The sequence below is a fragment of the Ketobacter sp. MCCC 1A13808 genome (assembly GCF_009746715.1).
Lineage (GTDB): Bacteria > Pseudomonadota > Gammaproteobacteria > Pseudomonadales > Ketobacteraceae > Ketobacter.
Genome location: NZ_VRKW01000009.1, coordinates 57,672 through 115,342, shown reverse-complemented (window position 1 = coordinate 115,342; position 57,671 = coordinate 57,672). Strand labels below are relative to the sequence as shown.

Here is a 57,671-nt window from a genome sequence, read left to right as displayed (position 1 = left end):
ACATCAACCAGTTAAACAGGGTCTCCCGATAGCGATCCAAGGTGGGTCGCAGACCTTCTTCCGCGACGAAGGACAACCGTCGACCACGCCATCGGCCGCCGATAATGCGCAGCTCCGATTTCTTCATGGCTTGCCGTCACCTAATGAGTCGTCTTGCTCGGCATCGGCTTGACCGGCGGTGATGGTAAGCAGCGCGTTGGGGTGAACCACCCGCTGAAAGGCTTTTTTAATGTCGTCTTTGGTTACTTTTTCAATGGCCGCGGGGTATTTTTCCAGATAGCTGAGAGGCAGATTATAGAATCCAATCATTCCCAAATATTGGGCAATGTTGCTGTTACTGGCGGTTTGGAGGGGGAAGCTGCCCAGCAGATTGCGCTTGGCGTCGGCCAGTTCCGCATCGGTTGGGCCGTTGTTCACAAAGTCGCTGAGTGTGGTGTCGAGCAATTTGAGGGCCTCCTTGGTCTGGTCTGCGCGGGTTTGCAGATTAACAAAGAAAGGCCCTTCCGCAGCCATGGGGGTGAAATGGCTGTACACGCTGTAGGCCAGCCCTTTGTCCTGCCGAATTACCTGGTTCAGCCGCGACGAAAAACCGCCACCGCCCAAGATCTCGTTGCCAACGGAGATGGCATACCAATCCGGATCGCCCCGTTTGATGCCGACTCCGCCGACCATGATATGGGTTTGGCTGGAGGGAAAATGGATATGCTGGTCAGCGGGTGCAGACAGCGCCTCAATGCGGCCCAGCGGTGGTGCGGGTTGACCGGCCGGTAACTGTTTGTCCAGTTGGGACGCAATCAGCTCTGCATCGGTGCGGTCGATGGCACCGATAATCGCGACCACCATATTAGAGGCGACATAATATTTTTTGTGAAAATCTTCCAGAGCGCCTTCGTTGATGGCTTCCAGGCTCAGTTCCGTTCCGTTGGGCGGTGAGCTATAGGGGGCACCGCCGTACAGATTCTCAAAAAATGCTTTTTGCGCCAGGGCTCCGGGGCTCTGCTGTTCATGTTGCAGGGAAAGTTGCATTTTTGAGCGTAAGCGGTTCAGGCTGTTGTCCGGAAAAGTGGGTTGTGCAACCACGTCATAGAACAGGGACAGTGCCTCATCCCGGTATTGCGGGTCGGATAAAGTGCGCAGACTGACCAGTGCCATATCACGATAGGATTCGGTACTGATATCCGCGCCGAGCCCTTCAAAATGGCGTGCGATCTCATCGACGTCGGCTACTCCGGCGCCCTCGGTCAGCATGGCGTTGGTCAGTTTCGCCACCCCCGGCAGGCTGCCATCCCGCGCGGCACCGGCATCGAATACGACCCGCACATCGAGCATGGGTATTTCCGCTGCTTGCACATAAAGTACCCGCGCACCTTTGGGAGTATTCCAGGATTCGATTCTGACTTTGTGAGACTTTTTGGTGGCTTTTTCAATTTGCTCTATGGATTCCAGGTCCAGATGGTTTACTGCCTGACCGGTGGTGTTTTCCGGTACGACTAACGGACCGGACTCCGTTTCTCCGGGCTTGCGGCTACCGGGCAGGTTGTACAGCAGCACGATAAATATGCACACCACCAGAATGATCATGCTCAGGGTTTTGCGGCTAATTCGACTGTCTTCAGACATTATGTTGGGCATTCCCTATTAAAAATTGAATCGGAAAATTCAGAACGTCACAGGGGTTGCGGATTAAGAATGGCAACCACTTTATTGTCTGGAATAAGGTATTTGTTGGCGACCTCCCGGATTTGTTCCGGTGTCACAGCCGCCAGTTTTTCCAGCATGGCGTCGGCTTCCTGCCAGCTGCGCCCAATGGCTTCCATGCTGCCGATCTGATTAGCCTGACTGGATATGGAATCCTGCTGATAGACAATACCGGAAATAATCTGCGCCTTGATGCGTTCCAGTTCATCCGGGTCCGCCAGTTCTTCCTGCAGTCGGGTAATTTGTTCCTGAATGGCATCTTCCAGCTCTTCGATGGAATATTCCTTGCCCGGAATCGCGCTGAAGTAAAACAAGGTATCGCCGAGCGCCAAGCCGCTATAACCGGCCCCTGCACTTGCGGCGATACCTTGGTTGCGCACCAGCTCTGTTTCCATTCGCGCGCTGTAGCCGCCGTCCAGAACGCCCGCCAGCATTTGCAATGCATAGACATCATTCTCGTCGGATGCGGTGTTAATGCCCGGCACGTTGTAGCCGATGTACAGGTTGGGAATCTTGGCGGGTATATCCACACTCAGGCGGCGTTCGCCGTTGGCCGGTACTTCTTTATTCAGAGGGCGTTTGGGAATATTCCCTTTCGGTATCGGGCCGAAATAGTGAGCTGCCTGTTCGAATACTTCATTGGCTTTTACATCCCCGACGACGACCAGGATCGCGTTGTTCGGCACATACCATTGTTTGTACCACTTGCGGGCATCTTCGCCTTTCATGTTGTCCAGATCGTGCATCCAGCCGATGACTGGGTTGTGGTAGCCGGAAGATAAATAAGCGGCGGCCATAAACCGTTCATAGGCAATGGAGCCGGGTTTGTCATCGGTGCGCAAACGGCGTTCTTCTTTCACCACTTCGATTTCTTTGGCGAACTCGTCGTCCGGCATCAGTGCGTTCTGCATGCGGTCGGCTTCCAGCTCCAGGCTGAGGGGCAGGTTAACTGCACTCATCACTTGGTAGTAGCCGGTGTAATCGTAAGAAGTAAATGCATTCTCACTGCCGCCGTAATTGGCGATCAGTTTGGAGAATTCTCCGTTGGGCACCCGCGGTGTGCCTTTGAACATCATATGTTCCAGTACGTGAGAAACCCCGGTTACCCCGGCGTGTTCGTAGCTGGAACCAACCCGATACCAGACCTGAGACACCATTACCGGAGCCCGATGGTCTTCCCTGACGACGATTTTCAGGCCGTTTTCCAGGGTGTGAGTAAAAGTACGATCGGAAGGGGAAAGGCGTGATTTCGGGGCTGAGCCGGTGTTAGCCCAGCCAGTGCAGCTTATTCCAGTAGTCAATAAGCCGATCAGCAAAAGTTGTGGAGCTTTGTTCATTATATTGTCTCAAGACGCCGGAAAATAATTCGGGGGAACACAATCTAACATAGTGAGTCGCTTTGACTAACAGCACCGGGAAAAATTCCTGCCATTGTGCCCGCCTGGGTGCGGATAGGCGGGATTGGATTATGGTAGGATAGCGGCCACTTTATCCGAACAACAAAATGGTTCAGAGGTTTGACAATGGTGAGTAGTGCGCACGAGCAAGCGGTGTTTGAACGTTTCTTTGTGCCGGGCGAGGCCCAGGGCAGTTTAACAAGTGAGTCCGGGGCACTCCGGGGGCAAGCCGTACTGTCGGAGCAAGCCTTGTTCGCCCGCTTTTTTGATGAGGGCGGTATTGCCACAGCGGTTGCTTCGGCCAGTGTAACCTCTACCTCCCGGTTGATGGCTGAGCCGGAGATTTCGGTTGTTGAAACGGTGGTTGAGCCTGTCATCGAACCGGTTGCCGATGCCCCTGCTGTAAAAACACCTGTTGTTGAGACTCCGGTGGCGGAACCGGCCTCGTTCTTTGCCCGTGTAAAACAAGGCCTGAGCCGCACCCGGGCCGGATTGAGCGACGGCCTGGCGGGAATTCTGCTGGGCAAGAAAGCCATCGACGATGATCTGCTGGAAGAAGTGGAAACCCAACTGCTGGTGGCGGATGTCGGTGTCGACGCATCACGGCGTATCCTGGACGCCATTACCGCGCGCATGAAGCGCAAAGAACTGAAAGATTCCGACGCCCTTTATCAGGCTTTGCAGGAAGAAATGGCAACTGTACTACAGCGTTCCGACGACGGTGGCGGTCTGCCTATTGATACCAGCAAAAAGCCGTTTGTGATTCTGATGGTGGGTGTCAACGGCGTGGGCAAAACCACGACCATCGGCAAGCTGGCGAAAAAACTGCAAATGGAAGGCAAATCGGTGATGCTGGCAGCCGGCGATACGTTCCGCGCCGCTGCGGTGGAACAGCTTCAGGTTTGGGGTGAGCGTAATAACATTCCCGTAGTGGCCCAGCACACCGGCGCAGACAGCGCCTCGGTTATTTTTGATGCCCTGCAATCGGCTCAGGCCAAGGGCATTGATGTGCTGATTGCCGATACAGCCGGACGTCTGCATACCAAAAGTAATCTGATGGACGAACTCTCAAAAGTGAAACGGGTGATGGCTAAGCTGGATCCAACCGCCCCACATGAAGCCATGCTGGTACTGGATGCCTGCACCGGCCAGAATGCACTTAACCAGGCGGAACAATTTCATCAGGCAGTGGGGGTTAGTGGCATAACTTTGACTAAACTGGATGGTACTGCCAAAGGCGGTATCGTGTTTGCGATTGCTTCCAAAATGGCATTGCCGATTCGTTATATCGGTGTTGGTGAACAAATCGATGACCTGCGCCCGTTCAAGGCGGACGAATTCGTCAGCGCACTGTTCGACCGGGAAACCATACATTAAAACGCATTCCAATCACCAAATCCGGACCCTATGATACTTTTTAATAAAGTCAGCAAGCGTTATGAGAACGGCAGGGATGCGTTACTGAATATCAGCTTTGAGCTGGGACAGGGGGAGCTCACTTTTCTTACCGGTCATTCCGGTGCAGGGAAAAGCACGCTGCTGAAATTGATCATGTTGATTGAGCGCCCCAGCGCAGGACAGCTGGTAGTCGGTAATATCGATACGGCAAAAGTGGGGCGTGCCGCGATCCCTTTCTATCGGCGACAGATCGGTATGGTGTTTCAGAATCATCAGCTGTTATTCGATCGCAGCGTGTATGAGAACGTTGCTTTGCCTCTCGTAATCGCCGGCTATCGTCCCCGCGAAGCCGGACGCCGGGTGCGTGCTGCACTGGATAAAGTCGGACTGCTCGACAAGGAAAAGCAGAACCCCATTGCGTTGTCGGGCGGAGAGCAGCAACGAGTCGGGATAGCCCGAGCCGTGGTCAATAAACCCCGGGTGTTAATCGCCGACGAGCCTACCGGTAACCTTGATCCGGAGCTGTCCGCCGAGATTATGGATTTGTTCGATCAGTTTTCGCAGGTGGGGGTGTCAGTGTTAATCGCAACTCACGACCTGGGTTTGATTGCCCGCTATGATCATCGCCTACTGTCCTTAAATGACGGTAAGTTGATCAGTGATGGCTACGATACCTTAGAAAGGGAGGGCGCATATTGAGTTCGCGACCTCCCCCACGCAGACCGCCCCATCATAATCCCCAAAACCGGCCGACGCAGAGTCCGGCAGCGGTGCAGAAAACCCGTGGCGCAACTGCGGCTGGTACTACCTTTACCCAACGTTTTCAAAGCTACCGTGAACACCACAAAGAAGTCGCTCTGGAAAGCTTGCGTCGTTTGCTTAGCACCCCCTTGCCCACATTGATGACGATTCTGGTGATTGCGATTTCACTGAGTCTGCCAGCCGGACTGTATGTGATTTTAAAGAACGCAGAAAATGTGAGCGCAGATTGGGATGGCAGCGCACAGATATCGTTGTTTCTTCGCTTCAGTATCACGGCAGAACAAGGTCGCAATCTGGCTGATGAGTTGGCCCAACATAAAGACGTGAAGCGGGTTGAATTCATCTCTCGCGAGCAGGCGCTCGGGGAATTTGAAGCGCAATCCGGATTTGGTGATCTGATTAAAGAGCTGGGTGAAAATCCGCTACCCGCGGTGCTTGTGGTGTACCCTTCCGTCACCGACCTGGGCTCGGCGCAAGGGTTGCGAAATGAATTGGCCAAGCGGACAGAGGTGGAGCTGGCGCAACTGGATGCCCAGTGGGTGCAAAGGTTATATGCCATGCTGGATCTGGGGCAGCGTTTTGTGGCAGCGCTGAGTGCGGCCTTGGTATTGGCGGTGTTGCTGGTGATCATCAACACCATTCGCCTGGCCATTGAAAGTCGCCGCGATGAAATTATCATTGTTAAACTGGTGGGCGGCACCGATGCCTTTGTGCGGCGACCCTTTCTGTATACCGGGCTGTGGTATGGGCTGGGGGGCTGTCTTACTGCGCTGTTGTTGGTGCAAATCGTTCTGTGGTGGCTGCAAGGTCCGGTTAACGCCTTATCCGAGTTATACAGTAGTAAATTTGAGCTAGCTGGATTAGGGTTTGGTGTTTCCTCGCTGATGTTATTGGGGAGCGTGGTAGTGGGGTTAGCCGGTGCCCGCCTCGCGGTAAGCCAGCATATTCGCTCAATCGAGCCGGGCTGACATTCAAAACGGCGATTTTTATCGCTAATCCCGGGCAAACCCCCTTGAAATTCACGGCGGAAACGCCCATAAATACCAGTCCCCGGCCCCGGGGGATCTTTAAAGGAAACGGGGAACTATGACCGCAATTAGCACTCATATATCAAGAGTGCTAAACTCAGTCAGATACAACGGAGATCAACCTAAATGAATAAAGCTCTTCAACCTGCATTAATCACCACACCCGGTGTCAACCTTGAAGCCTATGTTCAGTCCGTACAGACTGTGCCGGTTCTGAGCGCAGAAGAAGAAAAGGCACTGGCCGAAAAGTTATTCTATGACGGCGATGTGGATTCGGCCCGTCAATTGGTTCTTTCCCATCTGCGGTTTGTAGTACATATTGCTAAATCCTACACCGGATACGGCTTGCCTCAGGCAGATTTGATTCAGGAAGGTAATGTCGGCCTGATGAAGGCCGTTAAACGTTTTGATCCCAACGTGGGTGTGCGCCTGGTGTCTTTTGCCGTGCATTGGATCAAGGCTGAGATACACGAATACGTGCTGCGCAACTGGCGTATCGTTAAGATTGCGACGACCAAGGCACAGCGTAAATTATTCTTCAATCTACGCAGTCAGAAAAAACGTCTGGGTTGGCTGACCAATGATGAAATCCAGGCGATTGCCCAGGATTTAGGGGTCGGCGATAAGGACGTTCGCGAAATGGAAGGGCGCTTAGGTGCGTACGATGCCTCTTTTGATGCGCCAGTGGATGCGGACGACGAAAGTGCCAATCAGGCTCCGGTTTATTATCTTGAAGACAGCAGCATGGACCCGGCAGAAATGCTGGAACAGGATGATTGGGAAAACAATCACAATGCCCGTTTGTATGCAGCGATGACAGAATTGGATGATCGTAGCCGAGACATATTGCAACAGCGCTGGTTTGACGATGAAAAGTCTACCTTGCATGAGCTGGCAGCGAAGTACAACGTCTCTGCCGAGCGTATACGTCAGCTGGAAAAAAACGCCATGAACAAACTCAAGGCCCATATTCTGGAAGCATAAACAGAACCAGTCAGGGCGCGTGGCAATTGTAAGGACACTCATTTTTGGAAAGGCCGGATGTAATCATCCGGCCTTTTTTTCGTTACCAAGAGTAAAACTCGGTAACAGATTTTCGCCACAGACCTGGATATAATTTGTCAGGTATAACTAACAACTATAAGTTCTGACCAGGGAAATTTTATGAAGGCAGTCTGGATAGCCGGAGGGGTGCTGGCAAGCGTGGTGAATGCTGTGCTGGCTGATAGCGTGATAAGTGATGGCGTGCCGATGGGGTTGTTGCAAGCGGATCAATGGCAACCCATTTCGCAGTTGGTATCGGGCGGGCAATGGGTTTCTAATTGTTACCAATTGGAGTTGGGGCAGTACCAGATTCGCTCCTATGACTTCAGGCTCAATCAGCTGGCGACGATCACCACCACCAGCTATCCCGATCAGGATTGTGTGCAAGTACCAACCGGCACCGTTTCCATTGCGGTAGCTTGGCAACTAGATCATCAACTCACCACAGAAGAAGGAATGCAGGCTTTCGCAATGGACGTTCAGCTCCGGATAGGTGAGTCACAGGAGTTGGTGAACGTTAAGCAAATTCTTTATTACCAGCAGGATCACCTATACCTGGGTATCAGCCGGGCTTTAAATGAGTATCCCCACCGGCTTGACTGGGAAATCGAATACCGACGGGCAAAGGCCAGCGGTGCTTAGAAGCCGCGAAATACGAATTCCACCTGATCGATATTGTCTCCGGTTGCCGCATCTCGTACGAGAACAGAGTATTTATGGGTATCGACATCGTAGGAGCTGCGCAAGAGGATACCGATTTCAGCGCTAAGATTGCCGTTGATATCGGGTATGGCAATCATGTCTTCCGGAATGAGGTCTTTTCGTGGCCAGATATTTTTGACCAGCGTACCGTTCAGTGAATCTCTTATCTCGACTTTGTTCGTGGAGGCCATCGAATTTCTGCCGAGCAAGGCTAACTCCAGCGTGCCGTTGGCATTGATATCATTCAAGGCAATTGCCTTAATCGGAGCGAATTGCCGATCAAAATTAACCGTTCTAACAACGCCGCCCGTTATTTGGTGTGCGATCTTCATGCGGACGCGATCCCCATCCGGTTTAGCTTGCAAAGCCGCCAAAGCGGTCGCTTCAATTGTGCTTCCGTCGGTCAAAGGCGGGAGCGGCAGCGCAGCGATCGAATCATAATTTTCTCCCAACCAAAGGTTTTTGATCAGCGTACCATTTAGGTTGCGAATTTCGAGTTTACTGGTGAGGTTGTTTTCATTGGTCGATAGTACCCCGAGCTCAGGGCGGTTATCACCGTCAAGATCCTGCACCTGAACCAGATCTTTGGGTGTATAGGTGGAGTTGAACGAAACACTATTGAGCAATTGTGCAGTGATGCTATCCCGTATTTCCACTCGCACCCATTTCGTGCTTTTGTGCGTTTCAAGAACCGCCAGTTCGGGCGCGCCATTTGAATTTTGATCCGTCATTGTCATAAGTCGCAGCGGCGTAAAGTTCCGGTTAAATTGCAACTGACTGAGCTTTTCCCCCGTTAAGCTATCGCGAATTTCGGCGGTTGAATCCACGCGACTGAGAACAGCCAGTTCAGAAGCACTATTGCCATTGATGTCGGGCAAGGCTAGAAAATCAATGGGGCGAAGCGCTGTGTCGAATGTGACTTCGTGTGCCAAGCTGGAAGGTGCACCAACCGACTTGACGGTCGCTATGACCTTGCCGGCACCATAGTTGTGTTTTAATAACGCCAGGTCCTGATAACCGTCCAGATTGGCATCATTTAAGGAACGAATCTGCACCGAAGGCAATAACGCATCGGTGGAAAATTGCCCCAGAAAACCTTCGTACAGAGATTCGCTCTGGCGTGTGCCACCAACAAAGATATGGTCAGCTGCAACTACGACGGAAGTCGGACTGAGATCAGAGCCTGGTAGAAACCATCTCTCTTGCAGATTGCCGTCAAGATCATAATGAGTCAGGTGCATTCCCAACTCAGAATGTGTATACGAGGGGTCAAAGTTATGTCCCGATAGGTAGATACCGTCTTCCCGGACGGCCAAGCCATTGTGTTGAGTAGGTGTTTGATGGAGGGGAGACATCCATACCAAATTGCCTGCTAAATCGAACTTTGAAAAACGGGAAGTCCCTCTCGAATATAAATGACCGTCGTAATAGGTCAAATCACGTACTGCGTCCTGATCAGGTATTGGAAATTCAAATAGCTTGTTGCCCTGGGTGTCGTAAACGTAGGTTGCGATTGAATAGGTTCTGTGGGCCGAGGTAACCAAATAGATCTGGTCATGGGTGGCCAGGATGGCAAGACCACTCACCCCCTCGGGCTTCTGACTCCAAAGCAGATTGCCGTCGAGGTCTAATCGGGACACAGCGATCTGTAGTTCGTCCCGGACCTTCCTCAAGAAATTGATACCCTCATCATCGAGTGCAATGGATAGGTTGCCTTCGGAGGGGCGCGCCTCAGTGTAAGTCCAGCCGATACTGCCGTCATGGTTGTATTTTCGAATGAAGTTTGTTGTTACTCGAGAACCGGTATGACCGGCGACATAGACTCCATGCTGGTTTACCTCCAAGTCAGTAATGTCTGTGGACGCGGAAGAAACAGGGAGGTTCCGGCGCCAGAGCTCAGTTCCTGCCTTGGAATATTTGAGCAGCACTCCCTTCCTCCGTTCCCCGTCCTTAAAGCTGTTCCCGGCGAGATAGATGGCGTCGTCATGATCGGCCATGCGCTCCAGGGTAACGTTGCCGTTCTGCTCTGTAATTTGCTGGAACCAGTCGAAACCCTCTGCTAAGGCGGTGGCCGATGCACCGCATAGCCACAACAGAATAAGGGTGTATTGCAGATTGAATTGCTTCATGGGCCTTTCCTTGGCAATCGTCGGGGACCGTATTCGCCATACTCTACCATTCGCGTTTGCATTGCGCGAACCGAATGCGGACCGTTCCCCGCAGCCACCAATCTGGTATGGCGTGCAAAGCCAGCGCTAAAAAGAGACCTAAAAATTTCATGCCCAATACCCATGATTGCCTTACACTATGCGCCCTTAAACAGCCTATGGATGACTGGATTACCAGGGGAAAATATGAAGCATTTTATTGTTATCGGCGTGTTTGCCATGGCTCTAGGGGTGGTGTTGGGTGCGTTCGGCGCACACGGCCTGAAGGACAAAATTGCTCCAAATCTGCTGTCGGCCTTTAATACCGGGGTTGAGTACCAGCTTTATCATGGCCTGGGGCTGATACTGGTGGGTTTAATGGCCTATCAGTTTCCACAGGCGAAAGGTCTGGTGGTGGGTGGTTGGTTGCTGTTGGCGGGGGTTGTGATGTTTTCCGGCAGCTTGTACGGGTTGGCGCTGACCGGCGCGCGTTGGCTGGGACCGGTGACGCCTTTAGGTGGCCTGGCCTTCATTGTTGGTTGGGGCTGGATTGGCTGGAGCGTATTACGGGCATCCTGAGTTCAATAGTCGCGATTACTCCGGTGCAACCCCTTTACGGGTTGCTGTCAATTCCCGACAATAGAGCACCAGAAATGAGAGGCCCTTGATGAATTCGTCTGATCTTATCCAAATTACGGTTAACGGTGACACCCGCCAAGTAGCTGGGGACTGCACCGTAACACAATTGCTGGCGGATATGGCGTTGGCAGGCAAACGGATTGCCGTGGAGCGCAATCTGGAAATTGTACCGCGTACGCTGCATGCCAGCACCGTGCTGCAGGACCAGGATGTTCTGGAAATCGTGCAGGCCATCGGCGGCGGTTGAGCAAAGGGGCGCGCTGCCCGCTGAGTTAATCCATTCGCTGAGCCATTCAATTCAAAGTCAAAAGGTTTAACACAATGACAGATACAGCCCTGAAAGTGGGTGATCGCAGTTTTCAATCCCGTTTGCTGGTCGGCACCGGTAAATATAAAGACCTGGAACAGACCCGGCTTGCGATTGAAGCCAGTGGTGCCGAGATTATTACGGTCGCAGTGCGACGTACTAATATTGGTCAGAACCCGGGTGAGCCCAATTTGCTGGACGTATTGCCGCCGAATCAATACACCTTGCTGCCCAACACGGCCGGTTGTTACTCCGCGCAGGAAGCAGTGCGGACCTGCCGTATGGCGCGGGAAATTCTGGACGGTCATAACCTGGTGAAACTGGAAGTGCTGGGGGATGAAAAAACCCTGTTCCCCAACGTGGTTGAAACCTTGTCTGCCTGTGAAACCCTGATCAAGGAAGGTTTCGAGGTAATGGTGTATACCTCGGATGATCCAATTATTGCCAAGGAGCTGGAGCAAATGGGGTGTGTTGCGGTGATGCCATTGGCTGCACCAATCGGCAGTGGGCTGGGCATTCGTAATCCGTACAATATCCGCATGATCATCGAAGAAGCTAACGTGCCGATTATCGTGGACGCCGGTGTGGGCACTGCGTCCGATGCTGCCATTGCGATGGAGTTGGGCTGTGACGGTGTGTTAATGAATACCGCCATTGCCCAGGCCCGTGATCCGGTGTTAATGGCGTCGGCAATGAAGAAGGCCATCGAAGCAGGCCGAGAGGCGTATCGCGCTGGGCGAATGCCGAAGAAACTCTATGCCAGTGCCTCGTCTCCCATTGAAGGCACCTTTTTTTAGTTGCAACCAAGTTTTAGTCGTAACCAAGGCGAATCAGGCAACCCATTACCATGACAGAATCGGAACAACCGCAACGGCGTCTGCGTAGCTTCGTACGCCGGCAAGGCCGTTTGACAGAGGGCCAGAATCGCGCACTGGAAACATTGTGGACGCAGTATGGCGTTGAACTGAAGCAGGGTAGAGTTAATTTTACCGAGCTTTTCGGCAACCCTAATCCGGTGATACTGGAGATTGGTTTCGGGAACGGCACCTCGTTATTGGAAATGGCACAACAATCACCCGACAAAAACTATCTTGGTATTGAAGTGCATCGCCCCGGTGTCGGTAAGCTAATCAATGACGCCAATGCGGCGGGTGTAGATAATCTGCGTGTATTTTGTGACGATGCAATCGACGTATTGGCGCAATGTATTGCCGATGGCAGTCTTGGCGGCATACAGCTATTCTTTCCTGATCCCTGGCACAAAAAACGGCATAACAAGCGCAGAATTGTGCAACCCGAGTTCGTGCAGCAGTTGCGGGGCAAACTGAAAACCGGAGGCTATTTTCATATGGCCACCGATTGGGAGCCTTACGCACAACACATGATGCTGGTGATGAGTGCTGCCGATGGTTTTCAGAATCAGGCGGGTGAATCCCGGTTTGCACCGAAACCTGACTACAGACCCGTCACAAAATTTGAACGTCGCGGTGAGCGATTAGGCCACGGTGTCTGGGATCTGATTTTTATAAAGCAGTGCTGACAGCCATAAAGGCGACCAAACAATAACAGGAAGAATAATGCTAAGACTGTTTATTTGCCTAGGGTGTGCAATGTGGTTCGCGCTGCCTGCCTGGGGTTATACCCCAAAAGATACGGCATTATTAAAACCAACGTTTTCTCAAAAATGGTTGACGCTTGAGACTGAGCACTTTCTTATTCATTACCGCAATTCGCATTTAAGTTATGCACAACGAATGGCAGCGGTTGCCGAGAAGGTGTATGCCCGTCAAACCCCCAGATTTGATTGGCAACCCGCAGACAAAGTTCAGGTTGTCATAAGCGACAGCTTTGATGGATCTAACGGGGGGGCAACCGTTCTACCCTATAACCAATTCTTTATTTTTATGTCGGCTCCGACCAAGGGAGAGTTACTGGATAACAGCCCCTGGATGGAGCAGGTATTTACCCACGAATTTGTGCATATCCTGCATCTGGATCAATCCTCCGGTACGCAAACCACTTTGCGAACTATTTTTGGCCGCTTCTTTTTTGTGTTTCCCCAGATCTTCAGTCCTGCGTGGGTAACAGAAGGCATGGCCGTGTATGAAGAAACCGATGAACAAAAGCGTTTTGGCCGAGGGCAGAGTGCATTGTACGACGCTATGATGCGCGCGGAATATGGTAATGGTTTTCGCAGTTTTACCGAACTGAGTTACCAGGGATCCTGGGGTACGGACTGGCCGGGTTCGCAGTCGTATTTATACGGTTACTATTTTTTTGAATTTTTGACAGCACAATATGGTGAAGAAAAAGCGTTTGAATATCTGCGTAATTGGAATGCCAACATTATTCCGTGGCGTATGCAGTCCAGAGCGAAAAAAGTATTCGGGCTCAGTGCGGAAAGCTTATGGTCGGAGTATGTACAGTACCTGGATAAAAAGTTCGCGCAAGAAATGGCTGGGCTGCCACAGCCGGATTATACAGAATTGGTTAGCACCGGCCGGATAAACAGCAACCCCCGCTGGATCTCGGAAGGTGATTTTTATTATTACCGTGAAGACGGCCGTCATCATCCTGCATTGCAACGTATCGATCCTACGGGTGCGGAATCCGAAGTGGCCGAAATTGAAAAATTCATCCAGGTTGATGTTCATCCGCAAGCGGGGGTGCTGCTGTCACGTTATGCGGTCTGTGACAATGTAAACGTGTATGCTGATCTTTACCGGCTGAATAAAAAAGGCCGTTGGGACCGGATTACCCGTTGCGGACGATATCCACGAATCGCCTGGTCACATTCGGCTGAGCGGATTGCGGCGGTACATGTGAACGAGGGTATTGCGCAGATAGCATTGCTGGATCCGCAGGGCACATTGCAACAGCAGTTTAAACCATTGGCGGAAGGTGAAGTGATCGGTGAAATCAACTGGTCCCCGGACGACAGCCGGTTAGTGGCGGCGGTGTATCGAGCACGCGGGGGCTGGAATCTGGAATTACTGGATCTGAATACGGGGCATTGGAGCCCGCTTACCAACAATACTCATCTGGAGCAGCGCCCGCGCTTCTCGGCGGACGGCAAGTCGGTTTATTTTTTATCGGATCAGGGGAACGTGTGGAATCTACGTCGGTTAATATTGGCGACGGGTCGCATTGAAACGGTGACGCGTACGCAAACCGCGATTCTCGATTACAGTGTTGAAGAAGCGTCGGGCCGCACCCGCGTAGCCGAATACACCGCGAACGGTGTCATGCTGCGTGAGCAAAAAATAAAACCGTGGGGCGACACCTATGCGGGATTGTGGCAACAACGGGCACCGGTGGAATCCATTGAAAACCAGCCCGCGTTCGATGCGCGGCAGTTTACGGATATCAGCGATTATTCGCCTCTGCCGACGGTACTGCCCACGTCCTGGTTCGCCATGCTCTATGCGGATAGTGAGGACAACAGCCTGCTGCAATTCTATTTGGCAGGACAAGATGTGCTGGGGTTTCATGCCTGGGAATTTGCACCGGCGTATTATCTGGAAAAGAACGAACTGGGAGGCAGTGCGAGCTACGTTGCCTATCATCGGCTCGCGCTGTTTGCGGAACGGGAATACGACACTATTCGGGCCAGTGGCAACGGCGTGCTCGGAGCCTGGCGGGAAGAAACGCGCTTTCAAGCGTTATGGATGCAACCTTTTAATAGTTTTGATGGCACCTTTCAAGTGGACTTGGGCGCGGGCCATGAAACTGTAAATCGGATTATCGAAGACTTCGGGCAATTTGATTCTTATAGCGACAATTTAGGCGGTATCTCATTTAATTGGTCTGATTACGAATACTATGTCCACTCAATCAGCCCGGAGGATGGCCGTCGGATTCGTCTGGAGTATGAAGAGTACAATGTGTTTGGTGGTGGCTTCCACAAGGGCGGGATTGTTAGCCTGGACTGGAGGGAATACATCAGCCTGTTCGATAATCACGTACTGGCACTGCGCGCGGTATTCGGTAAAGGGGATAGCGACGCCAAACCGTTTCAACTGGGAAATGAGCAGGACGAGCTGCAATCACTTGGCGGGCGGATTGGATTCGGTTATACCGGATATACCTTGCGGGGCTATGGTGATAACGAGCCGCGCTTGGCGGGCAATAATCTGAGCCTATATTCCGCAGAATACCGCTTGCCGCTGCGGGAGCTGTTCGATGGCTTCAGCACTTTTCCGGTGGGCTTAGGCAAGATCGGGCTGACCGCATTTATTGATCACGGGGCGGCCTGGGAAGAAGGTACGTCAAAGTCGTTTTATACCGGAGTGGGGGTTGAATTGAGCCCCGAGCTGCTGGTGGGGTATTCCACCTTCCGCATTGAGAGCACGCTCGGGTTTGCTCAGGGGCTGGACAGCGAGCTGGGTGAATCAGTCGTTTACCTGCGCTTAGGGGCCGAATTCTGAGTCTGTATCCTTTCTCTTATTCTGATGGGTAGTTAAACAGGCCATTTTAAATAGCAAAAACGGCCTTAAACCACTTCTTTTTTGCCTGGTCTGAGTGTTAGCACTACTATCGTCTAAAAAGCAATAAGTGCTGAACCCCCCTATTGGAGCAGAGGACAGAACATGCAAAAGCTACCCCGCGATAAGGCGAACGACTACACCCGTGATATGGCCACACAGCGACGCGATCTAGTCACTGAGGAAACCCGCGCCGAATTGAATCACGTTGGCTCCTATTCATTTGATCCTGCTGTTTTGCCTGGCAACATAGAGAATTTCTCGGGTGTAGCCCAGGTTCCTATGGGCTTTGCCGGCCCGATGCTGGTTAATGGTGAGCACGCCGAAGGTGAATTTTACGTCCCCATGGCCACCACCGAAGGTACCTTATTGGCCAGCTACAGTCGCGGTATGCGCTTGACCCGTGAAGCTGGTGGCATCACCACCACCGTGATTGACGATGCCATGCAACGAGCACCCGTGTTCAGCTTTACCGATGCGCGGGCGGCGCTGAAGTTCGGACGTTGGGTGGAAGAGAATTTCGAAGCGATCAAAGCCAAGGCCGAAGAAACCACGACTGCGGGAAAATTACGTAACATCGAACAGTACGCGGCCGCAAAAATGCGCTGGTTGCGATTCAACTTTACCTGCGGTGACGCCGCCGGTCAGAACATGGTGAGCAAAGCGACCCGCCATGCCTGCATGTGGATGCTGGACCAGGGTATTCCGGATCTTGAACACTTCAGCCTGGCGGCCAACTTCGATACCGATAAAAAACACTCTTTTGTGAATACCCTGCACACCAGGGGCAAGCGCGCAGTGGCGGAAATCACATTACCCGCTGAACTGGTAAGAGACGTAATGAATACCACGCCGGAAGCGTTATTCAACCAGCGACAGTTTTCCAATATGGGCGCACTGATGGCGGGGTCTGTTTGTAATGGGGCCCATTTTGCCAACGGCATAACGGCGATGTTTATCGCCTGCGGACAGGATGTGGCGAACGTAGCGGAATCGTCTGCGGGGATTGTTTATAGCGAAGTCACGGACAAAGGCGATTACTATTTCGCCGCGACAATCCCTTCATTGGTGGTTGCCACCTATGGCGGCGGAACCGGACTGCCCACCCAGCGCGAATGTCTGGAAGTGTTGGGCTGTTACGGCAAAGGCGGAGTGCATAAGTTTGCAGAAATTGTGGCGGCCACCGTACTTTGTGGCGAATTGTCCCTGGCGTCCGCCATCGTAGCGGATGAGTGGGTGTCCAGCCATGATGACCTGGGTCGTAATCGTCCCTAGTTTGCACCTCTCCTTGGCGTAGAGAGTTGGAAGGTCGCCATTATCGGTCAAGACGGGGTTCACGCATTTTCCTGCACAACTCCGTTGATCTTTTGCCTCCCCCCGGTCTATCTAGCAGGCGTCACTCCCTGACCGATAAGGACCGCACCCCGCATGCCGTTGCTAGCCAACAACAGTCGCTTCCACTTTGATATCCCTTCACTGGAGGAAGAGCTCCATGTGGTGGGCTTCGATCATGAAGAAAGCCTCAGTGGCCTGTTCCAGTGCCGGTTGGAGCTGGCCTGCCTGCGTCATAATCTGCCGCTGAACAACCTGCTGGCTCAGGCCGGTGTGCTGACGCTCTATGATGAGCAGCATCCGCGCCTGATTCATGGCGAGGTCGCCCGTGCTGCCCTGGGTGCAATCGGCACCCGATACACCACTTATTATCTTACCCTGCGCCCCAAACTCTGGTGGCTCACCTTGCGCAGTGGGATGCGCATTTTTCAGGAACGCTCGGTACCGGAGATCCTGCTGCAGGTGATTCAGGACGCCGGGCTGCAGGTGGATGTCTCGATCCGGACCCGCCGCCCGTATCCTCCACGAGACTACTGCTGCCAGTACCAGGAAACCGACTTCGCCTTCATCAGCCGCCTGATGGAAGAAGAAGGCCTGTTCTACTACTTCGAGCATCGTCTGGATCAGCATTTAATGGTGATCACCGATCAACAAGACAGCCTGGGGATGATGGACGGCTCCGCTGAATTACCCTATCACCCGAAAAGCGGCATGGTGGCGGACGAAGTTTCAGTCTACGACTTTAACCTGCGCCACCAGCTCTACAGCGGCGCAGTCGCCACCCGCGACTACGACTTCGAAAAGCCCGACCTGAAACTGCACAGCGAAGCCGAAGTTGGCCGCTTCGCCATGTTGCAGCACTATCACTACCCCGGCGGCTTTCAGCAACCGGCCCAGGGCGCACACTACGCCGCGGTGCACCAAGCCCGGCAAGGCCAAAGCCAAACCGTCGCCCGTGGCCAATCGGACTGCCACCGGCTGCAAGCGGGACGCCGCTTTATCCTGGACAAACCCGGCAACGCCGCCGGCGGAAAACCCTTCAAGCTGGAACTGCTGCTGACCCGACTTCACATCCACGGCCGCCAACCCCAAGTACTGGAAGAAGGCGCTGGCAGTGGCGGCAGTGAATTCGACGTACGCTTTCAGGCGATGCCCTCAGACCTGCTCTACCGCCCGCCGATCCAGCATCCCAAACCGCAGGCTGACGGCATCCAAACCGCCTTCGTTACCGGCCCCCAGGGCGAAGACATCTACACCGACGCCCACGGCCGCATCAAAGTCCAGTTTCACTGGGACCGGGAAGGCAAGCGCGATGAAAACAGCAGCGGCTGGATCCGGATCAGCCAGGGCTGGGCCGGCAACGAATGGGGGGCTTTCAGCCTGCCCCGAGTGGGCCAGGAAGTGCTGGTCAGCTTCTTAGACGGCGACCCGGACCGCCCCATAGTCACCGGGGCACTCTACAACAGCCAAACCATCCCGCCGGACAAACTGCCGGCCCAGCAAACCCGCACCACCTTCAAATCCCGCAGCAGCCCGGACGGCGGTGGCCACAACACCCTGCGGATAGACGACAAAAAGCACCAGGAACAAATCTACGTCCACGCGCAAAAAGACCTGGACTACTACATCCGTAACGACAAACGGGAAAGCATCGGCCACCAGCGTCACCGCATCGTGCAAGGCTCCGCCTACGATCACATTGAAAACAATCAACACCGCACCATCGGCAAAGACCACAACCTCCAGATCGACGGCCAGCAATCCCGCAGCATCGGCCAATCCATGGAGCAAAAGATCGGACAAAACTACCGTGAACATGCCGCCGTGGAATACCACCTTAAAGCCGGTGCGGGGGTGGTGCTGGATGCGGGACAATCCCTCACCCTGAAGGCGGCGGGCAGCAGTGTCGTGCTGGATGAAACGGGCGTCTCTGTAACCGGCCTCATGGTGCTGATCAACAGCGGAGGTGGGGCCGGCTCCGCCACCAGCGCCTTCGCCACCCCTCCACAACAGGCCGACACCGTCGACCCGGGCCAGCCCGGTCATCCCATCGCGCCACTGGGCGCCAACGCCCGCTTCAAAAACGCCCCGGTCGAGTTTGACCCGGCGTCGTTTAGTGCCATTGAAAAGCCAAAAGACATTACCCCAACCCAGGGTGAAGGCTTCGGGGCGGACGATGCGTTATCCCTATCGCTGGACCTAATCACGGGTGTCGGCACCGCAAAAGGCGTCGTCGAACTGATCGCAGGATTCGATCCGGTCACCGGAGAAGAAATCCCGCGTTGGATCAGCACAGCCGCCCTGGCCGCCAGTATTATTCCCGGAGGAAAAGCGGCCGTGCGCGGAGCTCGAACGGCTGGTAAAATGGCAAAACATGCGGATGAAGCAGTGGATGTGGGTGAGGCTGTTGTTAAGCATGGGGATGAGGTTGGGCAAGTTGCCGGGACAAAGTCTGGTGCAGATACGATGCATGCTGAAGTTGTTTCGGAGAAAGTTCCAAACAGAGCAACTGGAGCATTTGACCCTGATGTCATAAAGGTTTGGCCTGGCTTAGGAAAGCTTGAAGGAAAACAAGTCAATATTTCTGAAAAAGGGTTGAATATGGTGGAAAATCATCTCAAGCATTTTGATGTTGATGGCCCCGTTTTGGAAAATCAATTGATGGTTGATCGACTAAGAACGGCGCTTAATGATGGCAAGCCTTTGACTGGAGCAGATGCTAGCTTTTATATACATGAGGTAACTGAGGCAGCCAAAACAACTCGTGTTACAAATCAATTAGGTGTTCCTTATAAAACCGTTGCTAATGATTATGATCTTTATCAAACACTGCATTGGGATTCGATTAATAAATATGAGGTGTCGCCATTCAGCGTGTACCATCCTGAAGTAATAAATAAAGTAAATAATGTTACTCCTGGTGAATTCCCTCATTTTGATAGCTGATGGACAGATTTTTGGAAAGGTATAAATGAATAAAGAATTTTCGGATGGGCCGTTAAAGGCGTCTCTGTGGTTAGATGAATTTTCTCCGGCATTGTTTGAAAGTGAAAAGTTGGTATCTTGTAGTATTTCACTTTCTGATTATGCGACTGACCGTTTGTCTCAAGAAAGCGTTGTGACGCTAGAGGTTTTTTTACATCGTGGACCAAGAGTTTTGTACGCTCATGTTGGTGGTGTTTATAAGCCAGATGAACAATCCAGTTCATTGGAGGTGGAGGTTTTCTATGTTGATGACTTATCAAAAAAATGTGGAACTTCATTAGCTCTGGGTGCGGGTGAGTCATATGTTGGGTTGGAGAAAATATATGCAGAAGCTGTTTTGAGTGGCGTTAAAAAATCTTTGACTGATGGAGTAATTCTTTTCCCTGGCACTGTTACTATTAATTGTGGAGTAATTTCTAAGTTTGGCTCTGCGCCTGTAGTTTATGAGAGGCTGGGTGAGCAGATATGTCGAGCTTTTTCTTCGCATTCATCTGGTGAGGAAATAATAGCAGAAGATATATTTAAGCTATCGATTTAGAGGCCACTCTATTCTTTATTGAAGCCCAGGAGGGTGTTCAAAATTCTGTGTCAGCCTAGCAGCATCATAAGCTGATGAATTTCTCCAATCGATCAGGGAAATGGATGGTCAGCTGTGATAGCGTCTAGGCGACCCCGTCAGGTTCCAATTCTGGATTGGGTGAGTCCATCGCTCACTGGCTTGGAGTATACCGGCATAGAGCAGCATCAGTAAGCTGTTTTCATTGGCGAAGCCACCTTTGGTTTTGGTGAGTTTTCGGAATTGACGGTGAACAGCTTCAACGGCATTGGTGGTGTAGATCGCCTTCTGCACGTAATCCGGGTATTTGAAGTAAGTCGACAATGTGAACCATTTGCTGCGCCAGGAATTGATCACCATCGGGTATTTATTGCCCCCACTTGGCTTCCAGTTCATCCAGAGCGGTTTCGGCAGCGTTCAGCGTAGCAGCCTTGTAAACGCATTTTAGATCGGTCATAAACGCCTTCTGGTTCTTTGAGGCGACGTACTTCATGGAGTTGCGAATCAGGTGAAAGATGCAGTGCTGGATCTCGGTATTGGGGTAGATGCTTTCGATGGCTTCAGGAAAGCCCTTCAAGCCATCAACGCAGGCGACCAGGATGTCTTTTACGCCTCGGTTGTACAAATCTGTCAGTACTGAAAGCCGACGATGAGCGCCTTCCTGATCCGATAAATACAGGCCCAAGAGCTCTTTCTTGCCTTCGATGTTCAGGCCCAGAATGGTGTAAATGGCTTTGCTGACATAGCGGCCGCTTTCTTTTATTTTGTAGTGAATGGCGTTCCCTACCAGACGATAGGGTAGATCGCTTCCAGACCCGGTGCGGAACGCTCGCAGCGCCACCACGGTTCAGGCCATTGCCTGCGCTTCCGATGAGTCAGCGCCTTTGATTGGCGCCCTGGTGCTGTTGATCGCGCTGTCCATGAGCACCGACGGCATGATCGAACGCTCCGGGTTGCTGGAAAGCTTTCCCGCATCTGAGGGCTCCGTTTGGTTTACCCTGGCCGTGCTGATGATCATTTTGACCGGCATCGGCATCGATCCCCTGCATTTTTGGGTCGTTGCCGTTATGGCCTTCGAGTTGGGATATCTGACACCACCGGTAGCCCTTCACCATCTGATCGCCCGCCAGGTAACCGGGCCGCCGATGGAATGGGAAAGCCTACATGTCACGCTTTACCAGCACTATTTCCATATTATTTTCCCAATTCTGGTGATGGGCGTATCACTGCTGGCCGTGGCTTATTTACCCTTACTGTTTCCGAACGTTTTCTCGCGCTTGATGGGTGCCGGCTATTAGCATTAGGGTTCAAGCTGAGGTTAGGTGGTAATTAGGAAACATTTTTTAGCAAACCGGGTGTGAACGAATTGATTTCGACTGCTGCTTGCCCCATAGTGAGATTCTCCCTTCGCTTAAACAGCCGTCCAGTTTCAATATGATTCTTCTCTGGCAATTGCAACCGATTCGAAAAGTACTGCCTCTCCGAGGGACAATACTTGCGCTTTTGGTTGTTTGTGGGATGTCCTTTTGGATCAGCTCTGTCTCGCACGCCCTGAGCGGAATTGATCCGGTTGGTGTTGACACGCCTACCCAAGCGATTACCACTGCCACCAATGACTACTCGCGACTCAAATCAGGCCTGAGGACAGGCTATAACCATTCCAAATCGAACAACAACAGTGATTTTGATGGTCCACAGGCTATTAGTTTTAATCCGCCCAGCCTTTTCGATCTTAAGCCCGCTCCGGCATACCTTGTATTGTCCTTTCCTGCCCCGTTTGAAAAACGGGTACGGTTCTATTTACCCTCCCCGCGAGACCCGCCAACCACCTAGTCAGCTTATGATTTGATAACGCCACATTTCAAAATGTGGAATGTACTGTTGGTTGCACCCCATTTTTGGGAGGATTGCACATGAAATCGCTTCGAATGCGAGCTGTTGTATACAGCTTGATAACCTTATTGGGCTTGCTTTGTGCACTGCCCAATTTTTTACCGGACTCCATTGCGTACAAGCTACCGAACTGGTACGCGAACAATACAGTCACACTAGGTTTGGATTTGCGTGGCGGATCCCATCTGCTGCTGGAAGTGGAACCGCGGGATCTACTAATCGACAATAACGAACAGGTGGCTGATCAAATCAGGTCTGCTTTGGAGGAGGAAAAGCTCTATCCAGATTCCCTGCGGGCCAATGAAAATACCATCGAAATTGTTCCAAAAAGGACGACTCAGCTGGATCAAATAGAGCGCATTGCCCGTAGCACGCTCAAGTCAATGGAAAATTCGACATCCTATTCGATCGACAGCAGTGACCATCGAATTATTCTTTCGCCATCTAAAGATTACTTGAACAGTCTAACCGCAGATGCGGTTGAACGCAGTCTGGAGGTTATCCGCAGGCGCCTAAACGAATCTGGCCTGATTGAGCCGAGCATCACCCGTCAGGGCACTCTGGGTGTATTGGTTCAATTGCCGGGTGTAGAGGATCCGCAAAAAATTCGTCAGCTGCTGGGTACAACTGCGAAACTGACCTTCCATTGGGTAGCTCGAAATGAGGTAAGTTCCTATTCCAGCAAAATCAATATCCCTGGAGAAAATGGACAAGTTTATCAACTTGAGAGGCGGGTTGCGCTTCAGGGCAAACATATTAGTGATGCGCGTTTGACATACAATCCAGACACCGGCGAACCGGTTGTCAATTTTAACCTGGACAAAGAAGGTGCTCGTCGCTTCGGTGAAATGACAGCAACCCACATCGGTCGACCATTGGCAATTGTGCTTGATCAGCGGGTCATCTCCGCACCGGTGATCCGCAGTGTAATTGCGGGGGGTAGTGGAGAAATCAGCGGTGCTTTTACTTCCAATGAAGCAAGCGCTCTGGCTCTATTATTGCGCGCGGGAGCTTTGCCCGCACCGCTCAAAGTAATGGAAGAGCGAACAGTGGGGCCGGATCTAGGCAGCGATTCTATTGCTATGGGACTGGCAACCGGTCTAATCGGTGCAATATTGGTTTTCGGTTTTATGGTAACCGTGTATGGTCGCTGGGGACTGATAGCCTGTCTTGGATTGCTCACCAACGTTGGGCTTATCTTCGGCGTTCTAAGCTTTCTAGGCGCTACTCTCACTCTTCCTGGTATAGCAGGCATTATTCTGACCATCGGCATGGCGGTGGATTCAAACATTCTGATCAACGAGCGCATAAGGGAAGAATGCAGGAAAGGCAGATCTGCTCGTTTCTCGCTGGAAGAAGGGTTTAAACTGGCTTACAGCACTATTTTAGACTCTAATCTCACCACCCTAATTGCTGTTGGACTGCTATTTCTTTTTGGAACTGGACCTGTGCGGGGATTTGCGGCAACGATCGGAATCGGATTGTTGACCTCCTTATTTACTGCTATTGCCGTAACGCGGGTTCTAATGGAATGGCGGATAAGAAAACTCGACGGGCGCCCCTTTCAGATTTCTGGGCTTAAACTAATTGATGCTCTGGGTAACTGGCCAATAAACTTTATGAGAGCACGAAAATTCGGGCTTGCCATATCTGCGATATTATCGCTGACGGCTATTGTATTGTTTGTTCAACCAGGATTGAAATACGGAATCGATTTTAACGGCGGTACAATCGTCGAAATCGATGCGCCTACAGCTTCCCTTGACGGGCTGAGAAAAGTTCTGACACAACATAATTTGGGGGAAGCGGCTATTCAGGAAATCGATGGATCGGGACGTTATTTTGTGCGCTTTCCAGTCAACGACATGCTTCCCTTAACCGAACAAACGGACGTAAACGACGCGGTGATCGGATTGAAGCAAGCAGTAATGCAATATTCAGCCGATGCAAAGTTTCCCCGCGTAGAGATGGTCGGACCAAAAGTAAGTGGAACTTTCTCGGACATCACAATTTTAACTCTATTGTTGGCGGGTGCGGGAATGCTGACTTATCTTTGGGCCCGGTTCGAATTCCACTTTGCATTGGCGGCGATTCTGACCGTTATTCTCGATCTCACCAAGACTATCGGCTTTTTTGTTCTGGCAGGAATCGAGTTTAATCTTACCGCTGTGGCCGCATTATTGGCCCTGATTGGATACTCGATTAACGACAAGGTTGTGGTGTTTGATCGGGTAAGGGAGAATCTACGCCTAACACCCGACAAGCCATTTATTCAAATATTGAATGAAAGTATAACCTCAACGTTGACCCGGACAGTGTTCACCTCTGTAACAACATTTTTAGCGCTTTTGCCTATGGCAGTTGCAGGAGGAGCCGCTGTTACCAGTTTCGCTCTGCCCATGCTTTTTGGCATCATTATTGGGACAAGCTCGTCTATTTTTATTGCATCCCCCATTGTATACATTCTCGGACAACGTCGGGCACGCAAAGGCTTACCCCAGTTACGACCTACGGCTGAAGAAATTAGGAGGCAATTACCGACAATGCCTTGAACATCCTGATTTATAGCACCCATAATTTATTGATGCATTGCAGTTATATCAATAGTGTCGTTGACGGTTGTCCAGGCTACGCTCGAAACCAGTCCGTCAGTCCGCGAGGGTCAGTGGCCAACCCAGAATTAAGGTTACCACTGTCGTCGCACCGATGATCAGGTTCATGAGGATACCGACCTTCAGAAAATCTGAAAATCGGTATCCTCCCGGTCCGTAAACCATTAGATTACACTGGTAACCGATTGGCGTGGCAAAGCTAGCAGACGCTCCCATCATGATGGCGAAAACAAAAGGCTCGGGATTGAGTTGCGCCTTTTCAGCCATTTCCAACACGATTGGCAAGGATAGAATAGCCGCTGCATTGTTGCTGATGACTTCCGTCAAAATTGAAATCAGCGCATAGGTTAACACCAGCAGCAACCAGGGTTGTCCGCCACTAAGCTCCAGCACCTTCTGCGCCAGAAAATTTGCCGCCCCCGTTTGCAGTAAGGCCGCTCCGAGCGCAAAGGAAGCACCTATGGTGACCAGCACTGGCAGGTCCAGGCTTTTCTCAGCCTGATTCAGCGAGCAACAACCCAGCACAATCATCAGACCGGCGCCCAGCATGGCAGCGTTTAACATACTGGTCAGTTGGAATCCAGCGGTCAACACCACGCCCAGCAGGATGGCCCAGGCCACGTAGGCCCGATCATGGCGGGGCGATTCGGAATTCAGATCATTGATCAGCAGAAAGTCCTTACTGTAGCGTTGGCGGCTGACGAATACCGGGCGTGCTTCCAGCAAGAGAGTATCGCCGACGTTCAGGCGAACGCTGCCCAGATTACCCGACACCCGCTCGCCGTTGCGCGCAACGGCCATCACAACCGCGTCGTAACGGTCGCGGAATTTGGCATCACGGATGCGCTCGCCCACCACGGCACAATGGGGAGACACCACCGCTTCAACCAGGCGCCGTTCGGACACGGCTTGGGAAATCGCAACAGGGTGTTCGTTTTCAGCGGAAGGCACGATGCCATTGATGCGCAGCAGATCGGTGATGGCTTCTGTGTTTCCAGCAAACACCAGCCGGTCGCCACCCTGCAAAACCTCGTCGGAATCGACCGCCGTCAGAATGTGTCCTGCCCGTTCGATTTCCACCAGAAAGATGCGTTTCAGATTGCGTAGTCCGGCCACCTGAATGCTTTTTCCTACCAAAGGACCGTTGTGCGCAACGGCAACCTCCAAGGTGAATTCACGCAAGTTGGAGAAGGGATTTTTTTCACTGCGGTCCGGTAATAGCCGTGGGAAAAGCACCACCATGACGATCACACCGACAATGGAAACCGGCAGACCCACCGCAGTGATGTCAAAAAGAGAAAAACCATCTTCACCGGTCAATGTCTGGTATTGGCCATTAACAATCAGGTTGGTACTTGTACCGATCAGGGTGACCGACAACGAAAACCAGCCTTGCCATTCCATACTGAATCCTTCTACTGCAAAGATGAGTGTATTACACAGCGATGGAACGCATTCTAGCGTGGCAATCCTATGGCAACATAAGACTATTTGATTATCGATTTATAACGACTTTGATTACTCGAAACGAAGAGGAAATATTTTATATCGCCCCTCTCGACTTTCAGCAAAAACCGAATTAGAGTTCCCACATCTTAGGGGAGTAGTCGCTCGACAACGGTTGAGTTGGCCATCAACAATCTCCGAACCTTCGGGTTCGTGGTGGCCATGTCCAATGCGGACTGACGAGACCTGAGGCACAGCACAGCGTTCCGGGTGGGCGCAGTGCTGTGCCTGGGCACTGTCGACCACCCTGAGAATCTTCCCATGCCAAGCTTAAGCTCTCTCGTTAATACCCTCACCGCCGTTCCTGACATAGCATTGGCCATACTGGCTATTTTAGGCGGTTTTGTGCTGCTGGTCTGGAGTGCGGACCGCTTTGTAGAGGGTGCCGCTATAACCGCCAAACACGCAGGCATGCCCCCACTGCTCATCGGTATGGTGATCGTCGGTTTCGGAACCTCGACACCGGAAATGGTGGTGTCCGCCATGGCGGCACTGGATGGTAACCCGGAGCTTGCGCTGGGTAACGCCCTGGGTTCCAACATCGTCAATATTGGCCTGATCCTAGGTATAACTGCTCTGATAGCCCCCATTGCTGTACATTCGAAAATCGTACAAAAGGAACTGCCGTTGCTGTTTCTTATCGGGCTGTTCTGCGGTTTGTTGCTATGGGATAAGATGTTAACCCAGGCTGAAGCACTGGCGCTTCTGGCCGGTTTTTTTGGCTTGCTTGGCTGGAGTATATTTTCTGCGATCAGGGGGCGTGGGGACGCTCTGGTAACCGACACTGAGCAGGAGTTGAATCAGCACGCTATGTCACTTGCTTCCGCCCTCACCTGGCTGGTGGCTGGTCTCGGGCTGCTCATCGTGAGTTCCCGCATTCTGGTCTGGGGTGCAGTCACCACCGCTCAGTCATTGGGTATAAGCGATCTGATTATCGGTCTGACCATTGTCGCGTTGGGTACCTCATTACCGGAACTGGCTGCCTCATTGATTGCCGCGCGCAAGGGCGAGCACGACATCGCCATCGGCAACGTGGTGGGATCTAACATGTTCAATATCTTGGCGGTCGTCGGTGTTGCGGGTGTGATCGCTCCTATGTCCGATCTCGCCCCTGAAATTTTGGCAAGAGATTGGCTGGCGATGATGTCGTTAACCGTTGGGCTGTTTGGCTTGGCTTACGGCTTTCGCGGTCAGGGACGGATCAATCGGATTGAAGGAGGAGTGTTGTTAGCAGCGTATGCGGCTTACAACATTTGGCTGGTGAGATCAGTTTTAGGTTGATCCTTGCAACTTAGAATTGATTGTTAAATCGTGGGATAGGGAGAAAAAATGCACCCTTACTTTGAACTTCGATCACTGGCAACCTAGCTCATTGTCAGCATGTTAAGTCATTTTGCGAGCGAACTTCCTCTGTTAGCTTGAGTGCCGATTCTAATCGTTTAAAAGTGTGATATTGAGCAAATAACAAACTATGCACTGGGTAATTCGCCAAACTGAAACCGCTCTGAGCGAGTTATATGTAAGCGATCCACAAGCACCATTATTCCCAGCTGAAAGCTGTTTCCATAGACTCCTCCTGACCTAACAACCAGGAGTAGCACATGCCCAAACTCACCCAAAACCAGAAGCGCTGGCAGTCGATCATAGAAGACTGCCAGCAGAGCGGTCTCATCCAATCGCAGTATTTCCGTCAGCATCGAATCAATGTGTACCGGTTCTATTCATGGAAGAACCAGCTAAAGAAGAAACTAGCACCCTCCCAGACAGAAAAGTAAGGCGTATTTTTGCCCGTCTATTTTGAGCCTGCCATACCAGAGCCCACTTCGTTACTTCGAATTCGAGTCCGCGGGGCGGAAATCTAAGTCAATCATGATACCGATCCGGCGCTGGTGCAAAAAGCCGTTCAGTGGCCAGGAGAATGTTCATGATCCGCCCCAGCAACAGCTCGCTTAAAGTTTATGTGTATTCCGGCGTGGTGGATATGCGCAAGCAGATCGATGGTCAGGCTGCGTTGGTGGAGACCACGATGGAAGTCAATCCATTTTCCAAACGTTTGGTTGTGTTTACCAATAAACGCAGAGACAAATTGAAAATTCTGGCTTGGGATAAAAATGGGTTTCTGGTGTGGTATGAGCGGCTCGAAAAGCAACGTTTTCTCAGGCTCAAAGGGGATCATAACCGGGTGTTGAGCATCAAGGATTTGAACTTGTATCTGGATGGCTACGATATCAATCGCTTTAAACCGCACGAACCCTTAAAGATCGAAAAAGTCGCCTAAACTCACTAGAGACTGAAACGCTTCGGTATTAAAATACAGCGCCATGACAACGGCGCAATTAACCAAAGAACAACTGCTCGAGCTGGTTACCCAGCAACAAGAGCGCATCAACGCACTGGAAAACCAGGTGCGTTATCTGGTGCCCCGACAATTTGGCTTCAAGTCAGAGAAAATGAGCACCGACCAACTGGCTCTGTTTGGTGTTGCTGCCGATCCTGAGTCGCCAACTGTGAATGTGGTGGTCAGCTAAAGCCGATCGCCACTAAAGTCAGTGAACAATGTGAATATATTCCTGCCCCTGCTGCCAGCAGATGGTGCTGGCTAAGAAGCCGCCTCAACCGTTACCCAAAACCAATGCCGCACCAGGCTTATTGACGCATCTGGTTACGACCAAGTATCTAGATGCTGTACCGTTGCACAGCCAAGAGAACCAGCTAAAGCGCATCGGCATTACGATACCGCGGAACACCCTGGCCAGCTGGGTTATTCAGTTGTCGAATCTGGTTTTGCTGCTGACCAATCTAATGGAAGACCTGATTCGAGCCGGGCCGGTAATCCAATGTGATGAAACGCCGAGTTTGGGGATGTATGTTCAATCCGATCCCATTGGGTTGGAAGGTGGGTTGAATACTTATGGGTATGCATATCAAAACCCAATTTTGAGGGCGTTCAAAATTCTGTGTCAGCGTCATAGGCTGATGTGTTTTTCCAGCCTGTCTGGGAAGTGGATCGCTAGTTGAGACAGTGTAAGATTCCAATTCTGAATCGGGTGCGTCCATCGCTCGGTAGCCTTGAGTATACCGGCATAGAGCAATTTCAGTAAGCTGCTTTCATTTGGGAAGCCACCCTTGGTTTTGGTGAGTTTTCGAAATTGGCGATGTACCGCTTCGACGGCGTTGGTTGTGTAAATCGCTTTGCGGACGTAGTCCGGGTATTTGAAGTAGGAGGATAAAATCACCCATTTGCTGCGCCAGGAATTGATCACCATTGGATACTTGTCGCCCCATTTGGCCTCTAGCTCATCGAGGGCTGTCTCTGCAGCGTTGAGCGTGGCCGCCTTGTAGACGCATTTGAGATCGTTCATGAATGCCTTCTGGTTCTTCGACGCGACATATTTCATCGAATTACGGATCTGATGAATGATGCAGTGCTGTATTTCGGTTTTGGGGTAGACGCTTTCGATGGCCTCCGGGAATCCTTTTAGGCCGTCGACGCAGGCAATCAGGATATCCTTGACGCCACGATGGTAGAGGTCGGTCAAAACGTTGAGCCAGTGGTGCGCGCCCTCGTTATCTGATAAATACAGTCCCAGTAGCTCTTTCTTTCCCTCAATGTTGAGGCCCAGAATAGTGTAGATGACCTTGCTGACATAACGGCCGTTTTCCTTGATTTTCTAGTGAATGGCATCCAACCAGACGATAGAATAGATCGCTTCCAGATCCCGTTCACGCCAAGCTTGTAACTCGGGGAGCAGCTTGTCGGTTACGGCATTGATGGTGCCATTGGAAAGCTCGACACCGTAGAGATTGGTAATATGGCCGCGGATGTCCTGGTAGCTGTTACCCAGGGCAAACAGAGCCAGGATCTTGCGTTCCAACTCATCAGTGAGATGAGTCTGGTGTTTTTTGATAAGCTGGGGTTCGAAAGTGCCGGACCGATCTCTGGGCGCATCCAGCTCAAAGCTGCAAGTGGGACCTTTCATTGTTTTGGAAGACTTGCCATTCATGCGGTTGGGCGCCTCTTCATTGGCCAGGTGTTCATCCAGCTACGCTGCCATAGCGGCTTCGGTGAGCTGTTTGATCAAAGGTGTCAGGATGCCATCCTTACCTGTGAGATCTTGGCCTTCACGCAAGGCTTTGAGGGCGGTTTCAATATCGAAAGTTGGTTTGGTCATAGGTCATCTCTTTTGGTCTAATGATAAAGAAATGACACAGAATTATGAGCACTACCCCCGGCCAATCCAGATCCGCTCTCCAGAATTTGAACTATTAAGAACGTCTCCGCACGATTGTTGTTTCATAGGCCAGTGTCTGTTCGCCGTTATATTGGTCTACGGTATACGCACGAATAGTCATCCGATTCCCTTTTAGCTCAATCATAAAGAAACCGGCTGTATTATCTTGTTGCCAGAATACTGCATTGCGATCAGGGTTTTTAAATGCTCGGGATTTTGCCCCGGCTCCGGAAATAATAAACAGGGTTTTGCCGCACTCAGGAACGGAATTAAGGAATTGCAAATCGTGATCATGTCCTGCCAAGTATAAATCCACTTTGTCGCACACATTGTTTTGGAACCATTCCCGGTATACTTCACCGGAAACCCGTTTGGTGAGCGGTTCTAATGGTGGAACGCCATCGTATAATCCGGCGTTGCCATGTACGCCGTTGGAGATGAAAGGGTGGTGGGTAAAAGCAATTCGCCAGCCATCCATTGGCTTCGCCAGTTCATTGGCGAGCCATTCCGCTTGCATGGCTTTGTACTTGTTCACCGCATACGCGGGAGCAATTTCAAGAGCAGCGATCATCGGATTGGAATCCAGTGCCATGAACCGGGCCAGGGGGCGGGGGTGGCCTAATGGTGCAGTAAACGAATAATAACGATCCGGCATTTGCCATTTGTTGCTGAGTTTATCGTCGCGTCGGGTATAGGCCACCTGAATATCACCGGCGTGATTGAAACTGCCGAGCCCGTCAATCACCAGGTCGTTATCGTGATTGCCCAGTGACATAAAAAACGGAAAGTCCAGATTGTCATAGGGCAATTCGAACTTGACTTCGAAGGCCGTGCTGTAAGTACTGGTCGGGTTATCGTCATAGATATTATCCCCCAGGCCTACCGCAAATTCGCAACCACCGGCACGACTGCACACTGCTTCCATTGCCTCGGAGACGAAACGCTGTGTGGTATTTCCTTCACCAAAATCGCCTAATGCAACAAAGCGAACGATATGATCCGGGGCGGGTGTCACGGCGGCTGTCACAGGCGTGAAGCGCGCTTTAATGTAAACGTCGTTACTCAGGTCGACATAGCAGTCATTGTATTGAGTCTGACTGCAGTCCCCTTCCCATCCGGAAAACTGATAACCCTCATCAGCAAAGGCCGAGAGAAAGGTGTTGGCCGGGTCTTGTGAAAACAGGGATTCGTAGCCTTCCAGGGTGCAGCTACCTTCGGTTTGGGTGCAGTCAATCGCCAGCGGAGTTGAAATGACCCGGCCCCCAGCGGTGGTCTCGACCGTAAGATTACAGGCGTTTAGCCCCAGGGCGGCCGTCGCCACCAGCATTGAACGCAACATAACGGAATCTCTGATTATTCTTGTGATAGTGAAGGGGTATAACGGTAATCCCTTTAAATGACAACGAAGTGATGACGAATGGTGTGACTAAGCGCAAGTTTCGGGTCGCAAATCGGGTCTTGTAACGCCACACTACGGGTTAGTGATTATGAGCGTGACTGAGAGAGCAGCGGATAGGTGATTGCAGTGAGAGCGACAGAAACGAGTCGTCCATATCAGCAGATTAAGGCGGCGATTGAATACTTTATTGAACATCAGCAGCAACAGCCGGGGCTGGCAGAGTTGTCGGAACACGTTGGCTTGAGTGAATTTCATTTACAACGGATGTTTTCGGATTGGGTCGGAGTGTCCCCCAAGCAATTTTTGAAATTCCTGACCAAGGAGTACGCCAAAACTCGGCTGCAGAATGAGTCGGTTTTACAGGCCGCGCTGGATAGCGGATTGAGTGGGGCAGGGCGACTGCACGATCTGATGATAAGTTGCGAAGGCGTGACGCCGGGGGAATTCAAAAAACAGGGTGAAGGCGTCGTAATTCAGTATGGCTTTCATGAATCACCGTTCGGACATTGTATGTTAGCGCAAACCCCGAGAGGCGTGTGTAGTCTGGTATTTTTCGATGCGGCGGGGCAGAAAGCAGAACAGGTTAAAATGTTGCAAACACAGTGGCCGAAGGCAGTTTGTAAGGAAGATCCGCTTGCGACGCAAAACACCATCGGAAAAATCTTTGCCGGAAACGAGTCTGTGGGACGGGGTTCGACGAAGAGAAAGAAAGCCACCTTGAAGCTGTTGTTGAAAGGCACACCGTTCCAGCTGAAAGTATGGGAAGCCCTACTTTCCATACCCGAAGGTGATATCGTCTCCTATCAGCAGGTAGCGGGTCTGATCCAGGCACCCTCGTCGGTTCGTGCAGTAGCGAGCGCTGTCGCTAAAAACAATATAGGCTATCTGATTCCCTGTCACCGGGTTATCCGCAGTAGCGGTGATTTCAGCCAGTATCGTTGGGGCGCGTCCCGTAAACGGATCATGCTGGGTTGGGAAGCCAGCCAGCATGGGAATGAATAGCGGATTTAAGGTTGAAGCATCGGATTAATTACTGAAAAGCGTTAATAGATTATTCAGGAAGCGCTGACCGAGTTCGGTGGTTTGCCAGTGGGTGGCGGATTCGGTAATCAAACCCTGTTGCACTGCTTGGTTCAGCGCGGATTGAAACCGATTCGGGGGCACAAAAGTCCGTTCGCTAAAAACCGTTCTCGCGATGGGTTGCGATAACCGGAAAGCATTCATGAAAAATTCAAATCCAAGATCTTCCTCTGTTATTGGTTGTTGTCGCGCAGTAAACGCTTTTTCCGGATTTAGGTAATCGTTGGGCAGGCGTGTTTTTTGATAGCGGATGATTTTCTTTTGCTGCGAGTCGGATATTTTTCCATGCGCACCGGCCCCCATAGCCAAATAATCACCGAACAACCAATAGTTTAGATTGTGCCGGCATTGAAACTCCGGTTTGGCAAACGCGCTGGTTTCATAATGGATGAAGCCCGCCTCTTGTAATAACGTTTTACCCGCTTCATCAATGTTATCCAGAGTTTCGTCCTGGGGTAGTGCCGGCTTGGTCGTATAAAATACCGTATTGGGTTCAATGGTTAATTGATACCAGGACAGGTGGCGGGTGTTTAGTGCCAGTCCTTGTTCCAGATCCGCGATTGCCTGCGCTTCCGTTTGATTCGGCAGGCCGTGCATCAAATCGATATTGATGCGCTCGAAACCGACGTCCTGTGCTGCGCCGATGGCGCGGATGGCTTCCTCCCGGTCGTGAATACGACCCAGTGCTTGCAGCTTTTCGGTTTCAAAACTTTGTACGCCTATAGAAAGACGGTTAATGCCTGCCTTTCGGAAACCCCGGAATTTGTTGTATTCGAAGGTGCCCGGATTCGCTTCCAGTGTGATTTCTGCATCCTGTTCTATGGGTACGAGCTGATCAATTTCTTGTAGTAGCTGTTCATAGGCTGCAGCACTGAATAGGCTGGGTGTGCCGCCACCGATGAAAATACTACTGATACTGCGGCCCTGCGCCAGCTGCTGATCCTGTTGCAAGTCCTGCAATAGTGCAGCAACGTATTCCGTTTCCGGAATACGCTGGGTCTCGTGGCTGTTGAAGTCGCAATAGGGGCATTTCTTTACGCACCAGGGCACATGAATATACAGTGCCAACGGAATCGGGTTCATGGTCCGCGCTCAGGCCTTTCCAGCCAGCGTGGCAATCATCTGTTGCAGAGCTTGTCCCCTGTGGCTCAGTTTGTTTTTAATCTCTGGCGGTAATTGGGCTGCACTGCATTCCTGGCCAGGCACCCAGAACACCGGGTCGTATCCGAACCCGTTTTCCCCTTGCGGTTGCGATACGATCAAGCCCTCCCAGGTTCCCTGGCAAATGATCGGAGTGGGGTCGTTGTCATGACGCAGATAGACCATAACGCATTGAAAGCGGGCGGTGCGTTCAGCGGGCGCGACGGATTGCAGGTTTGCCAGCAGCTTCACTATGTTGTTGGCATCATTAGCGGGTTCGCCAGCATAGCGGGCGCTGTAGATGCCCGGTTCGCCGTTCAACGCATCCACCTCCAGACCGGAATCATCCGCCAATGCCGGACGTCCCGAGCATCGGCTGGCATTGCGCGCCTTCAGTATCGCGTTTTCCACAAAGCTCAGGCCGGTTTCTTCGATGTCTTCAATGTTCAGAGATTTTTGGCCGATCACCTGAATGTTCAGAGGCGATAGCATTTGGCTGATTTCTTTGAGTTTGCCACGGTTGCCGCTGGCTACGACGATTTCTTGCATGGGGGTTCCTGTTAATATCGGGATGGGCCTGGACCAAAAACAGGAGGGATTATAGCCTTTTCGGGCCGCTGTAGGTGATAAAAAGCCGGTGCAGGACACCGGCTTTCGAAGGTTGCTATTGCTTGTTCGGTTTATATCTTGCCAACACCGGCGTTGGCCCGAACGATGCCGGGCACCTCAGAAGAGTGATCAAGTTTATAACTGTAAGGCACGCTGGCGCGACAACTGGATTGCAGTTGTCCACCCACTATTTCGGGTACGTCCAATGCACCGTCACCGACTTTACGGCTGTAATAGATTTCGGGTTCAACGGTGTTTTCGCCGGTCTGCCAACAGCCAGGTTCACTCGAATCATCGGAGGCCAGCAGGGGATTATTGACGTTGTAGAAATGATTACCTTCTACTAACACCCGTGCGCCCATACGGGAATTGATGGCGTGGAACATGTAATTCTGCGACGGATTCGACCAGTAGTTGTTGTATATATGAGCCAGGCCGTGGCGAATCAACGGTGTGCGCTGCTCAATATTCTGATACCAGTTATGGTGGAAGGTGATATTGGTGTTGGCACTGTCCGAATCACTGGAGCCGACCAGGCCTGCCCGGCTGGAATCCCGATACCAGTTATAGGATACCGTGACATTGGTAACCCCGGCTTTCATATCCAGTAGAGAGTCGTAACCCGATGATTCACCACCACTGGCTTCCAATGTGTTGTGATCTATCCAGACGTTGTTTACGCCACTTTCCATGCCGATGGCATCGCCGCCGTTGGAGGTAGGTGAACCAGACTTTTTAACATTTTTAATGTGTAAGTTCTGGATGATGATATTGGAGGCATCACGTACGTGTACGCCGATTTGATCCAGTATGCCTTTGGTGCCAACTCCGATGAGTGAGATGTTGCTGACCTTTTTGAATTGAATTTCTTCATCGGTGGTGTCGCAGCTACCGCTTACCTTTGATGTGTTGCTGTGGGTGATCGTGCCGTTCACCATGATTATCAGCGGGGTATCGTCGGAAGCCCGGCTGCACATCGCTTGGTTGATCTGCGATCCGGTACTGGCGTAAACAACCTGGCCACCTGCACCGCCGGTGGTTGCTGCTCCGAATCCTTCCAGATCGGCATTGCGATCGGGTGGGTCGGTAGGCTCAGGGGGCTCAACGGGATCGGTTGGTGTTGTCTGCCCCGCAGTGGCAAAACGCCATTGCTGGTTGACGGCGCCCAGATGGGTGAATTGCCGGATATCCGCCTGATCCGCTTTACTCCATTCCCAGGCATCCAGTGCAAGCCCGTTGAGCTTGGAGGTGATGGTGAAATAGCCGTCTCCAACCGGAGTAACGGCCCATTGCTGGTTGTCCCCACCCCAATAGGACCATTGCCGGATTTCTGCACCGGGTTCCATACTGAATTCGTATACGTCGATGGATTGACCGCTGGAGGCGGAACGGATGGAATAGTAACCGTTACCCAGGCTGGTTACATCCCAGTAGGGCAGGTCGGTATCGCCAACTTGACTCTGAAGAATGTTAGCGCCATCCGCTGCGCTGTTCCCGGCCACATCAATGGCCAAGCCGCTGTGTCGATTGATGATGACATATTGATTGCTGCTCAGGGTGCTGTCATCACTTGCAGAAGGCTCCGAATCGGTATCGTTGCCGGCATTATTGTCCGGTTCGCCGCTTGCGTTTTTCGAGATTGAACATTCTTTGACGGATTTGGATGGAACGGGATCAGTGCCGAACGTAGCAGCATTGCAAATGAAGTTACTGTTTAAGGTTTTATACACGAACTGCCCGGAGGCACCGAACGCCACTTGTGTGCTGGAACTGAGAGCGCAGGTTTCATCGATCTTACAGAGTGTTGTAAATCCGTCTGGTCTGTTGGTTGCCGAGAAAGCACTGGCTGACAGGCCAAAGGCCGCGGCCCCGAGCATTATATTTTTATGCATTGCACTGATCCTACCGGAGTGATTTGATTCCCAGCGAAAGTAACAATAAAGCAGATGCATTTCCGGATGTATTCCACAAACTCATCTAGATATTCAGATTGCCTGAAACCGATTTAAGCTGGGGAGTTGTTCTTACACCAGAGTGGATCATGAAGCGTACGGATTGTTGTTTTAGCAAACAGTTCGTAAACAATTCAAAGGCTACGGACTGTTTGCTAGCACGTGATGAGATCCCGATCGCTCGGGAGGCAAAAATTTAAAAGGAGTAGGATGTGGCAGCATTCCAGTTTGGATTGTTTTGCGTGACGCCTTCTGCATGAAGCGTGACATTACCTGACATGCGCAGGGCATCCGATTTGCGTTCAAACACCACTTCCACACTGGTTAGCGTGTCGGGCAGGTCGTTGTCTGCATGCATGGTAACGATAAATGAGTCGCTGGCGGTATCTGCTCGAACGGTGATCCATTCAAGATCGTTTATTTCCGCTTCATTTAATAAGTCATACAGGCTGGGCTTAAGTGTGACGCCGTTAATGGTGAATTGATCGGTACTGCTGGCCAGAATAGGCACGCCAGCATTGTTATCAAACCAGATAGTGGCGGGCAGATTGGTGACACCTTTAAGGTTATACGCAATGGACGTGGCGCCATAGCTGCCTTGATTTCTAACAATACCAATTCCCTGGGCTAATTCTAGGGTGGTGGTGAATGTTTCTGAAACAGGTGGAAAGGTGGCGGACACTGTGGTGACCAATTCGATTTCGAGGGTAGGCAGCATGCCGTAGTTTTCATCGAATACCAAGTTGGCATTGCTGGAGGTGTAGTTGACACTAACGTTGGCACTGATGCCGCTGACAGTCGCGGTCGCGTTGGTAACGGCACTGGTCGGCGGGTAGAATTGAATGGGATTCTTGAGCTTGATGGATTCAACACTGTAACTATCGACATCAATCGGCCCATCAATTTGATACAGTAAAATTTGTTCGGGAGTAGAGGAGATATGCAACGTGATCGAATTCGTTCCCAGAGGAAATGTTAAGGTGTAAATATCCAGATCACCCTCACTACGTTCAAAGGAAATCTGTGTTGTCTCCGGAATTTCAAAGCCGATAGAAGCTTCTTCATAAGTAAAAGCGCTGCCATTGGTTAGCGGCAAATACGGATTAAATTTTTGCACATAGTCAGAAGGCTGAGTAAACACCGGTGGCGGGTTTACATCCGTTGCGTCGCCTCCACCGCCGCCGCCGCCACAAGCGGACAGAAGGGCGGCTGCACAAAACAGGGTTATTGCGTGAAACGTTTGGCTGCGCGTCATAATTAATCGTCTCTTATCGTCTAAGTTATTATTTTAATCTGTTGTTGAATTCAGGGTTGCAGGATGACGCTGCCGGACACCACCCGATGGGTATGCTTGTTGCGGAACAATACCGGCACTGCCGTTAAGGAAGAGGGCAGTGTCGAGCTGTATTGCATACTGACATTAAACGTATTGCTGGCAACATCTTCATTGACTGTTATCCAGTCCAGTTCATCCAGCTCGCTTTGATTTACGATTTCATAATCGGTTGAGCTGAGGTTGCCATTGCTGGTATTAAAGGTGGTGTTGCTGGTGATCGCTATAGGTGCGCCGTCGTTGTAATCAAACCAGATTATGTTGGGAAGCGATTGCAGTGATTGCAATGTGCTATTAAAAGCCTGATCAAGATAGATGCCTTCATGGGCAACGATGCCGATGCCCGGTGTGAAGTCGAACGTACCTGTTACTGTCTGCTGGGAAAGGGTAACGGATGGCGTCGTCTGTGCACTGTCCACGTAGATGGTCGCACTCAGTTGCGCCTGCAAAGTGGGTAGGTTGCCCTGGCCGGTTAGCGTTATCCGGTTATCGGTATTGGTGAGTGTATAGCTTACCCGGATGTTGAACTGGTCACTGATATCCGCGCCGCCGGATTCGGTGATGCGGGCGCTGGCCGTGGTGTCGGGGTATTGGGGTGTTCCGGTCAGCTGAAGTGCGTTTGCGAATCGAAAATAATCCGCCTCGTATTGAGTGCTGTTTACCGTAAATTCAAACGGCCCATCAATACCCAGCAATTGAATCTGATTGCTATCCGAGCTGAAGTACAGTCGCATCTGCGTGCTGGCGCCGGTCATGTCTATTGAATAGACGGGTATCTGTTTCTGGCTGGAGAATGCCTCGTCGTATCCGATTGAGCTGGTTAGCGTGCCTTGTGTGGTGTCGGCATAGACCAGCTGTGTATCGCTGGTCAGCGGGAGGTATCGGTTTTGGTCCGGGGTGCTGAAAGCGCCGGTGCGGTCGTAGTCTGTTTCTTCTTCCAGACCGCAACCACTTAGCAAAATGCTAAAAATAGCGATATAAAATAGTTGCTTAGGTGTCATCTCGATTGTCCGAATAGTGCGATTGGGCGTGCTTTTATTCTGGTTATAACAGGATTGTAGCCCAGCGTACTGTAAGTTCGTGTAGAAAAATGTTAGGAGGTTTTGACGTGGATTTGAGACCGATGGCCTCTCCCGTGGGGGCCATCAGGGCATGAGCAAAATGTGGGGTGAAGCCCGGAATGCGGAAATTCGGTCACATAGCTCCGTGCTCGGGATTCTTTGGTGACGGCTCAATCAGCAAAAAACGATTGAGAAAAACTCAGTTTCAGCGAGCCATAATCCGGGGTGGGTTTCACCTGAATATCAAAATTCAATTTGTCGCCCTCGTCTACCAGGAACTCTGCCAGATAATAAATCGCACGACCTTCTTCCACCATCTTGAAGTCCAGCGGAATTTCGCTGCCGCCCAATTGCCCGGTAAAGCCTTTTAGTTGGGACATGACGGCTTTAGGTGGGCCGCCCGGCATTTTCCGTTGCACACTGATATTAATCAAGCCGCGTTGACGGCTACGCATCAAACCATAGGCTTCTGCTACCTCTGCTGTTAGCAGCGTTGAATTGAAAGCGCTGTAATGGACAATATAATCGTCGTCTTCAATATACTGATCGGCGGCGGCTAATTCCGTTGCCAATAATAAGACGGCGGCCAGTATTGATGCCAACGTGATTTTGAGCGTGGTGGTCATGTTTTTTCTCCCTTATTTGGTGATGTGATACACCGCCGTTTCGCCAAATAGATTGGGGTATATGCGCATCATCACACCGTCACGATAATTCATGTCCACTACCGTCCGATTCAGTATTTTCAGGTTCTTGCGCTGACACATGCTCTCAAAATCTGCGAACGTACACAGATGGATATTCGGTGTGTTGTACCAAGTATAAGGCAATAGTTTGGAGACGGGCATTTTGCCTTTGGCGAGCAGGAACAAGCGGCAACGCCAGTAGCCGAAATTGGGGAAGGTAATGATGCACTCTTTGCCCACCCGTAACATATCGTCGATTACCCGGTCCGGGTAGTGTACCGCCTGCAGAGCTTGGGTCATGATCACCATATCAAAGCTGTTGCTGTCGAAGTTATCCAGACCCAAGTCCAGATCCTGTTCAATCACATTGACTTTTTTCTTAATGCATTCAACGATTTGGCTTTGGTTTATTTCTAGACCATATCCTATTACGTTTTTGGAGTCGCGCAAATGAGCGAGCAAGGCGCCGTCACCGCAACCAAGATCGAGCACGCTGCTATCGGGTTGAATCCATTGTTGGAGGGTTTCCAGATCCTGGCGCATCGGTTAAGCCCCCCCAACCACTTCAATGGAATTCATATAAGCTTTGAACAAATCAATATAAGCAGGCACATTCAGCAGGAACGAGTCATGGCCCTGGGGGCACTCGACGTCGGCGTAGGTAACGTTTTTCTTTGCTGTTAATAGCGCTTCGACGATTTCCCTTGACCGCTCCGGCGCAAAACGCCAGTCGGTAGTGAACGACAGAACCAGAAAGTGTGCCTTTGCTTGTGCCAATGCTTTGCTCAGTTCGTGATTATAGTCTTCGGCCGGATCGAAATAGTCCAGGGCGCGGGTCATCAGCAGATAGGTGTTGGCGTCGAAGTTTTTGGAAAACACTTCGCCCATGTAGTTCAGGTAGCTCTCCACTTCAAATTCCACGTCGAAATCGAAACTGATGGCGCCGTCACGCAGCTCGCGACCAAATTTTTCTTTCATGGCATCGTCGGACAGATAAGTAATGTGGCCCAGCATACGAGCCAGGCTGAGTCCGGTTTTCGGGTACGTATTGTGTTCGTAATAATGACCATCCCTAAAGTCCGGATCTGAGATAATGGCTTTGCGGGCAACCTCATTAAAGGCAATATTCTGTGCCGATAATTTGGGGGCAGCGGCGATTACGATGGCATAGCGCACCAGATCAGGCTGGTCGATGGCCCATTGCATGGCTTGCATGCCGCCCAGGCTGCCGCCGACGACAGCGGCCCATCGGGGTATTTCCAGGTGTTCCATCAGGCTGTGCTGACTGACCACCCAATCTTTCACCGTGACGATTGGAAAGTCAGGGCCATAGGGTTTGTCGGTGTCCGGGTTGATTGACTTGGGGCCGGTGCTGCCGTGGCAACCACCCAGATTATTCAGACTGACCACAAAGAAGCGATCGGTGTCGATGGCTTTGCCAGGGCCGATGCAGGCATCCCACCAGCCGGGCTTTTTCTCATTTTGCCGGTGGAAGCCAGCCGCATGGTGATGGCCGCTGAGGGCGTGGCATACCAGCACCGCATTGTCTTTATTGGCGTTAAGGCGGCCATAGGTCTCGAACACCAGCTCATAGTGGGGCAGGGTTTTTCCGCATTGCAGTTCGAGTGGTGCCGTACAACGAAAGAGTTGGGGTTGTACGATGCCCACCGAGCCGGGAAGAGGGTGTACCGGAGGTACGGACTGTAATGGTGGCTGTCGCTTCGTTTGTTCCAATAGGGGTTTCACCGCGTTTTTATTGATTGGGCCGGGTCAAATTAAGATAGCGAAGTCTAACAGAAATGAACCGGAGTTCTAGCGCGGGATGGTCACAGTTGTCGGGGAGAGAACTGGGCAGTGATCATGGGGATTACTTTGCGGCTTTGGTGGATGGGGGCGGGCTTACGCAACCCTTTCACCATGGTTTCAACTTCGATAATCTGCTCTGCCAGGTCGTTGAGCAGGCTTTCCATGCCTTCAATCCGTTGCTCGGCATTGTCATCGGTATTATTCAGTGTACGCAGCTTTTTAATATGCTCGTCGAGCAAGGCTTTTTGCTCCTGAGCGTTCTGGAATAGCGGTAGTAATACGTCGTTGAGCCATTGCCGGGCAGACCTGAGATAGAGGCGGTAGATGGTGGATCCTTCATGGACAACCGTGCTCAGAAAACGTTTGGAGGTCGCTTTCTGCTCGATCAGCAGCTTACGTAAATTGCGCCGGAAGCTGCCGGACTTGGCTCGCAAATCGTCTAAGCGAACGATGTACTCCTTGGCAGAAAAGCGCGGATAGTCCATTGGAGCCAAGCCTTGTTCCGCTTCGTATCGGGCATAAATGTCGGTGATCAGACCCTGAAGCTTTTCCTGTTTCGCTGCCAGTTCTGCCATATCGGCCTTCAGGCTATCAAAGAAATTGTCAATCGCGTTGTTCATGCCCACGATAGTCCAACTGGAAGTCAGCGCGTGGCCGGCGGCTTTCAGGTGGCCGTCCAGTCGGGGAGCGGTCACTGATTCCAGCATCTTTGCCCCTTCGCGCTCGATCATTTTGCGGCTGGATTTCAGCAAAATCAGTTTTTTATGGTAAAAGCCCTGCTCATGACGGGCATGGCTGAGCAGGGACCCCATCTGGATTTTGCGGCCGGATTCCTGCGCTTTCATCAATTTAAGCTCGTTCTGCACGGACTCTTTACGCCGCAGCAGGGTTTTGCGACTGCCATGCAGCATGGCGTGAATATCTTTGATCACGCTTTTTTGAATCAGGTACTCTTTTCGGCGCATCATATCGTTGGAAAGCAATTCTTCCAGCTCCGGCAGTAAGCTTTTCGCCAAACGCTGTGGGTTGCCTTCAACCTGTGACAATAAGCCCTCTTTCGCCGAGACGCAGAGAATCTCATCGGGGGCAATGGATAACTGGCGTGCGCATTGGGCCTTGATGTCGCCCAGTTCCCGCTGGTTGTGCTGTTCGTCTTCCAGTTCATCCCACACCGAATCCACTTTGTTCAGTACGGCATAAACACCGGTAGACTCCCGTAACGAGAGATCGCGAATGTGGCGGTTCCAGATGTCCAGGTCGGTCGCGCTGACGCCGGTGGAGGCCGATAACAGCAGTAGGATGGATTGCGCTTCGGGCAGCAGGCTGAATGTCAGTTCCGGTTCGCAGCCCAGGGCGTTCAGGCCAGGAGTGTCAATGATGGTGAGCCCCTGGCGCAATAAGGGATGATCAAAGCTGATCATGGCGTGGCGCCAGGCCGGGATCATTACTTTTTCAGGGTCATCCGGTGACGTTTCCAACAGCTCGGTCTGAAAACCCATGGCAGCGGCGTCCTGCGGACGTACCGGTTTTTGATGAGCCACTTCAGCGAAGGCTTTTTTCATGGTTTTGGGGTCGTTTTGATCCAACGGCACGAAGACCCATTTGTCGGGGATTTTGCGAAAACTGGCCAGGCTTGACCCCACCATGCGGGTTTCAATAGGCAGCAAACGGATGTAGCTGCTGCCGGCACGATGGTCGTACAGCAATTCAGTGGGGCACATGGTGGTGCGCCCGGCACCGGAAGGCAAGATACGGGTGCCGTATTGGCTGAAGAAAAGTGCGTTGATGAGTTCGGTTTTACCGCGGGAGAATTCGCCTACAAACGCTATGGTTATTTTGTCTTCCTTGAGGGTTTGCAGTGCCTGTTCCAGCTTCGTTTCCAGTTCGGGATTTTGCACATTATGGTCCACCAGCCAGCCACGATACCGGGTCAGCTCGCGGTGGATTTCCTGCCGCCACTGAAGATAGGCATCCATCTGACTGGAAAGGCGCGCTGATTCCATAATGGTAAACCGCTCTTAGACCATTGTTAAAAAATCAATAAGATTAGTAGCTTAGCATCAAGGTGAGGTTCGGGCCCGCAAACCGGGGGATGCCTTGAGCACTTAGGGCTTAATAATGTTCAGCTTAGCAGGGATTTTCATCCCCGCTGGTGACAATACCAAACGGTAGCGACGCTACTGTCCACGCTTATGGTATTCCGTTCAGGCCGAATAGCTGCTTGATAAAGATCAAAGCAATCATCACCAGCATGGGGGAGATATCCAAACCGCCCATGGCGGGAATGATCTTGCGTGCCGGTGCCAGAACCGGTTCGGCAATCTGATTCAGAATGTCCACCACCGGGTTGTAGTTGCCGCTGGCAGCGACCACCCAGCTCAAAATAGCCGCTGCAAAAATCACGAACAGGAAAAAATTGATCACGGTACTGGCAATGGACATCAATAACAGGATGAACATTTGCAGCGGGTTGAGCACCGGCAATATATGGAACACATACATATACAGTGCCAGTTTCACAACCACCAGTAGGATAAACAGCACCAGTGATGCCATATCAATGCCACCGACACCGGGCACCACACGGCGTAACGGGTTAAGCAGGGGAGAGGTGGCTTTGACGATAAACTGGGAAATCGGGTTATAAAAGTCCGCCCGCACCAGTTGCAGAATAAATCTGGCCAGTACGATGGACAGGTAAATCATAAACGCGTAGTCAATCAAGAACCTAAAGGCGCCGCTTACATTCATTTCAGGTTGTTCCTTAATCGGGTAATAACTTTATATGTGGGCAAACAGGCTGAGTTCAACCTGCCAGTTCTTTGGAGCGTTGGTAGGCGCCATCAAGAGCTTGTTTGAATATATCCCGCAGTTGCCGTTGTTCCATGATACCAATAGCCCGCTCGGTGGTGCCACCCGGCGAGGTTACCCGGCGTCTCAATTCGGTGGGGTCGACATCGCTGGTAATCGCCATTTGCGCTGAACCCAGAGCGGTCTGCAGGGTCAGTTGTTTTGCCACCTGTTCAGAAAGCCCGAGTTCCTTGCCTGCCGCCACCATCGCTTCCATCACCAGGAAAAAATACGCCGGGCCGCTGCCGGATAGAGCGGTGACCGCATCAATCTGATCTTCGTTATCCACCCACAGTGCCAGCCCCACCGCTGTCATGATGGAGCGCGCCTGTTCCCGCTGCAGTTCACTCACCTGTTGATTGGCAAACAAGCCGGTAGCGCCGGATTCCACCAGGGCCGGGGTATTGGGCATACAGCGTACTATGGGCATACCGGCGCCCAGAATGGCTTCCATTTTACCCAGGGTAATGCCCGCTGCAATGCTGATAATCAGCGGTTTACGTTGCTGCAGTATGGCTTTTACCGGTTCCAGAACCTCGTCCATGACTTGTGGCTTCACCGCCAACACAACGACATCGGCCTTCTGGCACGCATTTACGTTGTCGCGGGTGGTGTTGACTTGGAGTGTGCGTCGCGCTTGTTGTAATTGTTGTTCGTTGATGTCGGACAGCGTGATATTGATCGGGTCGGTGCCCTTGGCAATCAGGCCCCCCGCCAGGCTGCTGGCCATGTTGCCGGCGCCGATAAAAGTGATCTTCATAGTCATGTGTTTCATTCGTACTTATTTAAGGTCAATTGGAAAATAGAATAACGATTCTATGACGGATTTGTTACGTTTTTCTGCCTATCTCCAAATAAAGCCGTGCCGATGCGCACCAGGGTGCTGCCGGCGGCGATAGCCGGTTCCAGATCGGCGGACATGCCCATCGACAGAGTGTCGACCGCGCTGTTTGACCCGCGCAGCTCAGATTTCATGTCAGCCTGCAGTTGCGCCAGACGCTGAAAGGCGCGTTGCTGCTGGGCCGGGTCATTGCCGGCCCGCGGGATGCACATCAACCCTCGTAGGGATAGCCGGGGCAGTCCGGATATCTTGCGCGCCAGAGGTAATAGTTGCTCGGGTGTAACACCGGACTTGGAATCTTCATCGTCGATATTGACTTGCAGGCACACATTCAGCGGCGCTAATCCGGCGGGGCGCTGGTCGCTGAGCCGTTGCGCAATTTTCTCCCGGTCGACACTGTGTACCCAGGCGAAGTTCGCCGCGACGGCGCGGGTTTTGTTGGATTGGAGCGGGCCGATAAAGTGCCACTCGATATCCAGATCCTGCAGTTGTTGCATTTTTTCTTCTGCTTCTTGCCAATAATTCTCCCCGAATTGACGTTGGCCCAGTTGAAACAGGGCGCGGATGGCATCGGCCGGGTGTTTCTTGCTGACCGCTAGCAAGCACGGTTGATCCTGCTTCAGCTGCTGCGCAGTGGTGCTGATGCGTTGGCGGACGGAAAAATAACGCTGTTCTAAATCGATCATGGAATGACCATAAGCTCCGGGGTCGGGGGGAGAATAAAGTATTTGCCGTTGAAGTGTGGTATTTAATCACAAAACTCGTTTAGGTGCGGGTGCTAAAAACGACGCGCGCAGAATGTCTGCTAATCTTGTTGGTAGAGAGTCAACAGTTCACTTAAAGGTACCCCATGGACATTACGGAATTGCTCGCCTTTGGCGTGAAAAACGGCGCGTCGGATTTGCACCTGTCTGCAGGTTTGCCACCGATGATTCGGGTGGACGGCGACGTGCGCCGCATTAATCTGCCCGCGATGGATCATAAAGAGGTACATGGCCTCATTTATGACATCATGAATGATAAGCAACGCAAAGATTTTGAAGAGTTTCTGGAAACGGATTTTTCCTTCGAAGTGCCCGGTGTGGCGCGTTTCCGGGTCAACGCGTTTAACCAGAACCGGGGCGCCGGTGCGGTGTTCCGGACCATCCCGTCGAAAGTGTTATCGATGGAAGACCTGGGGCAAGGTCAGGTATTTAAGAACATTTGTGAGTTTCCTCGCGGATTGGTGCTGGTGACAGGGCCGACCGGTTCCGGTAAATCCACCACTCTGGCGGCGATGCTTGATTACATTAACGAGACTAGATACGAGCACATTCTAACCATTGAAGACCCGATCGAGTTTGTTCACGAATCGAAAAAATGTCTGCTTAACCAACGCGAAGTGCACCGGGATACTCTGGGGTTCGCGGAAGCGTTGCGGTCAGCATTGCGGGAAGACCCGGATATCATTCTGGTGGGTGAAATGCGGGATTTGGAAACCATTCGTTTGGCGTTAACCGCGGCGGAAACCGGCCACCTCGTTTTCGGGACATTGCATACCACGTCAGCGGCAAAAACCATTGACCGGGTTGTGGATGTTTTCCCGGCGGCGGAAAAAGCCATGGTGCGATCGATGTTGTCGGAATCGCTGCAAGCCGTTATTTCGCAGACCTTGCTGAAGAAAACCGGTGGAGGGCGAGTCGCGGCGCACGAAATTATGATCGGCACACCGGCGATCCGGAACCTTATCCGTGAAGACAAAATCGCACAGATGTATTCCGCGATCCAAACCGGCGCATCCCTGGGTATGCAAACCCTGGATCAATGTTTGGGTGACCTGGTGCGTAAAGGGCACGTGAGTATGGAGCTTGCACGAGAGAAAGCGAAGAATCCGGATGGCTTAAAATAACACGTTGGGATAAACCATGGATTTTGAAAACCTATTGAAGCTGATGGTGGAAAAGGGCGGCTCGGATTTATTTATTACGGCGGGTGTTCCGCCTTCAATGAAGGTACACGGCAAAGTCGTACCTGTGACCAAAACCGCGTTGAGCCCGGAGAAAACCCGCGAGACGGTGCTGGGTGTAATGAGTGAAGCCCAGCGTAAAGAATTTATTGAGACCCACGAATGTAATTTCGCGATTTCCGCGCGGGGCATCGGGCGCTTCCGGGTCAGCGCATTTTACCAGCGCAATCTGGTGGGCATGGTATTGCGGCGTATCGAGACTCGTATTCCGACAATCGACGAGCTCAGTCTGCCTTCAACATTGAAAGACCTGGCCATGACGAAGCGCGGCATTGTTATCTTTGTCGGCGCAACCGGCACCGGTAAGTCGACATCATTGGCGTCAATGATCGGTCATCGCAACAGCAATTCGAAAGGTCATATCATCAGTATCGAAGACCCGATCGAATATATTCATCAGCACAAAGGCTGTATCGTCACCCAGCGTGAAGTCGGCCTGGATACCGCCAGTTTTGATGTTGCGTTGAAAAATACGCTACGCCAGGCACCGGACGTGATTATGATCGGCGAGATTCGAACCCGAGAAACAATGGAATATGCGGTGGCGTTCTCGGAAACCGGCCATTTGGTATTGGCTACGCTGCACGCCAACAATGCGAACCAGGCACTCGACCGCATTATTCACTTTTTCCCGGCTGATCGTCACAGCCAGTTGTGGATGGATTTGTCACTCAATCTGCGCGCCATGGTGGCACAGCAATTAATTCCGTCGCCGGATGGCAAAAGCCGTCGTGCGGTCATTGAAGTATTACTGAATACCCCACTAATGGCAGACCATATCCGCAAAGGGGAAGTGCATTTGCTGAAACCGTTAATGGCTAAATCCCGCGAGCTGGGGATGCAGACGTTCGACCAGGCGCTTTATGATTTATACAGCTCGGGTGAAATCACCTATGAAGATGCCCTGGCTCATGCCGATTCACCAAATGATTTGCGGTTAATGATCAAACTCGGTTCTGAATCTGCAGATTCGCTGGATTCGGCCACAAAAGGGCTCAGCCTGCAAGACGATGATGGATTGAAGAAAGGCTGGTAAGTCGGTTTTTACAGAGGAAGTATTATGGAAGCGGACGCTCGTAATGATCGTTTTATGTTGGTTGTGCTGGGGCTGAGTTTTTTTGTCAGTCTGGCACTGGCTGGTTGGTATGACACCTGGATTGAAGCGCTGGTCATCGGTGCGTTGAGCTTGGGGGGTGCGGTCGGTCTTTATCGTATGGCGCCGGGCAGTTTGCTGTCACGCATGGCTATATCAATCGCTCTGGTAATCTTTGTTATCTTACAAATTCACCAGGCGCGCGGTCTGATCGAATTGCACTTTGGTGTATTTGTAGGCTTGGCGTTGCTCTTCACCTATCGTGATTGGCGCCCTTTAGTGTTGGCCGCTGCCCTGGTTGCCATACACCATGTCAGCTTCTTTGCGCTTCAGCAAAATGACGCGGGGGTTTGGGTGTTTGATAATACTCGTATGGGTTGGAATACGGTTTTCATTCATGCCGTTTATGTGGTGGCGGAAACCGGCGCATTAATTTGGTTGGCGCGTCTCAGTCAAGAGGAAGCACGCATCAGCCACGAAATTATTCAGGCATCCGAACTCGTACAGCGGGCCGACAATACCATGGATTTAACGGTGCGCTGTGCCGCGGAAGGCAGCCCTGTTTTGCTTAAATTTAATGCCATGATGGAGCGTTTAGAACAAGTCTTGATGGGCACCAAAATGGTGATGCAGGAGTTGGTTGATGTAATTGCTGTTTCGAAAGCGGCCAACCAAAGTCTGGACGGGTTGGCCCGTAATGAACTGCAGCGTAGCGAGCAGATCGCGGTAGCAATGAACGAACTAGCTCAATCCGTGGAGTCGTTATCGGAAGCATCCCAGCGAACCGCTGGCAGCACTGAGAAGGTGCTCGATAATAATAGTGTGTGTTTGGAGCGGGTGAACGGTACGCGAAATTCAGTACGCGGCTTATCACAATCGTTGGGTGGTGCGGGCAAAAAGATCGCCGCTTTGGCAGAAAACTGTAAGTCCATCAGCGCGGTGGTGGATGTGATTCAGGGGGTTGCCGAGCAAACCAATTTACTGGCGTTGAATGCGGCCATCGAAGCTGCCCGGGCAGGAGAGCAGGGGAGGGGGTTTGCGGTGGTTGCGGATGAGGTGCGGGCATTAGCCTCCAGAACATCCGACTCCACGAAGGAAATTAACAAGTTGATCACCAATGTCCAGACCGGTAGCCAGAACGCGGTGGAGGCGATGGAGGATTGCCAGAATCAAGTATTGGAAACAGAACGTCACAGTGATGAAATTGTAGAATTGCTGACGACGATGAGTAACGAGCTGCAGAATTCCTGTCTGATGATCCAGCAAATTGCGGCCGCTGTAGACGAGCAGACAAGCGTGAGCCATGAAGTCTCGGCTAATGCGAGCGGTATCCAGCAATCATCTGGCGATATGTCCCACAATGCGGGCAATGGCTTGCAGGCCATCGTAGGAGCAGAAAAACTGGTCGCTGATGTGGCCGACAAATTGAATGCATTCCGGGTCAGCTAAGCCGATTGCTTTTTTTGCTGCCTGGGTGGTGTTGGTCGCGATTGCCTACGGGTATTTCTTTTTAATGCCACAGCAATGGTTCGATAGCAGTCTGCAGCAACCGCCGGTTTTGTCGGGACAAGATCAGCAGGAAGGCTTGCGACAGCTCTTACAAAAACAGTTTCCTCAACTGACCCAGGGTAAACCCTGGTTTGTCAGAATGAAGCAATCCGGTTGCCAGTGCGAACGATTTGTTGAGCGTTATCACCGCAGTTTTAGTGAGCTTTCCAAAGCAGATGCACTGCAGGTTGCGACGCTGGAACTTTCCGGCGATGAATTAAACGCAGAACAAAAAAATCTATTGCAAAAACTGGTTCCTGCCACACCCGCTGTGGTTCTTTTTGATAGTGCAGGCGCATTGTCCTATTTCGGACCTTACCACCAGGACGGTGTCTGCAACTCAGAGAACAGTTTTCTGGAGCCGGTGCTGGATGCGATCAAGCAAGGGCGCCGATTGTCCGTTCTTAATACCCTGGTGTACGGGTGCTTTTGTTCCACTCAGACCACGACGACGGCGAACGGCTAGTCCGATCCGCAGTCGCGAAAGCTAATAGCGCCGTCCTTGACTGTTAATTTAACGCGCCCGTTCAGGGTGCTGCCGAGGAAAGGCGAGTTCTTACCCTGGGATACGATGCTGTGTGGCGTCAGGGTCCATTGTTCCTCCGGGTCAAACACGCAAATATTGGCGTTGCTGCCAATGCTCAAATGTCCTGTATCCACGCCGATCAGCCGCGCCGGATTCATGGAAATCCGCTGTACCCATTCCGATTCAGTCAGAATGCCGTTTTTTACCAATTTATAGCTAAGCGGTAGGAAGCTTGAAAACCCCGAGATGCCCGTGGCAGTGGTAGGAAAGGGTTCCAGTTTGGCAGCGGCTTCGTGGGGTTGGTGATCGGAGCACAATACAGAAATGACACCGGCTTTGACGCCGTCGATTAAACCCTGGCGGTCGGCTTTGCTGCGTAGTGGCGGGTTGACATGGTACTGGCTGTTAAAGCCATTGATCATTTCATCGTAAAGGTAGAGTTGGTGCAGCGCCACGTCGGCGGTCACCGGTAGTCCTTTGCTTTGTGCTGCAGCAATCAGGTCAACGCTTCGTGCACAGGAAATTTGTCCGAAATGGGCCGTGACACCGGTGTGTTCCACCAACAGTAAATCCCGGCAAAGGGCGATGGTTTCGGCGCATTCGGGAATCGTCGGCAGGCCTAATCGTGTTGCCGTAGCACTGGAATGCACGCCGCCGGATGGGCTAATGGATTGATCTTCACTTTGGAAAAAAACAATCAGATCAAAAGTGCTGGCGTATTCCAGGCAACGCAACAACACCTGTGTATCCTTCACTGGATAGCGCAATTGTGAAACACCGATACAACCGGCTTCGCGCAGGGAATGCATTTCGGAAAGTTGCTGGCCTTCCAGCCCTTTCGTCAGCGCCCCGATGGGCAGCACGTTGGTATAACCGGATTGGTGGGCGCGTTCCTGTATCAGCGAAGCAACGGCACGGGTATCAATGGCCGGATTCGTATCCGGAGGGCAGCATAAATGCGTGATGCCGGCTGCCGCCGCCGCGAGGGTTTCGCTATAGATGGAACCTTTCTGGCTTTGTCCCGGCTCCCGAATCCGGGCACATAAGTCCACTGCTCCCGGGATCACCAGTTGGCCTCGTGCGTCCAGTTCAAGATCGGCTTTGAAACCCTGCGGTGCGCTATCGATACCTGCTATAACCCCATCCGCAATATAAATATCCGCCACTTTATCCAATATCTGATGCGGATCTATTACCCGGCCGCCTTTGATAACAATGCGTTGTTTGAAGTGGGGGTGGGCAGACTCCGTCATTGGTTCTCTTCTCGGTTTGGATCTTGGGACTGGTTCGCTAAATTATAAGCTTCGGTCTGACCGCTCATGGCCATAGACAGCACTGCCATTCTAACGGCAATACCGTAGTTGACCTGTTGTAGTATGACGGAGCGCGGACTGTCGGCTACCGCCGATTCAATCTCGACGCCGCGATTAATCGGGCCCGGATGCATAACAATCGCATCGGGTCTGGCAAAGGCCAGTTTTTCCTGAGTCAAACCGTATAAACGGTAGAATTCTGATTCACTGGGCAGCAGTGCAGACTGCATGCGTTCCTTTTGCAGGCGCAGCATAATAACCACATCCACATCTTTCAGGCCTTTGGCCATATCGTAGTAAATCTTAGCGCCCATGTTTTCAAAGTCAGCGGGGATCAGGGTTTTTGGTCCAATCACCCGGACTTCGCCTACGTTTAGTCCACGCAGGGCATGAATTTGTGAACGGGCCACCCGCGAGTGCAGTACATCGCCAACAATAGCCACGTTAAGCTGGCTAAAGTCGCCTTTGTGGCGGCGGATGGTGTACATATCGAGCATCGCTTGGGTGGGATGCGCATGGCGCCCGTCACCGGCATTAATCACGGCAACATTCGGGCAGACAAATTCCGCGATAAAGTGAGGCGCGCCACTGGCCTGATGCCGTACCACAAACATGTCGCTGTCCATGGCTTCGAGATTCCACAACATATCCATCAGGGATTCCCCTTTGGAGGTGGCAGAGGTGCTTATATCGATATTGAGAACGTCCGCTGAAAGGCGCTTGGCTGCCAGTTCAAAGGTGGTGCGGGTACGGGTGCTGGCTTCAAAGAATAGGTTCACCACGGTTTTGCCGCGCAGCAAAGGCACTTTTTTTACAGCCTGTTTGCCGACACTGACAAAGGATTCCGCTGTGTCCAGAATTTCGGTAAGCAGTTCGGTGCTCAAACCTTCAGTCGTGAGAAAATGTTGCAATTGACCTTGTTGGTTCAGCTGCAATTTATGGGGTGGTGTATTTACATTCATGCTTTGGGTTCGAGTAACGTTAACGTCAGGGGCTCGGGGCCGCCCAATTTTATCCTTTGTTCGGGTGCTAAATCCATGCTTATTCCCACAACATCCGGCTGAAAAGGCAATTCGCGGCGCGGCAAATCCACCAGGGTAACCAATGACACGGCGGCAGGGCGCCCGTAATCGAACAGTTCGTTGAGCGCCGCACGAATTGTACGCCCGCTCATAATGACGTCGTCCACCAGTATTATATGCTGGTCTTCGACATGAAAGGGCAGGTTGGAAGGTTTCACCTGGGGGTGCAGGCCTTTGCCCTGAAAATCATCCCGATAGAACGAGATGTCCATGAGGCCCAGGGGTTGCTGCAAATCGAGTGCTTTGTGTAAATACTCCGCCAGCCAGGCGCCACCGGTATGGATGCCGATCATGGCAGGCTGTTCCGCTAGGCGGCTGATGATTTTATCTTGAATGTCCTGCGCCATCTTATTCAGCAGGGGCGCCACTTCGGGTATGTTCATTGGCTTCACTTCCTTAATGCGAACGGTTAGCGAGCGTAGGCCAGCGTTCTGCAAACCAGGATTGCAGGATCAGGCTGGCGGCCACGCTGTCAACCAAGGCGGTTTTACTGCTGCGGCCAGCGCTGCGTTTATGGTGAATCTGGCTTTTCTCTCGGGCTTCGAAAGAGGTCAGGCGTTCGTCCATTTCATGCCAGGGTTTGCCGAAACGGCCATGTAATCGTTGTCCGAACTTGCGCGCACGCAGGGTCAGGTCAAATTCACTGCCGTCCATATTCACCGGTACGCCCACGACGAATATCTGCGGCTGCCATTCATCAATCAGGCTGGCCACCTGGTTCCAGTCCGGCTGACCCTCGCGAGCGCTTAGCTCGGTGAGGGGCGTGGCGGTTTGGGTCAGGCTTTGACCCACGGCCACGCCGATTTTTTGGGTGCCGAAATCAAACGCCAGAACGGTGATGGTTACAGGTGGACTGTGATCGGCTGCAGTCATGATCAGAGGATGACTTATGCGTGGCCGATCTGGTTGGTCATTAAGGCCAGATCGACCCCTAATAACTTTGCCGCAGCCTGCCAGCGTTGTTCGCAGGGGGTGGAAAATATAATGTCAGGGTCGGCCTTGACGCTCAACCAGGCGTTCTGCGCCATTTCTTCGTCCAGTTGTCCTGCGCTCCAGCCTGCGTAGCCCAGTGCAATCAGGTTTTCCCGGGGGCCCTGATTATTGGCGATCGCTTGCAGAATATCTTTCGAGCTGGTCAGGCAGATATCGCCTTGCAGTCGCTGACTGCTCTCCCATTGATCGGCTTCAAAGCGATGCAGGACAAACCCGCGTTCCATTTGGACCGGGCCGCCGCACATCACCGGTACATCGTCATAGCTTTGATCGTATTCATCAATTTTCAGATGGGACAGGATATCGCCCACCATTAGATCCATTGGCCGGTTCACTACGATACCCATCGCGCCCTCATCATTATGTTCACAAATATAAGTGATGGAATGCGCGAAGTTAGGGTCGCTCATGGTCGGCATGGCGATCAGAAAGTGGTTTTTAAAACAGGTAGGGCGTAGGTCAGTCATGGTTAAAGTATTGAGCCTTAGACGATGGGGTTCAAGTGATTTTTGGAATGCTTGCCTCAACCCGGTCGATGCCCCCTATTTGCGCAGTCTTAATAGGACGATAGATAGTCTCCTTTTTCGAAGCGCCAGGTACGGATTATCTCCAATATGTCTGTATCTTGCTTGATTTCCGGCGGAAAAGCGGAGAACGGGGAAGCCAGCTTCACAATTTGCATGGCCGCCTGATCCAGCATGCGATGACCGGAACTTTTGAGAATTTTCATCTCTCTCAGGCTGCCGTCCGAATTAATGGAGACTAATAGTCGTAATTGTCCGTAGAGTTTTCGTTTGCGCGCTTCAGAGGGGTAATTCATGTTACCAATACGCTCGATCTTAAGGCGCCATGCATCCAGGTAGGCGGCATCGCGGGCCTCTACTGCGCTGGCCGACGTCAGTACACGCTTTTTTGGGCGCTTGGCGTAAGCCTGACGTTTCTCTTCGAGTGCAGCTTCGTAACTGGCCATTTCGATCTGTCGATTTAGGTTGGCCAGCATCTCTTCTTTCGAAACGGTGACTTTCTTATCTTCTTCGCTGGTGGACGTGTCGATCGTTTTCTGATCGCTCTGTCCGGTCGTGCTAAGTTGCGTTTCCGTTTTCGGTTTCACTTCTTTTTGGGTGGCTTGCTGAGGAATCGGCTTGATTTTGCGAATCACCGCGTCATCAAAATCCGCCAGCTGATCGGTTGTGGGCTTGAGTTTTTCTTCCTCCGTGCCGCTGCCTTCCTGATTGGCCTGGGCAATAAAATCAGCGTCTTCCGGAGCTTCGGAGGCTTTGTGTTTAGCCAGAATAACCTCCAGGGACGCCGGCGCATGACGGGGTTCGGGAAAACCGAAGCCGACACCCAGCAACACCACCAGGTGCAATGTGAGCGCCAGAAACAGCGTAAAGGTAAACCGGTCTGTTGCGGTAATCGAAGGACGTTCGGCGACTGCAGCCATAAGCTTTCTATTTAATTTCTTTCTTTTAATTTAAGTTCAACGGCATCTAATAATAGACCGGCGATGTTGATCCCTGCTCCCGCATCAATCTCGCGGATACAAGTGGGGCTGGTAACATTAATTTCAGTAAGGTAATCACCAATGACATCCAGACCGACGAAGATTAACCCTTTTTCTATCAGTGTGTCGCGCACCTGCGCGCAAATCCGGTGATCGTTTTCAGATAAAGGTTGTACCACGCCGGAGCCACCTGCTGCCAGATTGCCACGCACTTCGCCTTGTGCAGGGATGCGTGCAAGGCAATGGGAAACCGGTGTGCCATTAATAACCAGGATGCGTTTATCCCCTTTGCTGATTTCGGGGATGTAGCGTTGAGCCATGGCCGGAGTGCGGCCGTGATGAGTGAGGGTTTCGATAATGACGCTCAAATTGCCGTCCTGGTTACCGGTGCGAAATATGGATGCGCCGCCCATGCCGTCCAGGGGTTTAAGAATAATATCCTGATGCTCGCTGGCAAAAGCCCGCAATTTGAATTTGTCTGCGCTCACCAAAGTGGGGGTGCATAGGTCAGGAAAGCGGGTCGCAAATACCTTTTCATTGCAGTCTCGCAGGCTTTGTGGATGGTTCACGATCAGTACGCCGTCGGCACGGGCTTGATCCAGTACGTAAGTGGTGTAAATGAAGTTCATATCGAACGGCGGGTCTTTCCGCATCAGGATCGTGTCCAGTTCGCAAAGGGCAGCGTCGTCACTTTCTGCAAACTCATACCAGTGGTTCGGGTCTTTTTTAGGGTGTAGACGGGTCATTTTGGCCCGCGCTTGTCCTTGTTCGATGTACAAATCTGTCTGTAACATGTAAAAAATTTGCCAATTACGCGAATCTGCCTCCCACAACATGGCGAGAGTGCTATCCTTTTTGTAAGTGACAGATTGGATGGGGTCCATCACCACCCCGATTTTGATAGCCATGTTAAATTTGATCCATTTTCTGTTTGGGGTTTTGAGCCGAAAACTGCATATAGATTACACCGGAACTGTCTATCTGGTTATAAATATCGTTATTTAAATAATGGTTATAAAAAACGCTTAAACCACAGTAGTTTATAGATTGAATATAGAAACTGTGATAAAAATCATGCTGCGTCGCACTTAGGGTGGATTTTATCGCAGTTTGAGTTTGCGAACTGCCTATAACGATATTATAACTATAATAAGATTGCTGACTTATCGCTGTTTTAAAATACAAAGGCAATGTCGATGGAAGATAATTTTGAGAACCTGAAAGTGATGGTAATTGACGATAGCAAAACCATTCGTCGAACCGCGGAAACATTGTTAAAAAAAGCCGGATGCACCGTAATTACTGCCACTGATGGCTTCGACGCATTGTCAAAAATTGCTGATTCACAGCCTAGCATTATCTTCGTTGATATTATGATGCCGCGCCTGGATGGCTATCAGACTTGTGCGTTGATAAAGAATAACAGTGCATTCAAATCGACTCCTGTAATTATGTTGTCCAGTAAAGATGGCCTGTTCGATAAGGCTAAAGGGCGCATAGTGGGGTCTGATCAGTACCTGACCAAACCATTCAGCAAAGAAGAATTACTTGGGGCCATCCGCGAGCACGTTGCGGCTGCCTGAAAAGCGGACCCCCCTTAAATGTTTGACCACGGAGGAGCTATGCCTCGCGTTTTAATCGTTGATGATTCACCGACCGAGACCTACAAATTTAAAGAAACCCTGGAAAAGCACGGGTTTGAAATAATTACTGCTGATAACGGGGCCGACGGTGTGGCGGTTGCCCGTCAAGAGCAGCCGGATGTAGTGTTAATGGATGTCGTTATGCCGGGGCTGAACGGTTTTCAGGCAACCCGTCAATTGAGTAAGGGCGACGATACCAAGCACATTCCGGTGATTATCGTAACCACAAAAGATCAGGAAACCGATAAAGTTTGGGGGCGGCGCCAGGGTGCAACCGATTATCTGACCAAGCCCGTGGATGAAAAGGTATTGATCGATACTATCAACCGAGCAATGAGCGGAAGCTGACCCAAATTATGTCTGAGGTTTCAACAGCCTATCGAAAGCTCATTGAAATATCTGAGCGCAGCCGACAATTTGCCAAGGGCCTGCCTGAGCAACAGCAAGCGCGAGCGATCTGGAGCGGAGTCGGTTTTACCCTGAAC

Annotated in this window: 54 protein-coding genes and 2 pseudogenes (2 of these 56 cut by a window edge); 29 read left to right on the top strand and 27 right to left on the bottom strand. The window is 51.6% G+C overall.

Annotated elements, in window-relative coordinates; genetic code table 11:
- The 3 genes in view from rsmD to FT643_RS16270 are tightly spaced (at most 47 nt apart) and all read right to left on the bottom strand, a layout consistent with a single transcriptional unit that may run on beyond the window.
- Positions 1-127, bottom strand: the 5' end (the start) of a protein-coding gene (gene rsmD, locus FT643_RS16280) for a 16S rRNA (guanine(966)-N(2))-methyltransferase RsmD (RefSeq protein WP_156872481.1). Its footprint begins 467 nt before the window's first position; the window shows 127 of its 594 coding nt (coding positions 1-127); it begins with the start codon at positions 125-127; its stop codon lies off the left edge, out of view.
- A complete protein-coding gene (locus FT643_RS16275; RefSeq protein ID WP_198043616.1) occupies positions 124-1,620 on the bottom strand; it encodes a M16 family metallopeptidase in 1,497 nt (498 codons plus the stop codon). The genes rsmD and FT643_RS16275 overlap by 4 nt, the downstream gene beginning before the upstream one ends.
- A 47-nt stretch (positions 1,621-1,667) precedes the next feature.
- On the bottom strand, positions 1,668-3,035 hold the full coding sequence (locus tag FT643_RS16270; protein ID WP_156872479.1) for a M16 family metallopeptidase: 1,368 nt from the start codon (positions 3,033-3,035) through the stop codon (positions 1,668-1,670).
- 186 nt (positions 3,036-3,221) lie between these two features.
- Here FT643_RS16270 and ftsY point away from each other — a divergent pair, with 186 nt between their 5' ends.
- From ftsY to FT643_RS16245, 5 genes are all read left to right on the top strand, one after another.
- Entirely contained in the window at positions 3,222-4,472 is a 1,251-nt protein-coding gene (gene ftsY / locus FT643_RS16265) for a signal recognition particle-docking protein FtsY (protein ID WP_156872478.1), read from the top strand.
- A gap of 30 nt (positions 4,473-4,502) precedes the next feature.
- The gene (ftsE, locus tag FT643_RS16260; RefSeq protein WP_156872477.1) at positions 4,503-5,192 is read left to right on the top strand and encodes a cell division ATP-binding protein FtsE; all 690 of its coding nucleotides are present in this window, start codon (positions 4,503-4,505) and stop codon (positions 5,190-5,192) included.
- Positions 5,189-6,223 (top strand): permease-like cell division protein FtsX, encoded by a 1,035-nt coding sequence (gene ftsX, locus FT643_RS16255; RefSeq protein ID WP_156872476.1) that lies wholly within the window; start codon positions 5,189-5,191, stop codon positions 6,221-6,223. Before ftsE ends, ftsX begins: the two co-directional genes overlap by 4 nt.
- A gap of 186 nt (positions 6,224-6,409) precedes the next feature.
- Positions 6,410-7,267, top strand: coding sequence for an RNA polymerase sigma factor RpoH (gene rpoH, locus FT643_RS16250; RefSeq protein ID WP_156872475.1), 858 nt, complete (start codon positions 6,410-6,412; stop codon positions 7,265-7,267).
- Positions 7,268-7,447: 180 nt separating this feature from the next.
- Positions 7,448-7,969 carry a hypothetical protein gene (locus FT643_RS16245; protein ID WP_156872474.1) on the top strand — a complete coding sequence of 174 codons (522 nt, stop codon included), beginning with the start codon at positions 7,448-7,450 and terminating at the stop codon, positions 7,967-7,969.
- Here the strand turns inward: FT643_RS16245 and FT643_RS16240 are convergent.
- Positions 7,966-10,158, bottom strand: coding sequence for a hypothetical protein (locus FT643_RS16240; protein WP_156872473.1), 2,193 nt, complete (start codon positions 10,156-10,158; stop codon positions 7,966-7,968). The two genes, FT643_RS16245 and FT643_RS16240, sit on opposite strands and share 4 nt — an antisense overlap.
- A 225-nt stretch (positions 10,159-10,383) precedes the next feature.
- Here FT643_RS16240 and FT643_RS16235 point away from each other — a divergent pair, with 225 nt between their 5' ends.
- From FT643_RS16235 to FT643_RS16200, 8 genes are all read left to right on the top strand, one after another.
- Positions 10,384-10,755, top strand: a complete 372-nt coding sequence (locus FT643_RS16235) for a DUF423 domain-containing protein (RefSeq protein WP_156872472.1) — start codon at positions 10,384-10,386, stop codon at positions 10,753-10,755.
- 106 nt (positions 10,756-10,861) lie between these two features.
- Positions 10,862-11,062 carry a sulfur carrier protein ThiS gene (gene thiS, locus FT643_RS16230; protein ID WP_317622046.1) on the top strand — a complete coding sequence of 67 codons (201 nt, stop codon included), beginning with the start codon at positions 10,862-10,864 and terminating at the stop codon, positions 11,060-11,062.
- 74 nt (positions 11,063-11,136) lie between these two features.
- Positions 11,137-11,919, top strand: coding sequence for a thiazole synthase (locus tag FT643_RS16225; RefSeq protein WP_156872470.1), 783 nt, complete (start codon positions 11,137-11,139; stop codon positions 11,917-11,919).
- 50 nt (positions 11,920-11,969) lie between these two features.
- On the top strand, positions 11,970-12,662 hold the full coding sequence (trmB, locus tag FT643_RS16220) for a tRNA (guanosine(46)-N7)-methyltransferase TrmB (RefSeq protein WP_156872469.1): 693 nt from the start codon (positions 11,970-11,972) through the stop codon (positions 12,660-12,662).
- A gap of 70 nt (positions 12,663-12,732) precedes the next feature.
- Positions 12,733-15,549 (top strand): PD40 domain-containing protein, encoded by a 2,817-nt coding sequence (locus FT643_RS16215; protein ID WP_198043615.1) that lies wholly within the window; start codon positions 12,733-12,735, stop codon positions 15,547-15,549.
- Between the two features lie 162 nt (positions 15,550-15,711).
- The gene (locus tag FT643_RS16210; protein ID WP_156872467.1) at positions 15,712-16,881 is read left to right on the top strand and encodes a hydroxymethylglutaryl-CoA reductase; all 1,170 of its coding nucleotides are present in this window, start codon (positions 15,712-15,714) and stop codon (positions 16,879-16,881) included.
- Positions 16,882-17,034: 153 nt separating this feature from the next.
- Positions 17,035-19,884, top strand: coding sequence for a type VI secretion system Vgr family protein (locus tag FT643_RS16205; RefSeq protein ID WP_156872466.1), 2,850 nt, complete (start codon positions 17,035-17,037; stop codon positions 19,882-19,884).
- A 25-nt stretch (positions 19,885-19,909) separates the two neighbouring features.
- A complete protein-coding gene (locus FT643_RS16200) occupies positions 19,910-20,461 on the top strand; it encodes a hypothetical protein (protein ID WP_156872465.1) in 552 nt (183 codons plus the stop codon).
- A 64-nt stretch (positions 20,462-20,525) separates the two neighbouring features.
- On the opposite strand, the pseudogene FT643_RS16195 reads toward FT643_RS16200, so the two are convergent.
- Positions 20,526-21,292 (bottom strand): annotated as a pseudogene (locus FT643_RS16195) (IS256 family transposase); the annotation flags it as partial.
- 5 nt (positions 21,293-21,297) lie between these two features.
- Between FT643_RS16195 and FT643_RS23505 the strand changes: the two are divergent.
- From FT643_RS23505 to secD, 3 genes are all read left to right on the top strand, one after another.
- Positions 21,298-21,777 carry a TRAP transporter large permease subunit gene (locus FT643_RS23505; protein ID WP_156872464.1) on the top strand — a complete coding sequence of 160 codons (480 nt, stop codon included), beginning with the start codon at positions 21,298-21,300 and terminating at the stop codon, positions 21,775-21,777.
- Between the two features lie 220 nt (positions 21,778-21,997).
- Positions 21,998-22,312, top strand: a complete 315-nt coding sequence (locus FT643_RS16185) for a hypothetical protein (protein WP_156872463.1) — start codon at positions 21,998-22,000, stop codon at positions 22,310-22,312.
- Positions 22,313-22,392: 80 nt separating this feature from the next.
- Positions 22,393-24,924, top strand: coding sequence for a protein translocase subunit SecD (gene secD, locus FT643_RS16180; protein ID WP_156872532.1), 2,532 nt, complete (start codon positions 22,393-22,395; stop codon positions 24,922-24,924).
- A 96-nt stretch (positions 24,925-25,020) separates the two neighbouring features.
- Here secD and FT643_RS16175 read toward each other — a convergent pair whose 3' ends face one another.
- Positions 25,021-26,388, bottom strand: coding sequence for an SLC13 family permease (locus tag FT643_RS16175; RefSeq protein WP_156872462.1), 1,368 nt, complete (start codon positions 26,386-26,388; stop codon positions 25,021-25,023).
- A 411-nt stretch (positions 26,389-26,799) separates the two neighbouring features.
- Between FT643_RS16175 and FT643_RS16170 the strand changes: the two genes are divergently transcribed.
- The 5 genes from FT643_RS16170 (at position 26,800) to FT643_RS24080 (ending at position 29,508) form a co-directional block, all read left to right on the top strand.
- Entirely contained in the window at positions 26,800-27,771 is a 972-nt protein-coding gene (locus tag FT643_RS16170; RefSeq protein ID WP_317622045.1) for a calcium/sodium antiporter, read from the top strand.
- 320 nt (positions 27,772-28,091) lie between these two features.
- Positions 28,092-28,265, top strand: a complete 174-nt coding sequence (gene tnpA / locus FT643_RS16165; protein WP_156872460.1) for an IS66 family insertion sequence element accessory protein TnpA — start codon at positions 28,092-28,094, stop codon at positions 28,263-28,265.
- A gap of 149 nt (positions 28,266-28,414) precedes the next feature.
- Positions 28,415-28,768, top strand: coding sequence for an IS66 family insertion sequence element accessory protein TnpB (tnpB, locus tag FT643_RS16160; RefSeq protein WP_198043613.1), 354 nt, complete (start codon positions 28,415-28,417; stop codon positions 28,766-28,768).
- A 43-nt stretch (positions 28,769-28,811) separates the two neighbouring features.
- Positions 28,812-29,018 (top strand): IS66 family transposase, encoded by a 207-nt coding sequence (locus FT643_RS16155; RefSeq protein WP_156872458.1) that lies wholly within the window; start codon positions 28,812-28,814, stop codon positions 29,016-29,018.
- Between the two features lie 61 nt (positions 29,019-29,079).
- Positions 29,080-29,508 carry an IS66 family transposase gene (locus FT643_RS24080; RefSeq protein ID WP_156872457.1) on the top strand — a complete coding sequence of 143 codons (429 nt, stop codon included), beginning with the start codon at positions 29,080-29,082 and terminating at the stop codon, positions 29,506-29,508.
- Here the strand turns inward: FT643_RS24080 and FT643_RS16145 are convergent.
- Together FT643_RS16145 and FT643_RS16140 are read right to left on the bottom strand one after the other, a co-directional pair.
- Positions 29,457-30,662: pseudogene (locus FT643_RS16145) on the bottom strand (IS256 family transposase). The gene FT643_RS24080 and the pseudogene FT643_RS16145 overlap by 52 nt on opposite strands.
- 94 nt (positions 30,663-30,756) lie before the next feature.
- Positions 30,757-32,061, bottom strand: coding sequence for a metallophosphoesterase (locus FT643_RS16140; RefSeq protein ID WP_156872456.1), 1,305 nt, complete (start codon positions 32,059-32,061; stop codon positions 30,757-30,759).
- 186 nt (positions 32,062-32,247) lie between these two features.
- On the opposite strand from FT643_RS16140, the gene FT643_RS16135 reads away from it, so the two are divergent.
- On the top strand, positions 32,248-33,123 hold the full coding sequence (locus tag FT643_RS16135) for a methylated-DNA--[protein]-cysteine S-methyltransferase (RefSeq protein WP_317622041.1): 876 nt from the start codon (positions 32,248-32,250) through the stop codon (positions 33,121-33,123).
- A gap of 24 nt (positions 33,124-33,147) precedes the next feature.
- Here FT643_RS16135 and hemW read toward each other — a convergent pair whose 3' ends face one another.
- The 12 genes from hemW to FT643_RS16075 all read right to left on the bottom strand — a co-directional run bounded on the left by hemW (position 33,148) and on the right by FT643_RS16075 (position 46,165).
- Positions 33,148-34,284, bottom strand: coding sequence for a radical SAM family heme chaperone HemW (hemW, locus tag FT643_RS16130; RefSeq protein ID WP_156872455.1), 1,137 nt, complete (start codon positions 34,282-34,284; stop codon positions 33,148-33,150).
- Positions 34,285-34,293: 9 nt separating this feature from the next.
- Positions 34,294-34,890 (bottom strand): XTP/dITP diphosphatase, encoded by a 597-nt coding sequence (locus FT643_RS16125; RefSeq protein WP_156872454.1) that lies wholly within the window; start codon positions 34,888-34,890, stop codon positions 34,294-34,296.
- A gap of 131 nt (positions 34,891-35,021) precedes the next feature.
- Entirely contained in the window at positions 35,022-36,842 is a 1,821-nt protein-coding gene (locus tag FT643_RS16120) for an RICIN domain-containing protein (protein ID WP_198043612.1), read from the bottom strand.
- A 256-nt stretch (positions 36,843-37,098) separates the two neighbouring features.
- Positions 37,099-38,157 (bottom strand): hypothetical protein, encoded by a 1,059-nt coding sequence (locus FT643_RS16115; protein WP_156872452.1) that lies wholly within the window; start codon positions 38,155-38,157, stop codon positions 37,099-37,101.
- Between the two features lie 50 nt (positions 38,158-38,207).
- Complete coding sequence (locus FT643_RS16110; protein ID WP_156872451.1) at positions 38,208-39,236, bottom strand: hypothetical protein; 1,029 nt, start codon at positions 39,234-39,236, stop codon at positions 38,208-38,210.
- A 230-nt stretch (positions 39,237-39,466) separates the two neighbouring features.
- Positions 39,467-39,922 carry a DUF4426 domain-containing protein gene (locus FT643_RS16105; RefSeq protein WP_156872450.1) on the bottom strand — a complete coding sequence of 152 codons (456 nt, stop codon included), beginning with the start codon at positions 39,920-39,922 and terminating at the stop codon, positions 39,467-39,469.
- A gap of 12 nt (positions 39,923-39,934) precedes the next feature.
- Positions 39,935-40,525: a methionine biosynthesis protein MetW gene (metW, locus tag FT643_RS16100; protein ID WP_156872449.1), complete on the bottom strand. Its 591-nt coding sequence runs from the start codon at positions 40,523-40,525 to the stop codon at positions 39,935-39,937.
- Positions 40,526-40,528: 3 nt separating this feature from the next.
- A complete protein-coding gene (metX, locus tag FT643_RS16095; RefSeq protein ID WP_317622044.1) occupies positions 40,529-41,650 on the bottom strand; it encodes a homoserine O-succinyltransferase MetX in 1,122 nt (373 codons plus the stop codon).
- 158 nt (positions 41,651-41,808) lie between these two features.
- Complete coding sequence (locus FT643_RS16090) at positions 41,809-43,791, bottom strand: dynamin family protein (RefSeq protein WP_156872447.1); 1,983 nt, start codon at positions 43,789-43,791, stop codon at positions 41,809-41,811.
- A 187-nt stretch (positions 43,792-43,978) separates the two neighbouring features.
- Positions 43,979-44,539: a YggT family protein gene (locus FT643_RS16085; RefSeq protein WP_156872446.1), complete on the bottom strand. Its 561-nt coding sequence runs from the start codon at positions 44,537-44,539 to the stop codon at positions 43,979-43,981.
- 55 nt (positions 44,540-44,594) lie between these two features.
- Complete coding sequence (gene proC / locus FT643_RS16080) at positions 44,595-45,404, bottom strand: pyrroline-5-carboxylate reductase (protein ID WP_156872445.1); 810 nt, start codon at positions 45,402-45,404, stop codon at positions 44,595-44,597.
- A gap of 50 nt (positions 45,405-45,454) precedes the next feature.
- Positions 45,455-46,165 carry a YggS family pyridoxal phosphate-dependent enzyme gene (locus FT643_RS16075; RefSeq protein WP_156872444.1) on the bottom strand — a complete coding sequence of 237 codons (711 nt, stop codon included), beginning with the start codon at positions 46,163-46,165 and terminating at the stop codon, positions 45,455-45,457.
- Positions 46,166-46,329: 164 nt separating this feature from the next.
- On the opposite strand from FT643_RS16075, the gene FT643_RS16070 reads away from it, so the two are divergent.
- The 4 genes from FT643_RS16070 to FT643_RS16055 are packed head-to-tail and all read left to right on the top strand — an operon-like array spanning position 46,330 to position 50,591.
- Positions 46,330-47,367, top strand: a complete 1,038-nt coding sequence (locus FT643_RS16070; RefSeq protein ID WP_156872443.1) for a type IV pilus twitching motility protein PilT — start codon at positions 46,330-46,332, stop codon at positions 47,365-47,367.
- A 16-nt stretch (positions 47,368-47,383) separates the two neighbouring features.
- Entirely contained in the window at positions 47,384-48,520 is a 1,137-nt protein-coding gene (locus FT643_RS16065; RefSeq protein ID WP_156872442.1) for a PilT/PilU family type 4a pilus ATPase, read from the top strand.
- Positions 48,521-48,544: 24 nt separating this feature from the next.
- Entirely contained in the window at positions 48,545-50,026 is a 1,482-nt protein-coding gene (locus FT643_RS16060; RefSeq protein WP_156872441.1) for a methyl-accepting chemotaxis protein, read from the top strand.
- Positions 50,007-50,591 (top strand): DUF6436 domain-containing protein, encoded by a 585-nt coding sequence (locus FT643_RS16055; protein WP_156872440.1) that lies wholly within the window; start codon positions 50,007-50,009, stop codon positions 50,589-50,591. Before FT643_RS16060 ends, FT643_RS16055 begins: the two co-directional genes overlap by 20 nt.
- Here FT643_RS16055 and FT643_RS16050 read toward each other — a convergent pair.
- The 7 genes from FT643_RS16050 to gshB all read right to left on the bottom strand — a co-directional run bounded on the left by FT643_RS16050 (position 50,588) and on the right by gshB (position 56,451).
- On the bottom strand, positions 50,588-51,904 hold the full coding sequence (locus FT643_RS16050; RefSeq protein WP_156872439.1) for a dihydroorotase: 1,317 nt from the start codon (positions 51,902-51,904) through the stop codon (positions 50,588-50,590). The genes FT643_RS16055 and FT643_RS16050 overlap by 4 nt on opposite strands.
- Positions 51,901-52,926 (bottom strand): aspartate carbamoyltransferase catalytic subunit, encoded by a 1,026-nt coding sequence (locus FT643_RS16045; protein ID WP_156872438.1) that lies wholly within the window; start codon positions 52,924-52,926, stop codon positions 51,901-51,903. Before FT643_RS16045 ends, FT643_RS16050 begins: the two co-directional genes overlap by 4 nt.
- Positions 52,923-53,429, bottom strand: a complete 507-nt coding sequence (pyrR, locus tag FT643_RS16040; protein ID WP_156872437.1) for a bifunctional pyr operon transcriptional regulator/uracil phosphoribosyltransferase PyrR — start codon at positions 53,427-53,429, stop codon at positions 52,923-52,925. Before pyrR ends, FT643_RS16045 begins: the two co-directional genes overlap by 4 nt.
- Positions 53,430-53,442: 13 nt before the next feature.
- Entirely contained in the window at positions 53,443-53,919 is a 477-nt protein-coding gene (gene ruvX / locus FT643_RS16035) for a Holliday junction resolvase RuvX (protein ID WP_156872436.1), read from the bottom strand.
- A gap of 14 nt (positions 53,920-53,933) precedes the next feature.
- A complete protein-coding gene (locus FT643_RS16030; RefSeq protein WP_156872435.1) occupies positions 53,934-54,506 on the bottom strand; it encodes a YqgE/AlgH family protein in 573 nt (190 codons plus the stop codon).
- Between the two features lie 89 nt (positions 54,507-54,595).
- Entirely contained in the window at positions 54,596-55,483 is an 888-nt protein-coding gene (locus FT643_RS16025; protein ID WP_156872434.1) for an energy transducer TonB, read from the bottom strand.
- 11 nt (positions 55,484-55,494) lie between these two features.
- Entirely contained in the window at positions 55,495-56,451 is a 957-nt protein-coding gene (gene gshB / locus FT643_RS16020) for a glutathione synthase (protein WP_156872433.1), read from the bottom strand.
- A 288-nt stretch (positions 56,452-56,739) separates the two neighbouring features.
- Between gshB and pilG the strand changes: the two genes are divergently transcribed.
- The 3 genes in view from pilG to FT643_RS16005 are tightly spaced (at most 39 nt apart) and all read left to right on the top strand, a layout consistent with a single transcriptional unit that may run on beyond the window.
- Complete coding sequence (gene pilG / locus FT643_RS16015; RefSeq protein ID WP_156872432.1) at positions 56,740-57,126, top strand: twitching motility response regulator PilG; 387 nt, start codon at positions 56,740-56,742, stop codon at positions 57,124-57,126.
- A 39-nt stretch (positions 57,127-57,165) separates the two neighbouring features.
- Entirely contained in the window at positions 57,166-57,534 is a 369-nt protein-coding gene (gene pilH / locus FT643_RS16010) for a twitching motility response regulator PilH (RefSeq protein WP_156872431.1), read from the top strand.
- An 8-nt stretch (positions 57,535-57,542) separates the two neighbouring features.
- A protein-coding gene (locus FT643_RS16005; RefSeq protein WP_156872430.1) for a chemotaxis protein CheW crosses the window boundary here: on the top strand, positions 57,543-57,671 show its 5' end (the start). 411 nt of this gene lie beyond the right edge of the window; the window shows 129 of its 540 coding nt (coding positions 1-129); the start codon lies at positions 57,543-57,545; its stop codon lies beyond the right edge, outside the window.

What these genes read in the sequence shown, in the direction of transcription:
- FT643_RS16275 (WP_198043616.1), bottom strand. Translation starts at nt 1,620, where the DNA reads ATGTCTGAAGACAGTCGAATTAGCCGCAAAACCCTGAGCATGATCATT.
- FT643_RS16270 (WP_156872479.1), bottom strand. Translation starts at nt 3,035, where the DNA reads ATGAACAAAGCTCCACAACTTTTGCTGATCGGCTTATTGACTACTGGA.
- ftsY (WP_156872478.1), top strand. Translation starts at nt 3,222, where the DNA reads ATGGTGAGTAGTGCGCACGAGCAAGCGGTGTTTGAACGTTTCTTTGTG.
- ftsE (WP_156872477.1), top strand. Translation starts at nt 4,503, where the DNA reads ATGATACTTTTTAATAAAGTCAGCAAGCGTTATGAGAACGGCAGGGAT.
- rpoH (WP_156872475.1), top strand. Translation starts at nt 6,410, where the DNA reads ATGAATAAAGCTCTTCAACCTGCATTAATCACCACACCCGGTGTCAAC.
- FT643_RS16245 (WP_156872474.1), top strand. Translation starts at nt 7,448, where the DNA reads ATGAAGGCAGTCTGGATAGCCGGAGGGGTGCTGGCAAGCGTGGTGAAT.
- FT643_RS16240 (WP_156872473.1), bottom strand. Translation starts at nt 10,158, where the DNA reads ATGAAGCAATTCAATCTGCAATACACCCTTATTCTGTTGTGGCTATGC.
- FT643_RS16235 (WP_156872472.1), top strand. Translation starts at nt 10,384, where the DNA reads ATGAAGCATTTTATTGTTATCGGCGTGTTTGCCATGGCTCTAGGGGTG.
- FT643_RS16225 (WP_156872470.1), top strand. Translation starts at nt 11,137, where the DNA reads ATGACAGATACAGCCCTGAAAGTGGGTGATCGCAGTTTTCAATCCCGT.
- trmB (WP_156872469.1), top strand. Translation starts at nt 11,970, where the DNA reads ATGACAGAATCGGAACAACCGCAACGGCGTCTGCGTAGCTTCGTACGC.
- FT643_RS16215 (WP_198043615.1), top strand. Translation starts at nt 12,733, where the DNA reads ATGTGGTTCGCGCTGCCTGCCTGGGGTTATACCCCAAAAGATACGGCA.
- FT643_RS16210 (WP_156872467.1), top strand. Translation starts at nt 15,712, where the DNA reads ATGCAAAAGCTACCCCGCGATAAGGCGAACGACTACACCCGTGATATG.
- FT643_RS16205 (WP_156872466.1), top strand. Translation starts at nt 17,035, where the DNA reads ATGCCGTTGCTAGCCAACAACAGTCGCTTCCACTTTGATATCCCTTCA.
- FT643_RS16200 (WP_156872465.1), top strand. Translation starts at nt 19,910, where the DNA reads ATGAATAAAGAATTTTCGGATGGGCCGTTAAAGGCGTCTCTGTGGTTA.
- FT643_RS16185 (WP_156872463.1), top strand. Translation starts at nt 21,998, where the DNA reads ATGTCCTTTTGGATCAGCTCTGTCTCGCACGCCCTGAGCGGAATTGAT.
- secD (WP_156872532.1), top strand. Translation starts at nt 22,393, where the DNA reads ATGAAATCGCTTCGAATGCGAGCTGTTGTATACAGCTTGATAACCTTA.
- FT643_RS16175 (WP_156872462.1), bottom strand. Translation starts at nt 26,388, where the DNA reads ATGGAATGGCAAGGCTGGTTTTCGTTGTCGGTCACCCTGATCGGTACA.
- tnpA (WP_156872460.1), top strand. Translation starts at nt 28,092, where the DNA reads ATGCCCAAACTCACCCAAAACCAGAAGCGCTGGCAGTCGATCATAGAA.
- tnpB (WP_198043613.1), top strand. Translation starts at nt 28,415, where the DNA reads ATGATCCGCCCCAGCAACAGCTCGCTTAAAGTTTATGTGTATTCCGGC.
- FT643_RS16155 (WP_156872458.1), top strand. Translation starts at nt 28,812, where the DNA reads ATGACAACGGCGCAATTAACCAAAGAACAACTGCTCGAGCTGGTTACC.
- FT643_RS24080 (WP_156872457.1), top strand. Translation starts at nt 29,080, where the DNA reads ATGGTGCTGGCTAAGAAGCCGCCTCAACCGTTACCCAAAACCAATGCC.
- FT643_RS16140 (WP_156872456.1), bottom strand. Translation starts at nt 32,061, where the DNA reads ATGTTGCGTTCAATGCTGGTGGCGACGGCCGCCCTGGGGCTAAACGCC.
- hemW (WP_156872455.1), bottom strand. Translation starts at nt 34,284, where the DNA reads ATGAACCCGATTCCGTTGGCACTGTATATTCATGTGCCCTGGTGCGTA.
- FT643_RS16125 (WP_156872454.1), bottom strand. Translation starts at nt 34,890, where the DNA reads ATGCAAGAAATCGTCGTAGCCAGCGGCAACCGTGGCAAACTCAAAGAA.
- FT643_RS16120 (WP_198043612.1), bottom strand. Translation starts at nt 36,842, where the DNA reads ATGCATAAAAATATAATGCTCGGGGCCGCGGCCTTTGGCCTGTCAGCC.
- FT643_RS16115 (WP_156872452.1), bottom strand. Translation starts at nt 38,157, where the DNA reads ATGACGCGCAGCCAAACGTTTCACGCAATAACCCTGTTTTGTGCAGCC.
- FT643_RS16110 (WP_156872451.1), bottom strand. Translation starts at nt 39,236, where the DNA reads ATGACACCTAAGCAACTATTTTATATCGCTATTTTTAGCATTTTGCTA.
- FT643_RS16105 (WP_156872450.1), bottom strand. Translation starts at nt 39,922, where the DNA reads ATGACCACCACGCTCAAAATCACGTTGGCATCAATACTGGCCGCCGTC.
- metW (WP_156872449.1), bottom strand. Translation starts at nt 40,525, where the DNA reads ATGCGCCAGGATCTGGAAACCCTCCAACAATGGATTCAACCCGATAGC.
- FT643_RS16090 (WP_156872447.1), bottom strand. Translation starts at nt 43,791, where the DNA reads ATGGAATCAGCGCGCCTTTCCAGTCAGATGGATGCCTATCTTCAGTGG.
- FT643_RS16085 (WP_156872446.1), bottom strand. Translation starts at nt 44,539, where the DNA reads ATGAATGTAAGCGGCGCCTTTAGGTTCTTGATTGACTACGCGTTTATG.
- proC (WP_156872445.1), bottom strand. Translation starts at nt 45,404, where the DNA reads ATGACTATGAAGATCACTTTTATCGGCGCCGGCAACATGGCCAGCAGC.
- FT643_RS16075 (WP_156872444.1), bottom strand. Translation starts at nt 46,165, where the DNA reads ATGATCGATTTAGAACAGCGTTATTTTTCCGTCCGCCAACGCATCAGC.
- FT643_RS16070 (WP_156872443.1), top strand. Translation starts at nt 46,330, where the DNA reads ATGGACATTACGGAATTGCTCGCCTTTGGCGTGAAAAACGGCGCGTCG.
- FT643_RS16065 (WP_156872442.1), top strand. Translation starts at nt 47,384, where the DNA reads ATGGATTTTGAAAACCTATTGAAGCTGATGGTGGAAAAGGGCGGCTCG.
- FT643_RS16060 (WP_156872441.1), top strand. Translation starts at nt 48,545, where the DNA reads ATGGAAGCGGACGCTCGTAATGATCGTTTTATGTTGGTTGTGCTGGGG.
- FT643_RS16055 (WP_156872440.1), top strand. Translation starts at nt 50,007, where the DNA reads ATGCATTCCGGGTCAGCTAAGCCGATTGCTTTTTTTGCTGCCTGGGTG.
- FT643_RS16050 (WP_156872439.1), bottom strand. Translation starts at nt 51,904, where the DNA reads ATGACGGAGTCTGCCCACCCCCACTTCAAACAACGCATTGTTATCAAA.
- FT643_RS16045 (WP_156872438.1), bottom strand. Translation starts at nt 52,926, where the DNA reads ATGAATGTAAATACACCACCCCATAAATTGCAGCTGAACCAACAAGGT.
- pyrR (WP_156872437.1), bottom strand. Translation starts at nt 53,429, where the DNA reads ATGAACATACCCGAAGTGGCGCCCCTGCTGAATAAGATGGCGCAGGAC.
- ruvX (WP_156872436.1), bottom strand. Translation starts at nt 53,919, where the DNA reads ATGACTGCAGCCGATCACAGTCCACCTGTAACCATCACCGTTCTGGCG.
- FT643_RS16030 (WP_156872435.1), bottom strand. Translation starts at nt 54,506, where the DNA reads ATGACTGACCTACGCCCTACCTGTTTTAAAAACCACTTTCTGATCGCC.
- FT643_RS16025 (WP_156872434.1), bottom strand. Translation starts at nt 55,483, where the DNA reads ATGGCTGCAGTCGCCGAACGTCCTTCGATTACCGCAACAGACCGGTTT.
- gshB (WP_156872433.1), bottom strand. Translation starts at nt 56,451, where the DNA reads ATGGCTATCAAAATCGGGGTGGTGATGGACCCCATCCAATCTGTCACT.
- pilG (WP_156872432.1), top strand. Translation starts at nt 56,740, where the DNA reads ATGGAAGATAATTTTGAGAACCTGAAAGTGATGGTAATTGACGATAGC.
- pilH (WP_156872431.1), top strand. Translation starts at nt 57,166, where the DNA reads ATGCCTCGCGTTTTAATCGTTGATGATTCACCGACCGAGACCTACAAA.